This window comes from Ulvibacter sp. 2305UL32-6 (assembly GCF_058148545.1).
In genome coordinates this window covers 346030-403700 of sequence record NZ_JBYVKA010000001.1, presented here as the reverse complement: position 1 = coordinate 403700, position 57671 = coordinate 346030, and the positions used below count along the sequence as shown (strand labels likewise).

Here is a 57671-nt window from a genome sequence, read left to right as displayed (position 1 = left end):
TTTAAACAATCATGAAATTTGGGTTAAACTAATCGGAAATTTTAACGCTTATAATGTGTTAGCGATTTACGCTACTGCAGATCTTTTAGGTTTAGAGCAGATAGAGATCCTTCGGTTATTGAGCACGTTGGAAAGTGTTGACGGAAGATTTCAATATATCGTTTCTCCTAAAAATATTACGGCTATCGTTGATTACGCACATACGCCAGATGCTTTAAAAAATGTATTGGAAACTATTAATGCCATTCGAACTGGAAACGAAGAATTGATCACAGTAGTTGGTTGTGGAGGCGATCGTGACAATGCTAAGCGTCCAAAAATGGGGAATATAGCCGCACAACTGAGCACCAAGGTCATATTTACCAGTGACAATCCACGTACAGAAAATCCGGAGTCTATTATTGAACAGATCGAAGCTGGCGTTTCGCCTACCGATTACAAAAAAACAATGTCTATTACCGACAGGAGGCAAGCTATAAAAACTGCTTGTCAATTAGCAAGTGATAAAGATATTATTCTGATAGCTGGTAAGGGTCATGAAACTTACCAAGAGATCAATGGAGAACGCTTCGATTTTGATGATTTTAAAACGGTAACTCAAATATTAACAGCCCTAAATAAGTAAGATGCTATACTATTTGTTTGAATTTTTAGAGAAAGAATATCAATTGCCGGGAGCGAGTTTGTTTCAGTTTATAACATTTCGCGCGGCTTTGGCCATTATTCTATCCTTATTCATTGCTACTATTTTCGGTAAAAAGATCATTCGCATATTACAGCGCAAACAGATGGGTGAAACCATTCGCGATCTTGGATTAGCGGGGCAAATTGAAAAAGCAGGTACTCCAACCATGGGTGGTATCATTATTATTCTAGCAACTTTGATTCCTGTTTTGTTATTCGCAAAGTTGGAAAACATTTACGTCATCATGTTGATTGTAACCACTATTTGGATGGGGATCATTGGCTTTATTGATGATTATCTCAAGAAATTTAAAAATGACAAGGCAGGATTGCCAGGAAAATTCAAGGTAATTGGTCAGGTAGGTCTGGGTGTTTTTGTGGGTGCTGTGATGTATTTCCATCCCGATGTCACGGTAAAACGAGAAAAGGTGAATCCGGTGAATTCAACCGAGTTGATCACACAAAATTCGCCACGAGAGTTTTATCCCGAAGAAAAAGCCTTACTAACAACCATACCTTTTGTTAAAGCAAACGAATTCAATTACGAAACCCTCATTTCATGGGCAGGCGACGGATATAAAGATTATATCTGGTTAATATTTATCCCTATTGTCATCTTTATTATTACAGCGGTTTCCAATGGTGCTAATCTCACTGACGGTATTGATGGCTTGGCGGCGGGGACTTCTGCCATCATTGCTATTACGCTCGCGCTATTTGCGTGGGTTTCCGGGAATGTGGTTTTCTCAGATTATTTGAACGTAATGTATATCCCAAATACCGGGGAAGTGACCATTTTTATCACGGCTTTTGTCGGTGCACTTATTGGTTTTTTATGGTACAACACCTATCCCGCACAAGTCTTTATGGGAGACACCGGAAGTCTTACTATTGGTGGGATCATTGCGGTAATAGCCATTATAATCAGGAAAGAATTGTTGATTCCTATTCTCTGCGGAATTTTCTTTATAGAAATATTATCGGTTATGATGCAGGTGACTTGGTTTAAATACACGCGAAAAAAGTATGGAACGGGACGACGCATATTTAAAATGTCGCCATTGCATCATCATTATCAGAAATCGGGTTTTCACGAAAGTAAAATAGTAACACGGTTTTGGATTGTCGGAATTTTTCTGGCCATCCTAACTGTTGTAACCTTAAAAATTAGATAAGGTATTTGACGCATATGCGTTGAAAAGAGTTGAGATATGAAGAAGCTATGTGTCATTTTAGGAGCAGGAGAGAGTGGCGTTGGAACGGCAATTTTGGCAAAGAAGAAAGACTACAATGTTTTTGTATCTGACTTCGGAAATATAAAGGAAACGTACAAACAAGTTCTTATACATAACGGTTTTGATTGGGAAGAAAAAGGTCATTCCGAAGAAAAAATACTAATGGCAGATGTGGTAATGAAAAGTCCCGGCATTCCAGATACAGCGCCAATAGTTAAAAAACTTAAGGAAAAGGGTATTCGTGTTATTTCTGAAATAGAGTTTGCTTCAGAATTTACAAAAGCGACGCTGATTGGTATTACAGGTAGTAACGGTAAAACAACAACAGCAACCCTAGCATATGAAATATTAAAGCAAGGCGGATTGAATGTGGCGCTTGGAGGAAATATAGGAAAGAGTTTTGCTGAGCAAGTGGCTGAAGAAACCTACGACAGCTTTGTGCTTGAATTAAGCAGTTTCCAATTAGATGGAATTGAAACGTTTGCACCGCATATTGCAGTGCTCACCAATTTAAGTCCGGATCATTTGGATCGATACGATGGAAAATATAATAACTATATCGCTTCAAAATTTAGAATTGCGATGAACCAAACGGCAGATGATTATTTCATCTATGATGCCGACGATGAGGAAATAAATACCTGGCTCGAAGCCAACCCAGTTAAAGCACAATTACTGCCTTTTTCTGTAAAAAGAAAATTAGAAAAAGGCGCATTTATAAACAACAAACAAATAACAATAATAATTGATAACAACCCATTTACTATGCCAATCGCAACACTAGGAATTCAAGGACAGCACAATCAGAAAAATGCCATGGCTGCTTCCACCATAGCGACATTATTGAAAATTAGGAAGACAACCATTCGTGAATGTTTAGAAAGTTTTCACGGAGTAGAGCATCGCCTAGAAAAGGTCTTGAAGATCAATAACGTGATGTACATCAACGATTCTAAAGCCACAAACGTAAATGCGACATTCTATGCTTTAGACAGCATGGAAACACCTACTGTTTGGATTGTTGGAGGAGTTGATAAAGGGAATGATTATACAGAGCTGCTTCCACTTGTACGAGAAAAAGTAACTGCCATTATTTGCCTCGGACTTGATAACGAAAAGATCAAGAATCAGTTTGGGAATGTAGTAGATATCATCGTTGAAACCGCTGGAATGCAAGAAGCAATCAAGGTTGCTTATAAACTCGCCCAACGAAATAATACTGTGCTTTTAAGCCCAGCATGTGCCAGTTTTGACTTATTTGAGAACTATGAGGATCGTGGAAGACAGTTTAAAGAAGCTGTTAGAAATCTATAAAATACGATAAAAACAATCAAGGAAAATGAAAAGTATATTCGGTAACATACAGGGAGATCGCGTTATTTGGGCAGTTGCGGGCCTATTGGCGTTATTTTCTTTTTTGCCCGTTTATAGCGCAAGTAGCAACTTGGCGTACCTCTATGGAGATGGAAGTACCTTTAAATTTCTATTGAAGCATTTGGCCCATTTGCTGTTGGGCTTTTCAATTTTATATGGGGTGCATAAGATCCCATATCACTATTTCCGTGGCTTATCTATAATTGCTTTACCTGTAGTGGTGGTTTTATTGTTGGTTACCATGGCACAAGGAACTACAATCGATGGCGCAAATGCGAGTCGTTGGATTCGTGTGCCATTTGTGGGCGTGACGTTTCAAACCTCTACCTTGGCGGCAGTGGTTTTAATGGCTTATGTTGCACGTTATTTATCTAGAATTAAAGACAAGGAGGTTTCGTTTAAGGAGACATTATTGCCTCTTTGGTTACCTGTATTTGCAGTACTAGCGCTTATTCTTCCAGCGAACTTTTCAACCGCGGCTATCATTTTTGCCATGGTGACCTTGTTAGTTTTTGTTGGAGGCTATCCCTTAAAGTATTTAGGAATTATATTGGGTGCCGGTCTTTTGATGTTAACCTTATTTGTGCTTACTGCAAAAGCGTTTCCCGGTGTTTTTCCTAATCGTGTAGATACCTGGATAAGCAGAATAGATAGTTTTGTTGACAGTGAAGATACGGAAGCCGATTATCAAATTGAAAAGGCTAAAATAGCTATTGCCTCGGGTGGAATTTCAGGTTTAGGCCCAGGAAAGAGTATTCAGAAAAACTTTTTGCCACAGTCATCATCAGATTTTATTTACGCCATCATCGTTGAAGAGTTCGGGCTTTTAGGAGGACTATTCTTGATGTTTTTATATCTCATGTTGCTATTTAGACTATTGGTTGTGGCGCATAAGACAGAAAGTATGTTCGGGAAACTGCTGGTAATTGGTGTTGGAATACCCATTGTATTTCAGGCGCTTATCAATATGGCGGTTGCTGTAGAATTATTTCCCGTTACTGGGCAAACATTGCCTCTAATTAGTAGTGGAGGAACTTCGATCTGGATGACGTGTTTGGCATTGGGAATGGTATTAAGTGTTAGTGCAAAACGCGAACCTATTATAAAAGAAGAACAGGAAGAAAACCCGTTAGATATATTAAGTGAAGCATTATAAATTCATAATAAGTGGAGGAGGAACCGGTGGTCATATCTACCCGGCTATTGCTATTGCCAATGAGCTTAAAGTAAGGTATCCAGAGGCTGAGTTTTTATTTGTGGGAGCTCAAGATCGCATGGAAATGCAAAAGGTGCCGCAGGCTGGTTATGACATAAAAGGTCTGTGGATCGCCGGTTTGCAAAGAAATCTAACTTTAAAAAATTTAGCGTTTCCATTAAAGTTAATGTCGAGTTTATCGCGTTCAAGAAAAATTATTAAACAATTTAAACCTGATGTGGCTATTGGAACTGGTGGTTATGCAAGCGCGCCTTTATTACGTGTTGCCTCTATGAAAAAAATTCCTTGTTTAATACAAGAACAAAACAGTCATGCAGGAATTACTAATAAATGGCTTAGTAAGACGGTTCAAAAGATTTGTGTTGCCTATGAAGGAATGAGCAGATTTTTTCCGTCGGAAAAGATTGTAATGACAGGTAATCCTGTGCGTCAAGATTTACTCGACGTATCGGAAAAAAGAGAAGAAGCAAATCGTTTTTTTAAGCTGGATGCTTCAAAAAAAACAATTTTAGTCTTAGGGGGAAGTTTAGGTGCCCGAAAGATTAATCAATTGGTTGATGAAACGCTTCCATTTTTTAGGGATCATGAGGTGCAAGTGATCTGGCAATGCGGAAAATTCTACCAAGAACAGTACGCAGATCGTAATGGAGGAAACATTCAGGTACATGCTTTTATAAATAGAATGGATCTAGCTTATGCCGCTGCAGATGTGATCATTTCGCGAGCAGGAGCCCTTTCGGTTTCTGAGCTGTGTTTAGTTGGTAAACCTGTGATCTTTATTCCATCACCCAACGTTACTGAAGACCATCAAACAAAGAATGCTAAAAGTATCGCAGAAAAAGATGCTGCTATTTTGCTCCCTGAAGTTGATGCCGATATAAAATTTAAAAGCGAGTTACAACGGTTATTGCAAGATGATGATCTGAAACGTCGCTTTTCAGAAAACATAAAAAAACTTGCTAAACCAAATGCTACACGTGATATCGTAAATGAAATAGAAACCTTATTGATTCAAAAGAAATGATTGAGATGGACAAAATACAATATTGTTACTTCGTTGGTATCGGCGGAATAGGCATGAGTGCGTTGGCTCGATATATGAAACTTTTGGGTAAAGAAGTTGCAGGTTACGATAAAACGCCAAGTGCTGTGACAAATGCACTGCTCACAGAAGGAATTGCTGTGACTTTTGAAGACAACATAAAGGTATTGCCAAAATGGGCTTTAAGCGAAGAAAATGTGTTGATAGTGTACACACCAGCCATTCCAAGTTCGAATACCTTGCTGTCCTACTTTTTGACTAATATGTACCTTGTTGTAAAACGCGCAGGTTTGCTAGGCGAAGTAACTAAAAACTCTACTTGCCTCGCGGTGGCTGGAACACATGGTAAAACAACTACTTCTGCGATCTTAGGTCATTTGTTGGCTGCTTGCAACATGCCTGTAACTGCTTTTTTAGGTGGAATTGCAGAAAACTATCATTCTAATTTCATTAGCAAAGGAACCGAGATAACAGTAGTTGAAGCAGATGAATTTGATCGCTCTTTCCTCAGTTTACAACCAAATATCGCAAGTGTTACTTCTATGGATGCTGACCATTTAGATATCTACGGAGATGCTGATACATTAGAAAATGCTTTTATTGAATTTGCTGCATTAGTAAAAAACAAAAAGCATCTATTGCATAGAAAAGGGTTGCCTTTAAATGGACAAACCGTGGCGATTGAAGATGAAGCCGATTTTGAAGCACGGAATGTGCGTATTGAAAATGGCGCTTATCTATTCGACTTAAAAACACCCAAACACACCTTAACCGATTTACAATTTTATCTGCCCGGACATCATAACCTACATAATGCTGTCACAGCATTAGGAATGGCCATTTTAGTGGGAGCACCGCTAGATGGCCTGCCTAGTGCACTTAAAACATTTAAAGGGGTTCAGCGCAGATTTTCGTATCGAATTAGAAGAGATGATCTAGTTCTCATTGATGACTATGCGCATCATCCAACAGAGTTAAATGCGCTATATCAAGCGGTCTCTGAAATGTATCCTTCAGATAAAAAACAAATTGTTTTTCAACCACATTTGTTTAGTAGAACCCGTGATTTTGCCGCTGGCTTTGCTGAAAGTTTGTCGCAATTTGACGAAGTAATCTTGTTAGATATCTATCCAGCTCGTGAAGCGCCTATTGCAGGCATTACATCTGCATGGTTGTTAGAGATGATTTCTTCGGAAGAAAAAAGTTTAGTGCAAAAAGAAAAACTGGCTTCGGTTTTAAAAGCCTCTTCTTCCAAAATTAAATTAATGGTTGGAGCTGGAGACATTGGAGCTGAAGTAGAACAAGTAGTCAAAATTTTGAGCAATGAAGATTAATTGGGGCATCATAAAATTTTTGGCATTAACAGGATTTATTATCCTGCTATTCGGCTTTACAAAACAGCGAAATGAAGTGCGCAAGTTGAGTAAAATAGATGTGAAATTTATGGATGAAAATGATCCTTTTATCACACTTAGCGCGGTTAATAAATTGTTAATACAAAATATCGATAGTGTTACGAGCATCGATAAAGAAACTTTAGTTTTGAAAGAGATGGAGTCTCGTTTGTTGTTAGATCCAATGATTCGCGGCGCAGAAGTGTTTGTAACGGTTGACGGGGTTTTGGGTGCAAAAATTGAACAGCGGGATCCTGTTGCTAGGGTTGCCGCATCGCCAGATTTTTACCTTGATGCCGATGGAAAAAAAATGCCATTGTCATCAGTTTACTCGGCAAGGGTGCCTATCGTTACCGGTGTGAAGGAAACACAATTTGCAGCAATAACACCGTTATTATTGCAGATACGCGAAGACCAATTTATGAAAAATACGGTGGTAGGTTTAGTTGTTTCTTCTGAAGGAAATGTAACACTTCAGATGCGAAAGCACGATTTTAAAGTGCTTTTTGGTAAACCAACGGCCATTGCTAAGAAGTTTCAAAACTTTAAAGCGTTTTATCAAAAGACAAAACAAGACAACACCTTGACAGGCTATAAGGTGGTTGATTTAAAATTTGGAAACCAAGTGGTAGCCACAAAAAAGTAACAAGCCATGGAAAATGAAAATATAGCGGTAGGATTGGACATTGGGACGACCAAGATTGTTGCCATGATCGGAAAGAAGAATGAATATGGAAAGGTAGAGATCTTAGGCATTGGGAAATCTAAAAGTCTAGGGGTGCACCGTGGCGTTGTAAATAACATTACACAGACCATTCAGTCTATTCAACAGGCTGTACAAGACGCTGAAACCTCATCTGGGATGAAGATCAAGGATGTGGTTGTAGGGATCGCAGGACAACATATTAGAAGTTTGCAGCATAGTGACTACATTACGCGAAACAACAGTGATGAAGTGATTGACGTTGACGATATAGATCGTCTTTGCAATCAGGTTCATAAGTTGGTTATGTTACCCGGAGAAGAAATTATTCATGTGCTTCCTCAAGATTTCAAAGTTGATGGACAAGCAGAAATAAAAGAACCTGTTGGGATGTATGGCGGCCGATTGGAAGCTAATTTCCACGTAGTGGTTGGGCAGGTTGCGTCGATCAAAAATATTGGGCGTTGTGTTAAAAGCGCGGGTCTAGAGCTTAGCGGAATAACCCTAGAGCCATTGGCAAGTGCTAATGCGGTTCTTAGTCAGGAAGAAAAGGAAGCTGGTGTAGCATTGATCGATATAGGTGGTGGGACCACAGATCTGGCTATTTTTAAAGACGGTATCATACGGCATACTGCAGTAATTCCTTTCGGTGGAAATGTGATCACCGAAGACATCAAAGAAGGTTGTTCAATAATTGAAAAGCAAGCCGAATTATTAAAGATCAAATTTGGATCGGCTTGGCCAGGAGAGAACAAAGACAACGAGATCGTTTCAATTCCGGGTTTACGCGGACGTGAACCCAAAGAGATTACCCTTAAGAATCTTTCAAAGATCATTCATGCTCGCGTTGTTGAGATCGTCGAGCAAGTATATCTTGAGATTAAAAATTACGGTCACGAAGAACAAAAGAAAAAGCTTATTGCTGGAATTGTTTTAACGGGTGGTGGTGCACAATTGCAACATCTAAAGCAGTTGGTTGAATATATCACAGGCATGGATACACGAATTGGATATCCCAATGAGCATCTTGCTGGTGATAGCGATAGTGAAACTACGAGTCCGCTATACGCCACGGCAGTAGGATTGGTTATGAACAGTCTTGAAAATAAACACCGCGTACCATCTGCGGTAGCTTCACAACAAGAGGTCGCTAGTCAAGAAACGGTGGGAACGACAGAAGCATCGGAGGTTCAAATTTCCGAAGAAGAGGAAGAAGAAAAAGACATTAAACCTAGACCACGATTTTTTGATAAATGGGCTGAAAAGTTTAAAGAATTTTTGGACAACGCAGAATAAAATAAGTAGATAATTAATGCTAATAAGGCATTCGTTACCGATAAAAATAATTATATAATGTCCCGTTTTAGCGGGGAAACCTCACAAAAGTAATACTATGAGCAGTAACTCAGAATTTGAAAATATTGCATTCGATCTGCCAAAGAACCAATCTAACGTCATCAAGGTCATTGGTGTTGGAGGGGGCGGAAGTAATGCCATTAATCACATGTTTAATCAAGGAATCAAAGGTGTTGACTTTGTTATTTGCAATACCGATGCACAGGCGCTTGAAAATAGCTCGGTGCCCAATAAAATTCAATTGGGAATGTCCTTGACCGAAGGCTTGGGCGCTGGTGCCAATCCTATGGTTGGTGAGCAATCTGCCGTGGAAAGCATGGAAGAGATCAAAAACATGCTAACGAGCAATACCAAAATGATCTTTATCACCGCTGGAATGGGTGGAGGTACAGGTACGGGTGCGGCTCCTATCATTGCTAAGATGGCAAAAGACATGGATATTTTAACTGTTGGAATTGTGACCATTCCGTTTCAGTTTGAAGGTAAAATTAGGAATGAACAAGCGCAGATCGGGGTTGAAAAATTGCGTCAAAATGTGGATTCGTTAGTTGTTATTAATAATAACAAGCTTCGTGAGGTATACGGAAATCTTGGTTTTAAAGCTGGATTCTCAAAGGCAGATGAAGTTTTAGCCACTGCCGCAAGAGGAATCGCAGAAGTTATTACGCATCACTACACGCAAAACATTGACTTGCGTGATGCTAAGACAGTGTTGTCAAATAGCGGTACGGCCATTATGGGTAGTGCAAGTGCTACGGGTGGAAACAGAGCAAAAGATGCTATTACTAAGGCGCTAGATTCACCGTTGTTAAACGACAATAAAATTACCGGCGCTAAAAACGTGCTGTTATTAATTGTAAGTGGTAGCGAAGAAATCACTATTGATGAAATTGGGGAGATCAGTGATCACATTCAAGTGGAAGCGGGTCATAGCGCAAACATCATCATGGGTGTTGGTGAAGACGAAAGTTTAGACGGAGCAATTAGCATAACGGTTATTGCAACAGGTTTTGATGCCGAGCAGCAACATGAGATCACCAATACAGAAAGCAAAAAGATTATTCATACTCTCGAGGAGGAGCAACGCGCCGAACAAGACTTGTCTCCAAAGCCTACTGCTGGGAAAGTCGTGATTCCTTCAGAAAAGCAACCTGTAGTTGAAAAACCAGCTCCGGTAATTCGCCATACCTTGTTTGAAGAGGAAATTGAGCCAGTTCGTCCGGTTGTTGAGAAGTCAGTACCAAAAAGTCAAACAACCTTGCCTTTTGAGGGCTTTGTTGAAACTTCAGAATTGCTAAAAAATATAGATGTGAGTTATGAAGAGATCAATATTCATCATCTTGCCGAATTCGAGCAATTGATCATTAATGAGATCGATGTTAATGATTTTGTAATCGTTGACTCGAAGAAAGAACCCATGACAGAGGTTATTGATGTGCAGCGTACAAACACTATAGATGTTTCTTCGGAAGAAGAAGTGATAAAGGAAACAGCTGATACCGATGATCAAATGTTGATGTTTGACATGCCTGTTAATATGACAAGTCCTGCTTCCGAAGTGGTATCAGAAAAACAAGAGCCAACACGGCACGAATTACAAATGGAGGATGAAATTGACGAAGTAATTACTTCTTCAGTGGAAGAAATTGAGGTACATGACCCCATTGAGGTTGTACCCGTGAGTGAGGTGTCAAAAGAAGGTGTTAAACGTTATAGCCTTGATGATTATCAGGAGATGGAAGACACTCTTATGAACGCAAAACCGGGAGCTAAAAAAGAAGTTGCTGAAGAAGAGATTGTTTTTGAAAAGAAGACAATTGAAGCTCCTGAAGCACCTGAGTCTGATGAGAATGATGCTCAGGACCCTATGAATGCTCCTATTTCTAAGCTATTGCGCGATCGTACTGAGGAGCGTAAAAGAAAAATGAAAGACTTTAATTATAAGTTTCGAAATAGCGCATCAAAAATTGAAGATATTGAAAAGCAACCAGCGTACAAGCGTATGGGTATTTCGCTAGATGATGAGAAGCCAGGGGATACTAATATTTCAAGAACATCTGTCAATACGGATGATGATGATATTGATCTGAGAAGCAACAATTCATTTTTACACGACAATGTAGATTAAGTTTAGTTTGTATTATATTTTTTCAAGTCGGACGAGCATTTTCGTCCGACTTCTGTTTTTAAGTACCTTAATTATTGGTATCTTCGCCTTCCAATAATACACATAACAATGAGTTTATCTACGGAAGTCATGACTGCTATGAAAGTAGCAATGAAAGCGAAAGATGCACAGACGCTTCAAGCGTTACGAGCTGTTAAGTCGGCTATTTTATTGGCGCAAACCGAAACAGGTGCTAAAGAAGAATTGACCGAAGAAGCTGAATTGAAGTTGCTTCAGAAGCTAGTAAAACAACGTAAAGATAGTGCTGCTATTTACAAGGAACAAGGTAGAGCAGATCTTGCAGATCCTGAAATAGCTGAGGCGGCGGTCATTGAGCAATTTTTGCCGGAACAGATGAGTGTTGAGGAAGTAGAGAAGGTTGTAGTTGGCGTAATTGCACAAACAGGAGCAAGTTCTATGGCAGATATGGGCAAGGTAATGGGAATGGTAAATGGGAAGTTAGCAGGAAAGGCTGATGGTAAAACAATATCTACCATTGTCAAAAAATTATTATCATAAAATATATTGATTCCGTGAATAGTACGGAATAATAATTGGCCGCGTGGCGCAACTGAATAGCGCATCAGATTTCGGCTCTGAGGGTTGGGGGTTTGAATCCCTCCGCGGTCACGAATAAATAGAAAACTCGCACGTTAAATCAAGCTTGCTTGAATTTAAAAGTGCGAGTTTTCTATTTTCAGAGCGGAGCTCTGAGGGATCACCGAACATGGTGAGGTAATCCTTTATTTTCGGAGCGGAGCTCTGAGGGATCACCGAACATGGTGAGGTAATCCTTTATTTTCAGAGCGGAGCTCTGAGGGATCACCGAACATGGTGAGGTAATCCTTTGTTTTCAGAGCGGAGCTCTGAGGGATCACCGAACATGGTGAGGTAATCAATTTATTGTGCCTTCGAAAAGCTTAGGATAAGCGAGAATGAATCATGATATCATGAGCTCATCGATTGAAGATGATTAACTTTTATTTTCAGGGCCGATTATGCACGGAACTTCATTAAATGTGAGGTCGTATCAAGCTTATCGCTTACGCCTCTTTAAAATTGTATTTATGAATTATTGTATTCGAAGAGTACAAATTCAAACTAGATGAAAAGATTGCGATTTTGTAGGGATTTACCCTTTATATACAAGGGGTGTCATTCATGATTTTTCTGTAGAAATCACGATATTTTTAAGGTCTAAATAGCTGTATTACAAGGTTTATTTATTCAATGTAAATTAAATGTATACTTTGAAATACTATCTTCTAACAATTTAACGTTTAGTAAGTTAAAGCTATCTTTTTTTAACATACATTTGCTTGATTTTGTGATAAATCACTAGATACTAATAACTTAAATCTGTATTTTAATTCAATGAACAACAAACAATTTTTATCCCTGTTATTTATTTTTACATGCATATTTGGGTCTGTTTTGAAGGCTCAAGATTTACCAATATCAACTGGTGAGGTAGATCGTATTGGGGAATTACAATGCCCTGAGTTACAAGCTGTTCTTGAGACGGAGTTGTACACCAACAAGACTTGGAAATCACTTATAGACAACAAGATGATGTCTATTGGTATTGTTGATCTTAGTGATTTGAATGATATTCAGTATGCTGGTATCAATGATGAAAATATGATGTATGCCGCTAGTTTGCCAAAGATTGCCGTATTATTGGCTGCTATGGATGCTATTGACAAAGGAGAACTTAAGGATTCTAAAGAGATCCAAACTGATATGCGCTTGATGATTAGTAAGTCTAATAATCAGGCTACAACTAGAATGATTGATCGAGTTGGATATGACAAGATCGAAGCCGTATTGCGTATGCCTCAGCACCAGCTATATGACGAAGCGGTAGGTGGTGGTCTTTGGGTTGGGAAACGTTATGCCGCAGGCGGAAAGCGTCATCCAGATCCTTTAAAAGGTTTAAGTCACGCAGCAACAACAAAACAGGTATGTAGCTTTTACTATCAGTTGGCCATGGGAAATCTAATTAATGAGGAGCGTTCAAAAGAGATGTTAGATATTATGGAGAATCCAGCGCTACATCACAAGTTTGTAAATACCTTGGATCGAGTTGCTCCTAAAGCGCGTTTATTTAGAAAATCAGGTTCTTGGAAAAATTATCACTCAGATTCAGTATTAGTTTGGGGACCTAACCGCAAGTATATTATGGTAGCCTTAATTGATAACAATTTGGGTGAACAAATTATCAGAGATTTAGTAGTTCCTTTAGAAAAAGTAATGAAAAAATCACGTTCTTTATAGAATAGCCACAACGCTATTTTATAATGCTTAGAGAATTATTTAAAAAAACATTTGATATAAGAGATGGGGAAATCCGCATCTCTTTTTTTATGCAGATATATATCTTTCTGCTAATCACGGCGCTTTTAATGGTAAAGCCCACAATTAATGCACTTTTTCTCTCTAAACTTGGTGCAGATCATTTACCATACGGTTACGTCTTAGTTGCAATAGTGGCAGTTATCACTTCGATGTTATACAACCGAGCTGTAAAGAAATATTCATTACGCCATATTGCCATATTTACCCTAATTACATTTAGTTTAATTTTTGGCCTATTGAGCATACTTATGTTGGCCCAATTGCTTAACGATTGGGTACTTTATGTTTACTATCTCAGTGTTTCTCTTTTCGCGGTTTTGGCAACCTCTCAGTTTTGGATCTTAGCCAATATGGTCTATAATGCACGAGAGGCAAAACGACTTTTTGGTTTTATTGGTGCTGGTGCGATTGCCGGGGGTATATTTGGAGGTTATTTGACCACAGCCTTGGCCTCTTCCTTCGGAAATAGGATTGTTATACTTATCGCTGCCTTATTAATTCTATGTTGTATCCCAATTTTACAGGCAGTTTGGAAACAGCGAATACGGAAAATGAACAGTTTTATTCGTAGTCAAAGAAAGATTTCCGACCAGCAGTCATATGATTCACCCTTTAAGCTTATCATTAAATCTAGGCATCTCACATACCTGGCTGCCATTGTTGGAGTAGGTGTCGTTATTGCAAAACTCGTAGATTTTCAATTTAGTGATTTTGCAAATCGCGCAATTCCAGATAGTGATGAACTTGCCTCATTCTTCGGTTTTTGGTTTTCAACTTTTAATGTAATTGCATTATTAATCCAGTTATTTTTAACGAACCGAATGGTTTCATGGTTGGGTGTAACTTCCAATTTGCTCATTTTGCCATTGGGAATAGCCTTAGGATGTTTGTTATTCTTGACCTTTCCTGAACTTTGGGTGTTGGTTATAATAAAAGGCATGGACGGCAGTTTTAAGCAATCACTGAATAAGGCGGGAATAGAACTTTCTATTTTGCCTATTCCATATCATATAAAGAACGAAGCCAAGGCCTTTATTGATGTTGTAGTTGATAGTATAGCAACAGGATTAGCGGGGTTGATGTTAATTTTCGTTGTCCGTCGCCTAGATTTGAGTACATCTTATATCACGGTGATCATTTTACTTTTTCTATTTATATGGATCTTATTGATCTATAAATTGCGGGAGGCATATTTTGAATCATTTAGAACTAATATTCAAAATTCACTTGTACACCAAAAAAGAAGCAAGAAGCAGCTGGCTACCGAACGTACTTCAAAATCTACCATACAAATCTTAACTCACGGATCGGAAGTAGAGATTATTAAACTTTTAGATCGGTTGCAAGATTATCGATTAAAGACCTTAGAACCATTTATAACTAAATTACTGAGTCATCCTTCAAACAAAGTTAAAGCTGCAGCCATTGATCAAATGTATAGTTACCGAAAAGGCACTGCCATTGCAAAGATCAAAGAGCTTATTCAGGTTGAAGATGATGTTTTGGTTTATAAGGCTGTTGAGTACCTTTTAAATCATACACAACTTCAAGATCAAGCAATTTTCAACTCTTATCTCGATCATAAAGTAGATTATATTTCGAATGCTGCTTTACTATGTCTGGCGAAGGAAAATTCAGAAAATAATAAGCTAGGCATTCACTACAACTTAAATACTCGAATTTCAGATAAAATAAGAGAATTGTCTAATGGTGATAATGAGCTTCGGAAACAAGAAATCGCCCAACTACTTATTACAGTAGCCTATGCTAAACAGTCACGTTTTTATAGCTTTGTTTCAGCACATTTTAACAATAAAGACCAATATGTTGTAAAACACGCGATTCGCGCAGCAGGAATCACAGCTCATGAGCCATTTGTGGAGAATTTAATAGATTTTTTAGCTGAAGGTGATCTAAGAAAAACCGCAAGAATTGCCTTAAGATCCTATGGTATAGGAATTACAAAGACCATACTCTCACTAGATATTTCTGAAAGCCTTAAGGATGATGTAAAGCCATATATCCCAAAGGTGATCGAATCGTTCAAAAGTAGAGATTCTGTCAAAATATTGTTTCGATTATTGAGTAGTAAAGACTTTATTATTCGTTTGGAAGCAGCAAAATCACTTAATAAATTAAAAAGCGAATCTCCTCATATTACGGTTGATCAAGGTCTGCTAACTAAGATCATTCTCAAGGAAAGCTCTTACTACCGAAACACGATCAATGCAATAGCAATTGTCACTAAATTAGTTTCAGAAGCTGATATTTCCGAAACGCAAACAGATTATGAAACTGAATTGCTAATTGCTCGAGAAAGCCTTCTGGAAATTCTTCATAAACAGCAGGATCAGAGTTTAGAATGTGTGTTTAAATTACTCAGTCTTAAATATGATCAGGTAGATATTGACACAGCATACTTCGGACTCAAAAGTGATGTGCGAGATACAAAGATCAATGCGGTTGAGTTTCTTGATAATTTATTGAAATCTAGGCTAAAAACTGAGATCCTTCCGCTTATTGAATATCATATCATTGACAATAATCAAGTGGGGCTGTCATCTTTTGATCTTACAAGTCTTACTGAAAAACAAGCTTTATTAATGCTGCTGAAAAATCGCGGGTCAAAAATGAAGCTAGCCGTGCTAAACGTGATCAAGGAAACCGAAGATCCAAGCTATATCAAGTTAATTCATAAATTAAAAAGGCACAAAAACAAACAAGTGCGGCGTTCTTTAGCTCATACCATCGCCATGCTTAAGGCTCCAGATGAAACTACTGTGCCGTAATAATATCATCTATCTGAGATGCTAGACCCATATGCGCTCCCGCAGAATTCTTACTCAACACATTGCTCATTAAACAAACAATGTATTTCTTTCCATTAGGATGTTCTACCGTAATAACCGAATTCATATAATTAAACTTATTACCAGCGTAATCGGCACAGTAAGTTGGTTTAGAACGATCACAACTATAGAAACTACCCGACTTAAAATAAACTCGTGCGCTGTCTAATCTTCTAGAATTTGCATAGCGAATTCTACGATCCGTAATATATAGTAATCGCTTCATTTCAAGGCTAGAAGCAGAATCTACTACTTTTCCTTGTTCTAATTGTACTAAAAACTTCATCAAGCCTTTTGGAGTTCCAATGCTACCGCCCATGCGTCCAACATAACGATCGGGTCCATTTGTGAAAACACCTCCCAAGCGCCAGTCGTCTTCGGTAATACCAATGGCTCGTAAAGGGTCATTTACTACACGATTTGCATAACGTGTTAATGAATCTCTCGGTGTTTCCTTAAAATAATTTTCAGCCTCTTCTTCGGTGAGACGTGGATAGTCTTTTCCGAAGGCAGACATCAACATCGCTTCTCTATACACCACACTGGCAGCACCGTTGTTACTAACAGACACCATATGATCAGCCCATTCAAAAAGTGTAAATTCATCACTGGCGATCACGGTTCTTTTAGTCAATCTCTCTTTTTCCACATCATAAATAGGAATGGTGTGGTGATCACCAACACCCCAAATACCAGATTTTACCCTTTTGTTGCAGAGTAATGCTATACGCGCTTCAAAATCATTTGGATAGATCTTCCTCATTTCAGTAAACAAAGCATTCAGCACAGCGATCTTTCCAACGCTTCCTGGTTGGTATCCTACATCTTCACGATACGAAGCATACCTAAGGCTATCTGGATTTGTTATGTCCATTACGGCAGCCGAATAGCCTCCGCCAGGAAATAAACGATTGATCTTTTTAGCAAAAGCATCATCTTCTACTAAAAGCTCATCGATACTTTTTTCTGAAATGCTCGCTAAATTTAGTTTGATGTCGTTAATGCTTGCAAACGCTCCAGGAGGAATACGCGTATATTTTTCACCTTTATCCAGAGCGCGTTGAATGTCTAATAAACGAACAATTTTAGAACGTTCATACCCGTCGATAGGGTAAAACCCGAAGGAAAGGAAAGTGCATACAAGCAATAATGAGGCAATTGCTATTTTTTTCATAATTATAATTTTGTATCGAGATAAATCTTTTTGGAATAATCAACTTTAGGGGTGATCGATTGAAGGTATTCTGAACTCTTAGCGCGCTTATTCTCAACAAACGGACGAATCTGAAACAACCATAACTTGTCGTTGGCAAAGCCTAATTCAACATCCCAAGCGCCTTTGTAATCGGAACCGGTCTCCTTGTTGATCTTATTTCTGATCTCGCTGGCTATATCGCGAATAGACGTTATGTTTTTTTCGTTTAAAATTGCTTTTTCAAAAGTGGTAGTGCTCTTTGTGGTTCCCCCAGTAGATGGCAAACGCAAATAACCTTCTTCGCGAGCAGGAGCTAAAAGCGTAGTGGTTGTTTTTGTGATTAAGCGGGTTTCTGCATTTTGACCGTCAACCGCCCCGCCAGCTCCCCAACTAAAGGCAACTGTAAGGTCTTCATCATTTCCGCTATTTATGCCTTTTGTAATTAGTACGCCAGAATACTCAACGTCAACGCTAGGAATGATCAAAATAGAGGGAAAGACATTTTCCGGATTTGAAAGATATTTTTGGCGCCATTTAAAACTGCGTTCGGTGTAAGGCGACGCCCACACTTTTTTTATACCTTCGGTTATCTTATCCTTTGAAAGAATATTAAATAGGGTGAGATTTAATCCAGCGCCAGTAAATTCTTTAAGATCTTCCATATTGGTATCGCTTCGTAAAAAAACAGGAACATTGCCAATATTATTTCCGAAGACATCCTTAAAGCCTCGCTCCATTTCTGAAACAAAAGCTGGATTTAAAGGCATGGCTTCAATCGCTGTTTTAAGTTTTGATAAGCGTCCCAACTGGTAGGTTTCTACTTGTTCTTCGGAAACTTTAGATGCACGCATCCCGTCGGCTTCCTGAAAAGTAGTGTTTAAATATTCCCAATAGCTAACGCCCTCGCCAGGCATTGATTGATCCATGTGTTCTCTAAAAATTCCGAAGGGAATAACAAGGCCTTCCACAACATTTTCAGGGAACATTTTCTTGAGTTGCCCTAGATTTGCTGCTTTTGGGCCGCACAATTTACCAGAATCTGAAGCATCAACTTCGCGCATGTTGAGTACTTTTTTGACATCCAGTCGTATTTGCTCAACAGGAACGGCAATCTTTTCTTGATTGCGTTCTTTCTGACTAAAAAGGTCTTGTTCAATTTGAGTCATTTCTTTTTCAGTCTTGAGTAGAACATTTCCTTTTTCAGAAACTGCAAACATTACCTTTTGTCCATCATATTTCGACAATGCTTTTAAGTTATCTCCAGATAAAGCCGCATTAGGAATCCCTAGATTACGAGCCAGTAGCTGTACGTGTGAGACTAAATTTCCTTCAGAAACAGTCATAATTCCAGCAACAGGCTTTAGATCGCTTGGAGGTTTTTGAAAGATGTATATCTTTTTAGTATCGATGGGAACATTTTCTGGACTTCCCGCAACCACCACTAACTCTCCGAATGCATAACCAGGATTGAGTCCACGGAAACTACTTTGCCCACCAATGTCCATTACATTATTTGAAATATTAGAGATCTTGGCGATACGAGCGCCGAGTTCACTAACACTCTCGCCGAGGTTTAACGCAACCGACGAACGAACGCGGTCGTCAATAAAGCCATAGGTAAGCGGCTCGAATGTGGTGTATTTATCAACAATATCTTGATAATTAGCTTTTACCATTGCCGCACTCCATTCAACCACACCACGGGAGGTTTCAAGGAAGTCGTTCATTTGTGCTAGAGAAAGTTGTGGCTTTCCAAGATGCACTTCTAGTTGCGCTTCAATTTTTTGCCATTCCCAAAGTTCAATTAAACCCGTTCCGGCGCTAGCTAAACTTAAGTGACGAATTTTTTCCATTAACCCCAAGATTGTATCGGGTTGCCATTCTTGTGTTTTCTTTAAAAGGGCATCTTCCAAAGCATTTGAAAGATCGAGAAGAAGCAAGCGGTCTTTTGCCGAACTGTCTTCTGTGATTTCTGTCCTGATCACGCACAAGATATCGGCTAAGGCAGGAACGATGCGCTCGGGGGCTTCTAGATCACTATAATTCTCTAGAAAAGATAATATTCGGTTTCTTGTTTTATTGTTTTTTGAAATGCGATTTGCTTGTGTTTTTAAACTTTCAGTATTCATTGGAGCATAAAACTGATACATGGTTTCCAACAAATTGGCTAGTTCTGTTTTGAGTTTTGCAGGTAGTTCTTTCTCGTTTTTCTGCTGAAAGTTTTTAACCATTTCAACATCTTCAACCGATGGATTGCCATGAATTTTTATACGGGCATCCATAAACTTCGGAAATTCATCTGCTACGATCTTCGACTGACTTCGCATTTGCTGTGCGAGATTGCTATCGCCATCATGAGGAATATCGCGAAGTGATTGTCTTAGTAAGAAATAATTGTTTTCAACTCGGGTGTCCTTCCGAAGATAGGTTTCGTAAAAATCGATTCCCCAAGCTTGTTCGTCTTCGCTTTGCACAGCGCCACGATAAAACTGCGACTTGCGCTGGATCCATCCGTCGTCTATACTTTCAAGGTATTTGCCTAATTGATATTGTTTGAGACGACTGTGGTTATTAGCCTCGTCCCAGAAGTCGGCCTTATCTGTATTGGCTAATATTTCTCCTAAAAAAATATGATGCTCTCTCCCAAGTTTAATCACGTCTTCTTTATAACTGGCATGTTGAACCCCGCCAATTTTATCTGGGCAAGGATCTTTAGGTTCCCGCATGGTTCCGTCTTCACAAAACCAGCGAATTCTGTTGTATGGGCCACGAGCATCTTTTTTATAAGACTCAATTTGCTGTATGATCTTTTGCGTTGGCAGATCTTGAGCTTTTGTAGATAAGAGGGAGCCAAAGATAAAAAGTAACAAACAGGTAAAATTCCGGAAAAAGGATAAGTTCATAACGTTCTTTATAAGAAGGTTTTTATTTGGTGATATTCAAAACAATATAATATAAATATAGCCTCTAAAACAACTTAGAAGCTATATTTATTAATCTAACAATACAACTAGATTTTACGTCCTGTGACCAACTTAAATACAATCATGATCACTGCAATAACCAATAAGATGTGTATTACGCCACCTAAATCTGGAAATGCAAAATAGCCTACTAGCCACCCAATTATCATAAGAACTACAATCAACCAAATAATATCTTTCATCGTTTTTTTTAAAATTAGATTTAAATGTACACAGAAGGTGAGCTGCATAAGGCTTGATTAAGGAATAATTAGGAAGTAAAAAGCTTTATTGTTAAAATTTCTTGGAGATGCATTAATAACCAATTAAGGGTGTTTTTTACACAAGGAAAAGTGTTCATTATTTTATGGATATTGTCAAAAGGTATCAAAGAGAATACTGAAATTTGCTGCATCCTTACACTTTGAAAATTTATGAAAATTCCTGTCTTTTCAATTTTAGCTGTGGTCGCTTTATCATGTTGGGGGGCAGGTTTTTTCATTTTCAACCTTGGATATGAACTTCACGGAATTCTTATCTTAGCAGCGACATTATTTATCTATGGTCTTATAAATCGCGAAGAGCAAAAAAATAAAATACAGTAGGCTTATTCAATTCCCCGATATTTTTCGCTTATTTCTTTTCTTAAATTCTGAAGGCGTGATATTATAAGTCTCTTTAAAGATCTTTGAGAAGTAGCTTTTACTTGAGAGTCCGACCTTCTCTACAATTTCTGAGATATTGTAATCCGTATTCCGAAGCAAGCTTTTTGCTAGTTCTAATCGCGTTTGTTGAATAAAACTATTCACTGTCATTCCATACAGATGTTTAAAGCCAATTTGAAGTTTGTTAGGATTGATGCCAATTTCGGAAGCGATTCCTTCAACCGTATCTAATTCAGAAAGATCGTATTTAATTCTATTGGCGGCATCCCGAACTAGAACCATTTCACTTTGACGCAGCACAGATCTATTGGTGTCTTCGTTAAGATCATCATGATACTGAAGAATTTGATGTGTTAAGATCTCATAGGCTTGACCTTCCAAGAAGATGCGTCGTACAAAATCGTTGTTTTCAAAGGTTTCGATCTGCGAAAATAGATCTGCCGTATGAAGACTGTAATATCCGTTATGATAAAACTGACTTTTTGCGGTGTGGTCTGTAAATAATGATCGCAATTGCGGATCGAGATCATTGAGTTCACAATTTACTTTATCCTGAAATTTTTCTCTATCAATTTCAAGGCTCCCAATTTGTGTTTCTACTTTCGCTCGAAAGTGGAGAATATGGCCATTATAACTTTCACTGGCTACAATTGCGCTTTGGTACTGCTCAATGATGTTAGTTTCTTTAGCATCTTGAAACCGATGATGCACGCCACCTTTAAGACAGTAGAGAAATTTTAAAGGATGCACTTTGTTGACGATAAATTGTATTTCTACGTCTTCATTAAAAGTGCATTGATAAATGATAATGCCGAAGCCACCATCAAAATTAATTCCTTTTATGTAACCTTCTCCAATAGCTTGAGGGATTGTAAGATGATATTCTCCACAATGCTCTTCAAAAGTGGTATTGAAAGCCGAAGCTATGTCTTTTATTACTTCAAAAAGGGGTAGCGATTGTACATTAATTTTTATCACGAAAACGGCTTTAAATTACAAATTACAATAATATTTCAAGTCATGTCAAGAAAATGAAAAAAGCTGTAAATTCACCATAAAAAAAAAAGATTATGACTAAAATTTTAGGAATTGGTTCAAGAATAGATCACCCAGAATATGGCAAAGGGGTTGTAACCAACGTGACATCCACCATGTATTGGGTTACTTTTATTGAAAATGGCTTAGAAACTATTGCGGTGGACGCAGATTTTGAAATAATTGAAGCCGCTGAGGACGAAGTTGATACGGTAAGTTTTTATGAGGTTGAGAAATCGCTGAGAAGTATTTTAAAGAAATGGAGTGATGTGAGTGAAATTGTACCTATAGCCGACAAGTGGAAGGGAGGAAACATGATTCTAAACCCTAAAGATGTTTCGCTTTCAAACAAAGAAATACCCATTGACACCTTTTTTCATAAAATCGTTATGCTACGTGATCGTTTACGAGTCATGGAGCAAAAGATAAATGCCAGTAAGAATTTGGATGAACAAGAAAAAATTGACCTTCAGCAGTACATAACGCGTTGCTATGGAAGTTTAACAACCTTTAATGTCCTTTTTAAGTCATCTTCGCAAAATTTTAAAGGAGATAGTTCAAAGAAGTAATAAGTTGAGGGTGTAAGACGTTAGTATTCAACAGAAAAGATCGATGTCAAAAATAATGGTATATTGTCGATCCCAAATTTTATGATGCTACAACAACAACCCGGCGAGTACGTTCCGTGGCTGGCTCCCTATGCCTATGCCATCGTGCTGTTGGGATTTCTGTTGTTTTTATTTCGAGTTTTTGAGAATTTCTACGGAAGTCGGTACCACCGCCCTCTTTTTAGACATTACTTGGTTTATAAAAAACTGTCTCCAGCACAAAAGACGATCTTACAAACTGAATTTGCCTTTTACACGAAGTTGTCGAAGAAACACAAACGTCAATTTGAGCATCGAGTAGCTTCTTTTATTACTGAGAAAAAATTTGTGGGTCGTGATCAACTAGAGATTACAGATCGCATGCGGGTTCTTATTGCCGCGGTAGGGTGTATGTTGAGTTTCGGAAGGAAAAATTACAACTACGGACTCATAAATTTTGTCCTTATTTTTCCTGAAAACTTTTATAGCGCAGTCAATGATCACTATCATAAAGGAGAATTCAATCCAAGGGAAAAGGCACTGGTCTTATCGTGGGAGGCCTTCGAAAGAGGTTATAAAATTACCGATGATAATTTGAATTTGGGTATTCACGAATTTATGCACGCAATGCAACTAGAAGCCAAACAGAGTCGCGATTTAGATTCTTCCCGCCTTATTACTCAGTTTCAAAATATATTGCAACAACTCACCAATCAAGAGGTAAAAGATAAGTTAGATGAAACCCGGTTCTTTAGAGCCTATGCGTTTACCAATCAGTATGAGTTTTTAGCGGTTTTAGCCGAATATTTTATAGAATCCCCTGTAGAATTTAGAACCCACTTCCCTGTTGTTTACGATCATACCAGAAAGCTGCTCAATTTTAATTTTAAGGGGTATTAATTTTTTCTGAAATCGCATTAGCAATGCGTTTAGCGTGAATTCTAGAGTTTTCAATAAACCATTTATGTGTTTCTGTACCACCGCAAATAACGCCGGCGAGGTAGAGGTTTTCAACCGAACTTTCCATAGTTTCTTCATTGTATTTAGGCGCCATGGTTTCTTCTGAAAGTTGCATGCCTAATTTCCGAAGAAAATCGAAGTCGGGGCGATATCCAGTAAGAGCTATAACAAAATCGTTGGCAATTGTCTTTTCACCTTCTTCAGTCTTTAGTGTAACCTCGTGTGCATCGATCTTGCTTATTTCGCTGTTAAAATAAACTTTTATACTTCCTTCTTCAATACGATTTATCATATCGGGACGTACCCAATATTTAACGCGTTCACCAATTTGAGAGCCTCTTACAACCATGGTGACTTCGCCGCCTTTACGCCAAATTTCCAAAGCAGCATCTACAGCGCTATTGCTGGCGCCAACCACAATAACTTTTTGCATGATATATGGATGTGCTTCTTTATAGTAGTGGGTCACCTTCGGAAGTTGCTCACCCTCAACATTTAAATATGCTGGGATATCGTAAAAACCGGTGGCTAAGACCATATGTTGTGCTTGGTAGGTTTCTTTTTCCGAAGTGACTATAAAAGAATCTTTTTGTTTTTCTACGGAAAGCACTTTTTCGTGCAGTCTAATTTGAAGCTGGTTTGAAGTGGCAACTCGCCGATAGTATTCTAATGCTTCATTTCTATTGGGCTTAGGGTTTGCACTGATAAATGGGATTTCTTCGATTTCAAGTTTTTCCGAAGTGGAAAAGAAAGACATATTTAATGGATAGTTGAAAAGGGAGTTCGTTAAGGCACCTTTTTCCACCACTACGTAATCTAGATTTTTTCGTTTGCAAGCCAATGCGCAAGCAATGCCAATGGGACCTGCACCTATAATTACTACCTGTTTTTTAATCATAGTTACAAAGATAGAAAAAGCCCGAAGGACTTAGGTACTTCGGGTTCAAACTGTTTTTATGTGAAATAGGAGTTAGCTGCTATTTTGAGAGTAGCGCCTTAAGAGCGGCAATAGTTTCAGTAGGGTTGTCGGCGCTAAAAACATAGCTTCCGGCAACAAGTACGTCGGCTCCAGCTTCAACCAACTGCTTTGCATTTTTATTGGTCACCCCACCATCGATCTCAATTTTGGTCGATGCGCCTTTCTTTTTTATTAAGGCTTTTAGTTGCTTTACCTTATCATAGGTATTCTCTATAAAGCTTTGACCACCAAAGCCTGGGTTAACGCTCATGACACAAACAAGATCAATATCTTGAATGGTGTCTTCTAATAGGGAAACGTTTGTATGTGGATTTAGAGCCACTCCCGCCTGCATCCCCGCAGCTTTAATGGCTTGTAATGTTCGATGTAAATGTGTGCATGCTTCAAGGTGGACAGTAAGAATATTTGCGCCTAGATCTGCAAATGTTTGGATATATCTATCGGGGTCAATAATCATTAAATGCACATCGATCGTTTTGTTTGCATGTTTTGAAATAGCCTTTAAAACGGGCATTCCGAAGGAGATATTAGGAACAAAAACGCCATCCATAATATCGATATGAAACCAATCTGCTTGACTGGCGTTCACCATTTCAATATCGCGCTGTAAGTTGGCAAAATCTGCGGCTAAAATGGAAGGTGCTAAAAGTGTTTGGCTCATAATTCTATAAGGAAAGGAGTTAATAATCGTTGGTATTTATCGGCTGTTGAATAAATGCGGTGTAAGCTTAAATAATTTTTGATATTCTCTAGTTCTTGTGGTGTTTTGATCACGTTAAAGGTAGAGTTGTAAGACGAAAAAATAGCCTGTTCGGAGGGTCTGTTAATTACCTCAAAGATATCATGATGTCTTGTGTCTTCCTTAATAATGTCTTCGAATAATGGTTGAATTAGAGATTGCTCTCCTTCTAGTACTTGTAAAAAATTACCCATTCCGTAGACTAGAATTCCGTTAATGCCGCTTTTATTATTGTTGTGCACTGTTTTGGCAAAAATATCTTCAACACCTTTGGAGTCAAGTTTTTCTGCTGACTTGCTAATATAGCAGATAGTGTATTTCATTCGTGTTGGGTAAAGTTATGGCATAAAAGTACGAAGATTTAGTTATTTGGAACATCGATATTATAGAATTTGATTTTATTTCTCGGCAAACGACTTTCTCAATAATTTAAAGTATGCTTTATATATAATGAAAAACCTCCGGTAATCAGCCGGAGGTCATTCATCAATCAAAAAACGAACAGTTTTTGCAGTTGCGAGCAACTACTTAATCCTGTTGTTTGGGTTTATTAGGAATTATCCTAAGTATGTCATTAAAATTTTACTTCTAGAGGTGTGTTTCAATCGGCGAATTGCCTTTTCCTTGATCTGGCGAACACGCTCACGTGTAAGATCAAATGTTTCGCCAATTTCTTCTAAGGTCATTGGGTGTTGATCTCCCAAGCCGAAGTATAAACGAATTACATCTGCTTCCCGAGGTGTCAATGTTTCTAGTGCACGTTCAATTTCAGTACGCAATGACTCATGTAATAGTGCACGATCTGGATTTGGAGATTCCCCACTACGCAATACATCGTAAAGGTTAGAATCTTCACCTTCCACTAACGGAGCATCCATAGATACGTGACGCCCACTATTTTTCATGGACTCTTTTACATCATTGATCGTCATGTCAAGCTCTTTCGCGATCTCTTCAGCTGAAGGTGGACGCTCATTTGCTTGCTCAAGAAAAGCATACATTTTATTAATCTTGTTGATGCTACCAATTTTATTTAATGGTAAACGTACAATACGTGATTGCTCAGCAAGGGCTTGTAAGATAGATTGTCTGATCCACCATACGGCATAAGAAATAAATTTAAAACCACGAGTTTCGTCAAAACGCTGTGCAGCTTTGATCAATCCAAGATTTCCTTCGTTGATAAGATCAGGAAGTGTTAAACCTTGATTTTGGTATTGTTTTGCAACCGAAACAACGAAACGTAAATTCGCTTTTGTCAATTTCTCTAGCGCGCGTTGATCACCCGCTTTAATGCGTTGTGCCAACTCAACTTCTTCGTCTGCGGTGATTAAATCTACTTTTCCAATTTCTTGTAGGTACTTGTCAAGGGAAGCGGTTTCTCTATTAGTAACCTGCTTGGTAATTTTAAGTTGTCTCATGTAAGATTTGAGTGTTTAATTCTGTTGTGCATAGGTTATACGTAGAAACACTAATAAATGTTACAAAAAAATAATATTTATTTATCTTTTTTTTGATAAACGCTATCAGAAACAGTCTTTTTTATAACCTTCTCAGAGACATTTTTCTGTTCTATAATACTGTCTAATATGCTTTTATCTGTTATTTCAGTTTGTATCTCCTTCTCGCCGTCATAGTAGTAATAGGTTTGGCTTACCGTGGTTGCAGAGTCAAACGGGCTTTCAAGATGGGTTGATTTATGGTCATTAGATGAAGTAGATTTTGAATACTTAAGTGACCGTTGGTCGTTTATAGGGTCTGTTGTCATTTTTTCTTCGGAAATTTCTTCAGTATTCGATAGGTTTTCTTCGGAAACTGAAGGGTCTACTAAAGAATCATCTTCTAAATCTTTAGAGGCTTTTTCTATTTCCGAAGCATTAGGAGCCATCGTAATTTCTTCTGTGCTACAATTTTTCATTTCCGGATCTAAAGTCACTTCCAGTTTGTTATTCAGATTTGATTCAGTAGTTGGCCAAATAAGTCCGATAACTGTAAGTAAACCTATTGTTCCTATGCCCAGCCATAAAAACAACAAGCCGCGGCGCTTTCTTTTTTTCTCTAAAGATGCGTCAACACGGGCCCATAAAGCATCGCTAGGGGTCTTTTGCGCCATGTTTAACGTGTCTTCGATGATGTCTCCAATATCTTTTTTAGTGCTCATGGCTTGTTGTGTTGATTGTTGTGGTCTTTTTTGGGGTGAGCATTTTTCTAAGAAGTGCTTTGGCTCTGTGATAATTTGACTTAGATGTGCTCTCAGAAATTCCTAAATGAAGAGCTATTTCTTTATGCGAATAACCATCCATTTGAAACATGTTGAATACCAGACGATATTGATCGGGAAGGCTTTGAATGCTTTCTAAAATTTGATCTAAATCGAAGTGAGTTTCTTCTGATACATGAGTATCTTCTTTTAAGAGATCGTCATTGATCTCTGTTGCAATAAGTTTATTCTTTTTGTATTTGGCAATAGCTTTGTGAATAACAATACGCCGCATCCATCCTTCAAAGGAACCTTTGTCTTTATAGTTGCCTATACCTTCAAATATCGACAAAAAGGCATCGTGTAAATTGTCTTCAGCTTCTACTTCATTCCTGCAATATTTTAGCGAAGTAAGAAATAGCGTGTCCTTATACTGTCGGAAAAGCTCACTTTGTGCTTCCCGATTTTTTTTTTTACAGCCTGTTATTAATTCGTTAAGGGTCAAAAGAATAAGATGATTAAGTGATGAAATATCTTTAGAATGCTCTTATTGCACGTACTCTAAAAGAATTATCTTTGTTAGAATTGAGCTTCCGGCTTCCGGGTATAATTTGTACGGTGCCAAAATCATGTACCCAACAATTTAAATGTTGACCAGTTTCTACTGGATAGAATTCTGAAGAGCTTACATAAATAGATCCTTCCGCTTCGTCAAATCCTCCTATTACATCGCGCTGTAAGTATAATTGCTCTAACTCATCTGATGAAGGTAAAAACCAATCGTCAAATCCATTTAGGTTTAAATCTGCACAAATCTTCGCGGCGATATCGGGTTCTGAACAGGCAGTAACTATGGCCACAGTGTTTGAGCTTCCCGAGCCTATACTTAAATCTTGCGCGATAGGTGTGGTGTTTCCTTTACAGCCCCAGCCAGCTTCTCCCAGGTCTGCTTCTGAAGCAATTAATCCATGTTCCCCAGTGGCATCCAGATAAAATATAATTCCACCTTCATGGCTATCACCAATTTCAAAAGTAAGCGCCGCATTTGTTGTTGTGTCATCATCATTGCTACATGAATAAGCGATGGAAATTGACATTAAAATAAAAATTACTTTTTTCATAATGTGGGTGTTTAGTTGCAATTGATTGCTTCAATTACAAGATTGGAAATTACTAAGATTTCTCCACTTTCTTTATATTCAATTCTACTGAATATGGTCTGCGGATTTACTATATTTTGATATGCATTTGAACTCACTGGGTTGATGTCATTTGTTGCGTCCATTTCACTTTCGTAGAATGAAAAGACTACAGGCGATACAGTATCATGATTTGCAGGTAGCGGTAAGCACACCGTATATGCTTCTAAGTCAAAAGTTGCAGATCCTATTGTATTGCTGTCTTCACACACTTCAAACGCCCCAATACTGCAATCGATTGCACAGTCTTGCTCGAGAACAACATTCTTGGTTGCGGTTTCAAGTTCTATGTTGTCTAACGCAAGTGAAACTACTTTCCAATCGTAATTCCATTGTTCGGCAATTGGGCCATTGGCTGTAAAATCCATGTTAAGATGTAATTCTTCACCAATAAAGAAGGAGATCCAAGTTCCGAAGTAGACCTCATCGGCAATATGGTATTGCACGACGCCGTTCTCATTGATGGTAAAATTGTCGCCTTCAAAACCATTTGGCGGACCAGCAGCATCGCCCACAACCCAATGGCAAGTGGCTAGGGCATTGTTGCATTTGCCTTTTTGTTCCAGTCTATAGCAAGAATCAATAGCGGTCTTTAATTCTTCATTTGTATTAATATCTAAAATATCTCCATTGTCTAAAGTGCCCTGAATGGGGTAATTGACACTGATTGTTTGTCCAGGAAGTAGAGCGCCCAAAACATCACTAAATTTTCGATCGTCTGTAATATTTAATGCTTCAATAAACTCTCCGTTGGATTCAAATACAAAAAGGGTAAAATCATAATTAAAATCGATGCAGTTAATCGCGTATTCTGGATCTTCTTCAGAAACTCTTTCTAACAATAAGTAAAGATCGGAATCAGTTTCTAAGGGATCAACATTTAACGGAATCGTTTTGTTTTCTGGGTCCTTTTCACATGAAGCGAAAACTAACAGCAGGGTTAGGGAGGTGAGTTGAATAATCTTATTCATAGCAATTCTTATTTGATAACTGTTCTTTTCCTATAGTATGTGAAATCTCAAAAAGTTGCGTAACAAAGTATTTTATTTTGTGAAATAGGATGTTTTTTAGGCAGATTCTTACTGAAATCTACTTAGCGATTAAACTGTCTTTAAAACAAGTTGGGATCTGGACATAAAAAAAGCCTTCCAAACTTGGAAGGCTTTTATACTAAAATAGAAACAAACTAGTCTCTTTTTCTATCACGGCTACGATTGTCACGGCCACGATTGTCTTTGCTACGGCTATCATCACGTTTTGGACGTTCTACATAACCTTCAGGTTTTGGCAACAACGCTTTTCGTGAAACTTTGTCCTTTCGAGTTCTTGGGTCTAATCCAAAATACTTCACATCAAATACATCGCCCATGTTTACAACATCGCTTACATTTTCTGTGCGTTCCCATGCTAATTCAGAAACGTGCAAAAGAACTTCATTTCCTGGAGCATCCATATATTCCACAACAGCTCCAAAATCTAACATTTTGATCACTTTTACTTCATAAACACTTCCCACAACAGGTTTAAATGTGATAGAGTCGATCTTTGCAAGTACAGCGTCGATTCCTTCTTGGTTTGTGCCAAGAATTTCAACAATACCTTCTTCAGTTATTGGATCTTCGTTAATTACGATCGTACATCCCGTTTCTTTTTGAAGTTCTTGAATCACTTTTCCTCCTGGTCCGATTAAGGCGCCAATAAATTCATTTGCAATTACAGCAGTTACCATTTTAGGTGCGTGTGCTTTTACATCTGCGTTTGGTTTAGCAATAGTATCGGTTAATTTCTCCAAAATATGAAGACGTCCGTCACGAGCTTGTTTTAAAGCGCTAACTAGAATTTCATAGCTAAGTCCTTTTACTTTAATGTCCATTTGGCAAGCTGTAATTCCATCAGCAGTACCGGTTACTTTAAAGTCCATGTCTCCTAAGTGATCTTCATCACCTAAGATGTCAGATAAAACAGCGTATTTTCCAGAATCTCCATCAGAAATTAATCCCATGGCAATACCAGAAACAGGCTTGATCATTTGCACTCCAGCGTCCATCAATGCCATTGTTCCACTACAAACAGTTGCCATAGAAGAAGAACCATTAGATTCTAATACTTCAGAAACAACACGTACAGTATAAGGACAATCTGCTGGAATCATACCTTTTAATGCACGTTGGGCAAGGTTACCGTGACCTACTTCTCTTCGTGAAGTTCCACGAATAGGTCGCGCCTCACCTGTACAGAAAGGAGGGAAGTTATAGTGAAGGTAAAATTTCTCTTCGCCTTCATAACTTGGCATGTCAATTTTGTTAGCTTCTCTTGAAGTTCCCAAAGTTACTGTAGCCAATGCTTGAGTTTCTCCTCTAGTAAAAATAGAAGAACCGTGTGTTGATGGTAAGTAATCTACTTCACACCAAATTGGTCTAATTTCATTGGTCTTACGACCGTCTAATCGAGAACCTTCATTTAAGGTAAGATCGCGAATAGCAGCTTTTTCGGCTTTGCGGTAATATTTTGAAACAAGTCCACCGTAATCTTCTAATTCTTCTTCAGAAAAGGTAGCTTTAATTTCTTCTTTGATTTCTGAAAAGGCAGCGCTTCTTTCATGCTTTGCAGATCCTGCTTTAGCAATAGCGTAGACTTTATCATACGCCATGTCATGCACTTTTTTCTCTAAGTCGGCATCCTCTCTTTCGTTAGGATATTCACGTACTTCTTTTTTCCCAAAGGCTTCAGCTAAACGCAACTGTGCGGCACATTGTACTTTAATGTGTTCATGTGCAAATTTAATTGCTTCGGTCATTTCTTCTTCTGAAATCTCCTTCATTTCACCTTCAACCATCATCACAGAATCTGCAGAGGCACCGATCATCATATCGATGTCAGATTCTTCAAGCTGTGCTCGGGTTGGGTTGATGATGAATTTTCCATCAATACGACCAACGCGTGCTTCAGAAATAGCACATTCAAACGGAAAGTCTGAAAGTTGAATCGCTGCAGAAGCAGCTAATCCTGCCATAGCATCTGGCATAACATCATCATCATGAGACATTAATTGAATCATCACTTGAGTTTCAGAGTGGTAATCTTTTGGGAATAATGGACGCAGTACACGGTCTACTAAACGCATGGTTAACACTTCTCCGTCACTAGGACGTGCTTCTCTTTTAAAGAAACCACCAGGATAACGCCCTGATGCAGCAAATTTTTCACGGTAGTCTACCGTTAAAGGTAAGAAGTCTAGGTCTTTTTGTTCGTAGTTAGAAACTACTGTACAAAGTAACATACACTTACCTGATTGAACAACAACAGAACCATGGGCCTGTTTTGCTAATTTTCCAGTTTCAATAGAGATTTCTCTACCGTCACCTAGGTCAATGACCTCTTTAAATACTTTAGGTATCATAAAATTAAATTAATTTTCTCCCTTGAAATTGGGAGTCTCTTCCTGTTTCCGCGCAAGCGAAAATTTAGGAAGCTGTTAAAATTGGTCAACAATCGATGATCGATTGTAGTGTTGTGTTGTTGTGGTTGACCAATGAAAAACCTAAGGGTAGCTTTTCTGTAATTCTGAATAAAAAATCTCAGAATAAATATGTTTAATGTCTTAAACGATTCCCAAACACGTTTGGGGAAAAACAAAGGAGCGCCTATGAGCGCTCCTTTATAATAGTTTACTTTCGTAATCCTAATTCTTTTACGATCGCACGATATCTCAAGATATCTTTTTTCATAAGATAATCAAGTAACGAACGACGCTTACCTACTAGTTTTACCAAAGAACGCTCTGTGTTGTAGTCCTTGTGGTTAGCTTTAAGGTGTTTTGTTAAATGCTCGATGCGGTAAGTGAATAACGCAATTTGTCCTTCTGCAGAACCCGTGTCTTTTCCAGACTTACCGTGCTTTGCAAAGATTTTTTCTTTTTCTTCTGGTGCTAAATACATGCCAATATTATTTAAATGATTTTTATGTACGACTACCACTTTGGCAATCAGGCTGCAAAAATAGTAAATTGAATTGATATAAAATGAAAAACACCGCGAATTTTAACCTTTCGCGGTGCTTTTGTGTTTTTCTTAGGCAGTTTTCTCGCGAAGGGGTCTATTTAAAACAAGGTCTAAATAGAGGTTTACTTTGCGCTTAAGATCTTTACGATGTGTGATAAAATCTAAGAAACCGTGTTCTAGTACAAATTCTGCTGTTTGAAAACCTTCTGGAAGTTCTTTCCCCGTTGTGTCACGAACTACACGTGGTCCAGCAAAACCAATAAGGGCTCCTGGTTCACTAATGTTGATATCTCCTAACATGGCAAACGATGCTGTTGTTCCTCCTGTAGTTGGATCTGTACACAATGAGATGTAAGGAATACCTGCATCGGCTAATTGAGCTAATTTCGCACTCGTTTTAGCTAGTTGCATAAGTGATAGCGCAGCTTCCATCATACGAGCACCTCCACTTTTTGATATCAGTAAGAAAGGTAATTTCTTTTCAAGTGCATAATCTGCAGCGCGGGCAATTTTCTCGCCTACTACACTTCCCATTGAACCACCAATAAAACTAAAGTCCATACACGCAATTACGATGTCTTCTCCCATAGACTTGCCAACACCAGTACGTACAGCATCTTTTAAGCCAGTCTTCTCTTGAGCTTCTTTTAAGCGATCTATATATTTCTTTTTGTCTTCAAATTTTAATGGGTCTTTTGAAGTTAAGTTTTTGTCGAGTTCTTTAAACTTATTGTCGTCAAAAAGAATTTCAAAATATTCTTTACTTCCAATGCGCACGTGATATCCGTCTTCCGGACTCACGTAATAGTTGCTTTCCAGTTCTTCTGAATCAACAATTTTTCCGGTAGGAGATTTATACCAGAGTCCTTTAGGGACATCTTTTTTGTCTTCCGTAGCCGTTTGAATTCCTTTTTTTGTTCTTTTAAACCAAGACATTGCTTTTTGTTATAAGGTTAGGAGGGAGTTTCAGTGATTCTGAAAAACCAGCGTTATAATGTGTTTACGTTATTGAGGTCTTCAAAAGCCTGCTTTAAACGTTTTATAAATGTAAGCTCACCTTCTCGTACCCACTTTCTTGGGTCGTAATATTTTTTATTCGGAAGGTCATCACCTTCTGGATTTCCGATTTGTGTTTTAAGATATGCTTCATTCCCGATAACATAATCACGAACACCTTCGGTATAGGCAAATTGCATATCGGTATCGATATTCATTTTGATTACTCCATAGCCAATTGCTTCTCTAATTTCGGCAACGCTAGAACCGCTTCCACCGTGAAAAACGAAGTCAATAGGTTGAGGTTCGGTGTTGAATTTTTTCTGAACGTACTCTTGGGAGTTTTTCAAAATAACAGGTGTTAATTTAACATTCCCGGGCTTATAAACGCCGTGAACATTTCCGAAGGCAGCTGCTATAGTAAATTGATCACTTACCTTCATCAATTCTTCATAAGCGTAAGCAACTTCGTCTGGCTGCGTATATAATTTTGACGAATCAACATCGGTATTATCAACGCCATCTTCTTCGCCTCCCGTGATTCCTAATTCAATTTCTAGGGTCATTCCCATTTTGCTCATCCGTTCTAAGTAACGTTTTGAGATCTCAATATTTTCTTCGATTGGCTCTTCTGATAGATCGATCATATGTGAGCTATAAAGCGATTTTCCGGTCTCTTTAAAAAAGATCTCACCGGCATCCAAGAGTCCGTCGATCCATGGAAGTAGTTTTTTAGCGCAATGGTCTGTGTGTAAAATCACTGTAGCGCCATATAATTCAGCTAGTTCGTGAATATGTTTGGCTCCTGCAACAGCTCCAGCAATAGCGGCTCTTTGATCTTCATTAGACAAACCTTTTCCTGCATTAAAGTGTGCTCCCCCGTTTGAGAACTGAATAATAACAGGAGCATTCAATGCTGCGGCGGTTTCCATTACAGCATTCACGCTGCTGGACCCAACTACGTTTACCGCTGGCATAGCAAAGCCTTTTTCTTTGGCGTATGCGTGTATTTTTTGAACGTCTCTCCCTGTGGCTACTCCGGGACGAATAGAATGACTCATAATTAATTTTGTTTAGCGTGAACGCATTAATACGATCGTTGCTTTTATTAGTTAACTTACTAAGTGCTTTATTACTTCAAAGGGGTAATGCCATTTGAGGATAAAGTTTCTTCTGGCAAAAATAACAAATTTTAATCGTTTAAAACGGATAGTTAATTCCTATGTTGAACACTGAATTATTAAAATTGTAATCTCTGAACCAGCGTTCTCCAACAGCTTGGCCTGGGTCATGTGTTTTAAATCCTAGATCAAAGCGGATCACAAAGAAACCAAAGTCATATCTCAGTCCGATACCGGAAGCAACGGCAATTTCTTTTAGGTCCTGCACTCCGTCAAAGCGGAACGCTTCATCTTCAACATCGTCAAGTACATTCCATATATTACCTGCGTCTACAAAAAATGCTCCCTTAAATGCTCCTAAAATGGTAAATCTATATTCGGCATTAAATGCCAGTTTAAAATTAGCCTCGTTAAAGTCGAAGATTCCTCCACTACTACCAGGCCCAAGATCATAGGCTCGCCACCCACGATTGTCATTGGCACCACCGGCAAAATAACTTCGTGTAAAGGGGATGCTCGTACTATTGCCATAGGGAATGGCGATTCCACCAAATGCACGAACAGCTAAAACATTGTCGTCAAATAATTGCCAGTGTTTAATATATTCTGCTTCAGTTTTTACATATTGAGAAAAAGCCACACCAAGTGCTTCATATTGATCATTTTCGTTTTTCTCTAGTCCTGCAACTTGCGCAAGTGACGCTAAAATATTTCCGGCGCCTTCAACTTTAATACGAAGCCGATCAAAATCGGGGTCAAAAATATTTTCTCTCGAATCACGGAGCCAGGTAAAATTGGATGCAATGATCAGGTTGTTTTCAGTTAGGCGCACTTTTCTTTCGGCAATGCTTAAAACCTCTTTTTGTAATTCTTCTGAAATATCCAGATCCGGTAAATTATCAAGAAGTACGTCCGAAATAAATTGATCTGCTTCGTTAATGTCTCCATCAGTTGGAAGCAGTAATTCTTCTGATGCATCATCGATAAAGTCATAGTTTACCTCGCTGGCAATTTCATTAAGGCGGGCGTAGGTTGTTTTATAGACATTAAAATAATTGTCGGTATTTAAATTTCTGACAAACTGAATATTTAGCAGATCAAATCGGTAGGTTCTAATCTTAGAAGGTTTCCAGCGGTAATTGAAAATGCTATTAACTGTTTGTCGGTCTAGGCCAATGTTAGTCTGACTTCCGAAGCCAACACTAACGCTGGTAGATGGCGACATATATTTTTTAATGATGCTATCTGTTTTTATGGGGAATAAAATTCGTGGAAAGGACAGCTTAACGTCGGCACCAACTTCTGAAATATTAAAAAAGTTTTCATTATCGGCTTGATCTTTTGAAGAACCAACACTTCCACGCCCCGATACTTCTAAGGTTTCGGCGCCTCTAAAAATATTTCGGATTAAAAATGTTGAGCTAAAACCTATGCCAAACTGCTGAATTGTTGAGGTATAAGCGTCAAAATCAATTCCTAATGTATATTTTTTACGTGGAGTTAGTAGTACAGTAGCAATGAGACCCGTATTTGTGCTATCGCGTGGATCATTTTGATAAGTAATGTTTGGGTATTTAAAGATGCGCAGATCGCTTATTTGGTTATATGTTAACGTACGATCAATATCTCTAAATATCTCACCGGGTACAATAGAAATGGCATCGGTGATGGCCTTTGGTCTAAAGGCTAAGGGTTCGTAGCTGTAAATAGAATATCCTTTAAAATTGGCCGAATCTGCCCATTTTTTGGTTTGATTGCTATATGAATAATCTGCTACTACCCGCACTTCGTTTACGGTGTGGACTTTAAAAGGTTCAGTATAAGTGCTATCTCCAACGGTGATCTTTCGGTCGGGAATAATATACTTTATATGTGCCTTGTGATTGGTGTTTACGGTGTCTGCCTCAAAACCAACATAATCTTGATCAAAATAGTAGAGCCCCGAATTCCTAAATTGTAGAGTTAAACGATCTCGTTCGTTGTTAAAGTCGTTTGCATCATATTGTTTTCCTTCTTTAATAAATGATTTCCGTTGCGATTTTTTAAAGAGTTCTTCAACGACGGGTGAACTTAAATCTCTTGTTATTGAATCGACAAAATAAGGTTTATATCGCTGCACATAGTAGGTTATCTCGGCACGCTTTTTTTTGTTCTTATGTTGCGTGATCGCGTAATCTGCCTTGGCGTTAAACCAACCATAACTAGCGTAATACCGCTTGAGGCGATCAACAGATTTTCGTGCTTTATCGTCGGTAATGATGACGGGTGCATCGCCAGATTTTTGCAACCATTTATTAAAACCTACGTAGCTGCTATCGAGGGCATTCACTTGCTTTTTGGAGAGAAATTTTACAAGGCGTTCTTTCCGTTGTTCTTTTTTATTGATCCAGGCATTAAAAGTGCTATCGGGTTTTGGATCTGCCATATTGTAAATATGTAGGCCGAAAGGAATCCCTAATACTGGAAACTTTGGATTTGGTTTTTGGCTTAGTTGGCTAATCACACCGTAGTCTGTAGTCTCTACACTATCAACAATCACGCTGTTTTTAGTGAGTAAAAATTTATCTTCTGGAACACGTTTTACCGCATTACAAGAGCCAAGAAGTATGACTAATCCTAAAATAAGTGATATTTTTGTGAGGGTATGAATCAAGGGTTGCGGTTTATGCAAAGTCAAAAATAGGATAATTTTGGTAAGTAAAAGTCAATTAAAATTAATAACGAGTTTACAGCAAAAAAAGTACCGTGATAAAACGGGTCTTTTTATTGCAGAAGGTCCTAAGGTCATTGCCGAATTTATAGCTTCGGGTTTAAAGTTGCACAGTTTATTTGCTTCGGAAGATATTGGAATTTCGGCACCTTTTGAAAAGGTGACTGAAAAAGAACTTCAAAAACTAAGTTGTTTAAAAACAGCGAATAAAGCGCTCGCTGTTTTTGAAATTCCAAAGAAAAACAGTTCTACTTCCGAAGGATTGATCGTTGCGCTTGATGCTATTCGCGATCCGGGTAATTTAGGAACTATTATTAGGCTTTGTGACTGGTTTGGAGTTTCTCAGCTAATTTGTTCAATAGATACGGCAGACTGCTATAATCCGAAGGTTGTACAAGCTACCATGGGTTCAATTGCTAGGGTAGATGTTGCTTATATGGATCTTTCCGAATTTCTCAGGGAAACCAAATTGCCTATTTATGGAGGAGTCATGAAAGGGGTTAGTATTTACAAGGCGTCACTTCCGCAGGATGCAATCATTGTATTGGGAAATGAAGCCAATGGTATTTCCGAAGCCGTTCAGAAACAATTAACACATCACGTGACTATTCCTCAGTTTGGAAAAATTAAGGAAACTGAGAGTTTGAATGTGGCTACGGCCACGGCTATTTTGCTGAGTGAATTTAAGCGATCTACTGAAACGTAAAATTGATAAAAACTCCGCGCGAAGCAAATTTTTCAATATTTCCAGTGTATGGGCTAGCTGGATCTTCGTCTCGAACCAATTCGTCGCTTGTGGCAAAAACTCCGCGAATTGACGGCGTAAATTTGAAGTAGAATAGATAAAAGTCGATTCCAAAACCAAGTTCGTAATAACTCGTGCCTGCGGTCATCCTAAAGGTGCCCTGCTCGTTGTCTTCTGGATTGTTTTGGCTACTAGAAAGGTTGTGAGAACGCGATATTCCAGCAACAATAAATGGCTTGATATTATTAAGGCGTTTGGTTGATAATTTAACCAATAATGGTACGTGAATGTATGTTGATTTGGTTTCTCTAAGTCTATCTGCAGGTTCGTCAAACTGAGGAAACATAAGATCTCGCTTTGTAAAATAGAGTCCGGGTTCGAGTCTGAGGTTAATGTGTTTACTTACACGTAAATCACCAACAAGCCCTACGTTAAAGCCAGTTTCGCCTTGAACGATCACATCTGTTATGTCATCACCAAAATCTTCTTTATAATCAATCTTAAAATCGTAACTATTGAAACCGAGGTAATACCCCCAAGTTAAGAAGCGATTGTCAAAAGTTTCAAGATTAGCCAGTCTTTCTTTGCTAAATAGCTGTGCTTTCGCACTTTGTGCGAAAATGAGTAAAGCCAATACAAAAAATAGTTTCTTCATCATCATTTAGTTGCCGTATATATGGTTGCTACGCCAAAGGTCTGCGGTTTATTTTTCACATCTATAAACCCGATTTTACGTAAAATATTGTTGAGTTCTTCGCCAAAAGGGAAAACAGAGGCGCTTTCGCTTAAATAACGATAGGCTACCTTGTCTTTAGAGAACATTCTGCCAATTGTTGGTAAAATGGCCTTTGAATATAAATTATAGCCTTGTTTAAAAGGAAATTTTGTGGGTACTGAAGTTTCAAGGATTACAAAAATCCCATCCTTTTTTAGTACGCGATAGATCTCAGCTAAGCCTGTTTCTAGGTTTTGAAAGTTGCGTACTCCGAAGGAAACAGTAATGGCGTCAAAAGAGTTGTCATTAAAAGGCAATGCTTCCGAATCACCCTTTACAAAGGTGATCTTATCTGCCAATGGCGTGTTATCTACTTTTTTACGTGCCATGGAGAGCATTCCTTCACTCAGGTCTAAACCAACTATCGATTTTGCTGGAATAGTTTCAGCAAACTTGATCGCCAGATCGCCTGTTCCTGTTGCAATATCTAAGATATGCTGCGGTTTTTTTGCAGCGATCATTGCAATCACTTTTTTACGCCATTTTACATCGGTACCTAAAGAAATAACCCGGTTTAAGCCGTCGTAGTTTTCAGAGATCGTATCGAACATTTGTTCAACTTGCTCCTTCTTCTCGGCTTTAGAATCTTTATATGGCGTAATTTTTTTGTCCATTTTTTACTGTCAAAATCCTCATAAATGAGAGGGTTGCAAAGCTACGTACTTTTTCAAAGAAAACCCATCAATGTAAAATGCAAAGTTCATTTTGGGAAAGGGGCTAGAATGATCGCTTTATTATTGCTGCTGCTAGCACATTATATCGGAAATCAATTTTGTACCTTTGCGCCACTTATGCAGTATATAGTATGAAAATTATTATTGCCGGAGCTGGTGAAGTAGGATTTCATTTGGCCAAGCTCCTCTCTTTCGAATCGCAAGATATCACATTGATTGATACAAGTAGAGAATCCTTAGCGTATGCAGATACTCATTTGGATATTCGTGTTGTAAGAGGCGATGCGACTTCTATTTCGGTACTTAAAGACAGTAAAGTTCAAGGTACAGATCTGGTTATTGCCGTAACATCGAGCGAAACAACCAATATTACAGTATGTGTATTGGCCAAACAGCTTGGCGCAAAAAGAACGATAGCACGTATTTCCAACACAGAATTTATAGACAATAAAGAAGAAGTTGGTTTTACCAAATTTGGGATCGATGAGCTTATTTCTCCCGAATCTTTGGCAGCAAATGAAATTGAGTTGTTATTGCAGCAAAGTGCCTTTAATGACTCGTATGAGTTTGAAAACGGAGCGCTTACCATGATTGGTTTGAGTTTATCACGAACAGCTGCATTTGTAGGTAAAACAGTGAAAGAAGCGGCGCAGATATTTCCCGATTTAACTTATGTACCTATTGCTATACAGCGTTTTGGAACGCAGTATACAATTATTCCGCGGGGAGATACTACCTTTAAGGAAGGGGACCAGGTTTATTTTACAACAACCAAATCTGGGGTAGATGAAATCTATAAATTAACAGGAAAGATAAAACAGGAGATCAGGAACGTGATGATCTTGGGAGGTAGTAAAATTGGTTATAAGACGGCTAGAGACCTTTGTAAGGCCAGTTTTAATGTCAAACTTATAGAGAGCAACAAAGAAAAAGCGTTTGAAATTGCCGATGATATTCCTAGTTGTTTGGTGATCAATGGAGATGGTAGAAATGTTGAATTACTTCAAGAAGAATCGATTGAAGATATGGATGCTTTTATTTCGGTGACCGGAAATAGTGAAACTAATATCATGTCTTGTTTGGTAGCCAAGTCTAAGGGAGTGAAAAAAGCGATTGCTTTGGTTGAAAATATGGATTATTTTCAGTTGTCACATTCAATTGGTATTGATACGCTGATCAATAAGAAATTATTGGCTGCCAATAATATTTTCCGCTACATTAGAAAAGGGGAGGTTGTTGCAATGACCAAACTAAACAATATGAATGCCGAACTGCTAGAATTCCAGGTTTCGTCTTCTTCACGTGTTTGCAATAAGCTGATCCGTGATATTGATATTCCACGCTCAGCAATAATCGGTGGAATTATTCGGGGCACTGAAGGAATTATTGGTCTTGGAAATTTCAGAATTGAAAATGGCGATAAAATTGTAGTTTGCTGTTTGCCTCAATCTATTGCCAAGGTTGAAAAGCTCTTTATATAATGGGTTCCATTTCATCGAAACTAAACGTAAAGTTAATATGCCACCTTATGGGACTTCTCCTTGGGGTAAATGGTATTTTTATGTTGCTGTCAAGTATTGTAAGTTTTGCTTACAACGATGGCGTTTTTACGGAAATGTTGATGTCGGGATTGATGGTAACAGCCTTTGGAGGGCTTGTTATGCTAGTGACATTAAAGCATAGAAAAGAAATTTTAAAACGAGAAGGATATCTTATTGTAACCCTAGGATGGGTTTTTATGTCGTTGGCAGGTTCAATACCGTATATTATGACTGGCGCGATCCCTAATTTTACCAATGCCTTCTTTGAAACGATGAGCGGCTACACTACTACGGGAGCTACTATTTTAAGTGACATAGAGGTGATTCCTAAAGGAGTGCTTTTTTGGCGAAGTATTACGCATTGGATAGGCGGGATGGGGATCATTGTTTTAGCCATTGCCATTTTACCTTTACTCGGAATAGGAGGGATGCAACTTTTTGCTGCGGAAGCGCCTGGTCCTGGAGGAGATAAACTTCATCCAAGAATTACAGATACCGCCAAACGACTTTGGTTGATCTATGTTGGCTATACAGTTGCTGAAACGATCTTGCTTCAAATTGCGGGAATGAGCTTTTTTGACGCGATCAATCACTCTTTGAGTACGTTGAGCACTGGAGGGTTTTCTACAAAAAACAGTAGTGTTGCCTATTGGAATGACAACCCTGTAATACAGTATATCATTATTGTATTTATGTTTTTGGCAGGAACCAACTTTGTGTTGAGTTATTTTGCTTTTAAAACAAAATTCAGCCGAATATTTAAAGATGAAGAATTTAAATGGTACGCCATTCTTATTATCGTTCTAACAGGTATTGCTGCGCTACTTATTTATTTTCAAGCCGATATGTCCGTTTCAACTATAGAACACCCGATGGTTTGGGGTAGGTTTGAAAGTGGATTCAGGCATGGTCTTTTTCAGATCTTAGCCATTGTTACCACTACAGGATTTGTGACGGCCGATTATACTACATGGACACCTTTTCTAACTATTTTCTTCTTCGGACTTATGTTTCTTGGAGGTTCTTCCGGTTCAACTTCTGGAGGGGTCAAGGTGGTGCGTCATTTGATCATGATAAAAAATGGTATGCTAGAATTTAAAAGGAGTTTGCATCCTCGTGCCATATTACCCATGCGATATAATAATAAGGCGGTGCCACAACCCATTGTATTTAACATATTAGGTTTCTTTATTTTATATATGCTTTCCTTTATTGTTGGAGTATTGGTCTTTTCGTGGCTAGGGCTCGACTTTAGAACTGCCTTAGGAGGTGCTGCTTCTACTTTAGGGAATGTTGGACCAGCATTAGGAGATCTAGGGCCTGTTGATAATTATGGTGGACTTGTTTCTCCTGCAAAGTGGTGGGCTTGTTTCTTGATGCTTATTGGGCGTCTAGAATTGTTTACTGTTTTAATCTTACTTACACCTTTCTTCTGGCGAAATAGATAGCTATTAATCTACTGAAGTAATTTCAATCTCAACGCGACGATCAAAGGAGTCGCCCATACCTAACGGATAGCGAAAAGCCATACCTATATATTGCATACGTTTGGTGTCGATTCCCTTTTTTGCTAAATAATTGTGCAGTGCACGAGCACGCGCTTCAGAGAGGTTTCTTTTTCCCGTGCGAACATTCAAAACATCCACAGCGGGGTTGTCTTTATCACCACAACAAATATGACCAATAAGTTTGAATCGCACAGAAGGGTTTTCCGTCAGGAAAGTAACTAATTCGTCTAAGGCAGCACGACTCTCATCCATGATCACATCGCGATCTACATAAAAACGAATACCTTCCAAAATGATCTTATCACCTTTTTTAGGAATTACCATACTGGCGATAGTAGGTGGCGGAATGCTGTCTAGCTTGACGGGCTCCTCTCGTATTTCGCCTGTTTCTGGGATATGATCTTTTTTATAATGAACCAAAACATCGACTCGGCGATTGTTGGCTGCTTCGCTTCCTAATTCACCGTAACCATTAGATGATATAATGGTAAAATCTCGTAGTTGATCTTTTACATTTTCTGCTCGTTTGCGGGAAAGTTCTAAATTATATGCTTCGGTTCCAACACTATTGGTATAGCCTTTAATGTGTACATCCAGTGAATCTTTATATTCTATACGTTTAAGACTGTCAATGCGTGCTAATTGCATACTGTTTAGTTCATACACGTCGTTGTTGAAGTAGAGGGAGAATTTTTGTTCTCCCTGTTGACTCATTGCGCAAGCACTACAAAGCACAATACTTATCAAAAAACAGTTATGTAGAAAACGCTTCATAGCCCTAAATGTATGATTTTATTTAGAAAGTATACAAATATGATGTCACTAAGGTATTGGTTCCGATATCAATACCATTCGTCTGGCGCTGTTTTCTTCGGAAGTATAAAAATACAAGCAAGGTCTAGCCATGATGTAGTTTTGGTAATATTATTTCGTTGCAGTTACATTTCCGAAGAAATTAGAGAAATGTAAATTTCCTACAAAATATATTCGAATAACTTAAAGTCTAGCGTTTATATGGGGTTTATTGATTTACAATAGGTTAAGCTGTATTTTTTTAAAAATTATCATAAATAGTTGTTTTACAGATGTTTAGTGTTTACATTAGGAGGACACTAATTCATTTAAACAACCAATCCATGAAAAAAACTTTACTTTTAGTCGCTCTTGTGGCGTTTTCTACTGCGGCGTTTTCGCAGGCAAATAATTATAACGTAGGTGATGTTGTAAACGACTTTACGGTTACTGATACAGACGGAATTGAACACAATTTGTATACAATTACCGCACAAGGTAAATACGTGTACTTAGATTTCTTTTTCGATACTTGTGGTCCTTGCCAAATAAATCAGCCCGCTTTTAATGAGTTTTACGACAAATATGGATGTAATACTGGTGATGTTTATGGGCTGTCAATTAATGACGGTACTGATAACAATCAGGAAGTTGAAGCGTATAAAGACGCCTTTGGAGGTCCATGGGCGCATCCGCCAGCTGCAAGTAATGAAGGAAATAGCGCAGCAGTTACAACCGATTTTGGTGTAGGGGCTTTTCCAACTTTTGTACTCATAGGTCCTGGTAATATTCTTCTTGAAAAGGATATTTGGGAAGGAAGTGTTTCGGTTGCCTTGTTTGAGTCAACGTTCCCAAGCGGATTTGAGCCACCTGTAGCTTATTGCACGCCATTAGGTGTGGATGAAAACGAATTAGCAGTAAATTTTCAGTTATTCCCCAACCCAAGTGATGGTTCTGGAATTACAATTGAATTAAACCAAGCTGTTGAAGATGCCGTGGTTACTATTTATTCTGTATTAGGACAGGTGATTTATCAAGAAACTTATTCAGAAAACAATATTCAAATTAATCAACAACTCACTAGTGGCTCTTATTTGGTGCAAGTACGCACTGAAATAGGAGTTGCTACCAACCAGCTCATTGTTAAGTAGTTTATTTTGTTAGTAATGTAAAAAGTCCGTAGTGTAATGCTACGGACTTTTTCGTGTTAATGAGATTTTGATTTACGAAACTGCTGCTTTAATACGTTTCATAGCTTCTTTAATGTCTTCTTCGGAAGCGGCATAAGAAATACGTATGCAATTATCATCGCCAAAGGCTTCTCCGGTTACCGTCGCTACATTGGCTTCTTCAAGAAGGTATAATGAAAGATCGGATGCATTCTGGATGGTCTTTCCGCGAAGTGTCTTTCCGAAGTAATACGAAATATCTGGAAAAACATAGAAAGCACCTTCAGGCTCGTTACATTTAAAGCCTGGAATTTCAGCAAGTAAGCCTAAGATCAACTGGCGTCTTTTCTTAAAGGCATCAACCATATATTGAATCTTGCTCGGGGGTGCTTCAAGTGCTGTGATGGTTGCCATTTGCGCTATACAATTGGCTCCACTAGTTACTTGACCTTGCATTTTGGTGCACGCTTTTGCGATCCATTCGGGTCCGCCCATATATCCAATACGCCATCCGGTCATTGAGAATGCTTTAGAAACACCGTTTACGGTCACTGTGCGGTCGTACATGTCTTCAAACTGAGCCATAGACACATGTTCTCCAACAAAGTTGATATGCTCGTAGATCTCGTCGCTAATTACGATAATGTTTGGATATTTTACCAAAACGTCTGCAAGTTCGCGTAATTCGGCTTTGCTGTATACTGAACCACTTGGATTACAAGGGGAGCTATAGATAAGTAATTTTGATTTTGGTGTGATGGCTGCTTCAAGTTCGGCAGCTGTTACTTTAAAATCATTATCGATAGACGTTTTGATCTCTACAGGAATGCCACCAGCCACTTTGCTAATATCTGCATAGCTTACCCAGTAGGGTGCAGGCAGTAGTACTTCGTCGCCTTCGTTTAGCAATACTTGTGCAAGATTGGCCAATGATTGTTTGGCTCCTGTTGAAACAACGATCTGTGCTGGCGAATACGTGAGATTGTTATCGCGTTTAAACTTCGTGATAATGGCTTTTTTCAAATCAACATAACCATCAACCGGGGTATAGGCATGAAAATTATCTTGTACGGCTTTTATTGCCGCATCTTTTACAAATTCTGGAATTGTAAAGTCTGGTTCTCCCAGGCTTAGTCCAATGATATCTTTGCCTTCACTTCTCAATTCACGCGCCTTTGCTGCCATAGCTAGGGTCGCTGACGTTGCCATTTGGTTAACGCGATCAGATAATTTTGAGTTCATAGTTTATGCATGCGGAGCTGGATTGAGCCCCATTTGTTTTAAGTACTTAAAATGGGCGATGATCGCCTTACGGGTTGTTTCGTATTCTTTATACGGAAGATTAAACTCTTTTGCTGTTTGTTTAACGATGTTGGAGATCTTGGTATAATGAATATGACTAATATTTGGAAAGATGTGGTGCTCTACCTGATGGTTGAGTCCGCCAGTAAACCAATTAACAATAGGGTTCTTTGTTGAAAAGTTTACCGTGGTAAATAATTGGTGAATGGCCCAAGTGTTCTTTACGTTTCCACTTTCGTCTGGAAGCACAATGTTTGCTTCTTCTACAACGTGTGCTAATTGGAAAACGATACTTAGTATCATTCCTGCCACGTAATGCATGATAAAGAAGCCTATAAGTACTTTCCACCAAGCAATTCCGAAGAAAAGCAACGGAATAACGATCCAAATACCAAAATAGATGATCTTGGTAATGATCAGGATGCTCCATTGGGTGGAAGGTTTAGGGAATTTTCCGAAGGAAAGCTTCCGTCCTAAATAGCGTCTGGTTTGTTGAAAATCGGTTGTAATTGCCCAATTAAATGTAAGAAGCCCATAGAGAAAAACGCCATAGTAGTGTTGAAATTTATGTAGCTTAAACCATTTTGCATATTTCGAAAAACGCAGCACTCGTCCTGCTTCGAGGTCTTCGTCGTGTCCGTGAATATTGGTATAAGTATGATGTAAAACGTTGTGTTGTACTTGCCAGTTATATACATTTCCAGCAAGAATATACATGCTGCTTCCCATTAGCTTATTGATCCATTTCTTAGAAGAATAGGCGCCGTGGTTGGCATCGTGCATGACATTCATGCCTACGCCAGCCATACCAACACCCATTACAAGTGCACAAAGTAATTGTGCCCACCAAGGTAATTCTAGTGAAAGAAGTAAAAAATATGGAGTTAAATATATGGAGAACATGACCACCGTTTTAAGGTGTAGTTTCCAGTTGCCATTACGGGAAATATTATTTTCTTTGAAATAGCCATTGACACGCTTATTGAGCGTTCTAAAGAACTTTGCGGAGTCAACGCGGGAGAAAGTTACTTGGTTTGTACTCACAGGATTAAATTTAAAGGGGATTCTAGTTTTTTAGAAAACGTAAAAATACGCATCTTCGTCTAAATGAAGCCTTACAAAAGTATAAATTTCTAAAAGTTGTTCTACTTTTGCACCGAATTATAGCCTATGGAACTTATTCAGACTTATTTTCCGCAACTTACTGAGAGACAGTTAGAACAGTTTGCCAAGTTGGCAGCGCTGTATAAGGACTGGAATTTAAAGATCAACGTGGTCTCAAGGAAGGATATTGATGAATTGTATTTACGTCATGTACTTCATTCTCTTGGAATAGCGAAAGTTTTAACATTTCATCCTGGAACACGTATTTTAGATGTGGGCACCGGTGGTGGCTTTCCAGGAATTCCTTTGGCGATTCTTTTTCCTGAAGTTAATTTTCACTTGGTTGATAGTATTGGAAAAAAGATCAAAGTAGTAGAAGAGGTTTCAGAAGGTTTAGGTTTGGAAAATGTTCGTGTGACACATGGGCGTGTTGAAACGGTTGATGATCAATATGAATTTATTGTAAGTAGAGCTGTAGCTCAAATGGAAACATTTGTACGTTGGGTTCAAGGGAGAGTTGCGAAGAAAAGTGAGCACGAACTTAAAAACGGTATTCTTTATTTAAAAGGAGGAGATCTTACAGAAGAATTATCAGCCTTTCCTAAAGCGACCTTATTTCCGTTAAAAGATTATTTTGTAGAAGATTTTTATGAAACTAAGACGGTGGTTCATTTGCCTTTAAAATACAAGGGGAAATAGTAAACTTAAGTCTTAATTGAATTGCATAAAAAAACCTCCGAAGTGTTTTCTTCGGAGGTTTTTAATTTATTAGAATCTAATCTTATTTATTGATAAGGATCTTTTCTACTTTAATAGCTGCTCCGTCTGTAATCTTTACGAAGTATGCACCAGTATTAAGGTTTTCAACATTGATCTGCTCATCTGCAGAGATGTTTTTCTTAGCAAATACAGATTGTCCTACAATATTGAAAACTTCAACAGAAGCATTTTCAGCATTTACAATATTTAAAATACTGCTAGCAGGATTTGGATAGATACCTACTGTATCAAGGTTACTGTCATTGATTCCAAGATCTCCTTCAGCACCGAAGTCTGTTGGGAAACCAGAACCGTAGTTACCATCAGTATCCATGATCACAACACCGTTAATGTCTTCCAAATGAACTGCTCCACCACCGTCACCAGCAGTATCAACAATTGTGAAAGTGTAACAATCTAATGGGTCTGGAAGCGTAATGTTCTCAATGATTGTCATGTTGTTGCCGAAAGGTCCGCCCGTCTCAATTAAAAGTTGTGCGCTGTTTCTAATATTCCAACGTACTTCTCCACCAAAACCATCGGTGTTCAAAGTAAGAATAAGGTCATTATCTGTAGTTGGAGATGAATCAAATGAGGTAGTACCTGAGTTGTTTGAGTTTTCATCATCACCTGGCAGTGTTACCGTAAGAGTATTTGTTGGTTGTGAGGTGTAAGTAATAGCAGGTAAGTCAACTGTCTCTGACTGTAAAGAAGGGATGTTACCAGTCCAATTGAATACAGCTGGTGTTCCACCATTTACATCATAAGAAATAGCCAAAGATGTGATAGGATCCTGACCTAAGTTTTGAATTTGGATTTCAGGAGTAATTTCAGTGTTTTGCTCACACTGCGTGCGAATTGCAGTAATTGATTTTAAACTACCGTCATTTGCGTTATCGATACCTGTATACGAAGGAATTGCACCAGCACCACTAACAATCTCTGTTTCGTCTTGAGAAATAAAAGCTACTACTTCCATATCTGCAACTTCCATAGGTACGCCATTGTAGTCTGCAGGAAGTGTAAAAGTAAATGTCTCATCAACAAAAGTATTAGCCGTTGTTGTAGGAAGTGTTAAACCCCATTGGCCAGTGATCATGTCAACCAATCTGTGTTGGTGAACATACTCGTTACCCATATTTCCACCAGTTTGTGGTCCTAAGGTGTTATTTTGAAGTAAAGCTACATTCAATCTGTTTGTAGCAACCGCACCGTTAGCAGTATAGTAACCTTCAACATGTACGATCATTTCACTTGTTTGAACGTCAATAGTCGCTTCAACAGCAACATTTACATAAGAAGATTCTGCAAGTGTTTGGTTTGCTCTTGATGTCCACTCTCCACGACCAATAACTGGAGAACTTCCAGAAAATGTGTGACGATTGATCATTCCAGAAGGAAAACTGTTAGCGCCAAAAAAAGCACGAATACCTTCTCCTTCAACAGTTCTAAAGTCTGGCTGACCCGGACTTGGGTTCGCAAATCCACCAGCGTGAATATTAACTAAAAACACATTTCCAGGATTGGCATCCTTGATGGCCTGTGCAATAGCATGACCGTCAGGACAAAAAACACATTTTATTCCTGTGAATTCTTCTAGAACCACTTTCTTGTTTTCAGGCGTAGTACTCACGATGGTTTGTGCAAATGCAGCAACCCCGAATAGCATGAGTAATAAGCCAATAGGTAATTTTTTAGACATTTTTTTTAGTTTTAGTTGATATTAAATGAATGTTAAATATAACCATTTTTTTGCTAAAAAAAATATTTTTATCTTTTTTTAATACCCTATAAATCCGATAGATAAATGGCTTACGGGCCAAATTAATGTCTCGGAAAAAGAATATTGTATTTCTCGTAAAAACCTAATGTTCTTTAATTTAGATTTTATATTTTTGAACTTACCTAATTTTAAAAATTTCATTACTATGAAACATACACTACTTTTTTTAATGCTTGTAATGGCTAGTTTTAGCCTAAGTGCTCAATATATTGTTCAGGATCTTGATGGGAACCCAATTGAGGATGGCGATGTGATCTCTTTCGGAACTGTAGTAGCTCCAGATGCCTTTATTAAGTTTAAAGTAACAAACCAAGGAGCAACAGCAATCAATACGCGTATTGAATTTGTAAGTGCACAAAATGCAGATGGCTCGCAGTTTGAACTTTGCTATGGTCTTTGTTATACTGGTTTAACTATTGGTGAGTCTTATCCTCCTGGATCAGATTTTATCGTAATCGAACCAGGAATGTCTACAGGACAAGGGAATCACTTCTACAATGCTGATGCTGGTGATGGAACACAGATCATCGACTACGTTTTTCGTTTTTACGAAACAGACGGTGGCGGAACCGATATAGGAAACAGCTTGACCTTTACATATCGATATGACCCAGTTTTAGGTGTAAACGATAATCAATTAAACATCGCTGTTGCTTCTACCGTTATTTCGGGAGAATTAGCTATTGATGTTCAAGAAGATCTTAATTTGGCAGTATACGACTTAAACGGTCGTGTGGTTAAAAACATTAAATTGGAAGCAGGACAACGCTCAATTAATATGTCTGACCTAAGTGCTCAGATGTATATGCTACACTTTACTAACAATAAAGGTGTTTCACAAGTAACAAAAGTGATCGTGAAGTAATTCATTTCACTCATAAATTATAAAGGCCGCCTTTTTGGGCGGTCTTTTTTTTGAACCATTTTAATGGCTACATCGTAAGCTAGTGCGAGTAGCTGGTTTTTTTTATATTGTTCTCTTCGGAAATTTGAATGCTTGGAGCGCTTTAAAGCAATCTACCTATGAGAAGGCGAACTCTTGTGGTTAGCTTACCGCCAAAACCTTCCGAAATAACTATAATGCTTGTCAATGCAATTTTTGCGAGACCTAGGTAGCAAAGGTCGCTAGCGCGAAGTTTCTTTAATGCATTACCTACGAGTTTGTGATTTCCGAAGAAACCCGAAGAACCTTGTATAATGAGATGTATTCTAGCGAATTTAACCATGCTAAAAATAGCAAAGCAGTTTCATTTCTTGGGTATAAAAAAAGCCCGCTAATGCGAGCTTTTTTTATATTGTTGAGTTGTTTCTTAAAAGGAAACCACCAAATTGGCACTTAAGCCTGTGTTTTCAGGTACAAAGCGGCAAACACCACCTACACATATCAATCCGCCACGTTGACGTCCGTAGTTCATTCCAAAGCGCGTATTACCTTTAGAATAGCTACCACCAATATTGTAATAGTGAATTTCACCTTCCCCACCGTAGTTCCAGGAATCGGCAATATAAAGTCCGAGTTTTGAATTAAAATTATATTCAACAACTCCTGCAGCCCAGTTTTTACGGTCTTTTTCTGTCCATAAATGTTGTGCAACCACACGAACTGATTTCGCTCCTTTGATTCGGTAAGTTCCTTCAAGAACTCCGATAGTTGCATGAATATCGCCTTGTGTTCCTAGCGGACCACCCAATGATACTCCTTTATCGATGATCACGTCTTGAAAGGTAATAACCGACTTGAATTTCTTTGACCAGGTGTTTTTGGCTTCAAAACTAAAATCTCTAAAGAATCGTGGTCCAGACCCAATAAATTTGGCTTCATACCAGCGGTTTGGGATGTTGTATTCTGCGTCTAAGCCTGCCCAGTACGAGAAGTTTGCAGCTAATTTTGTTCCATATTTTCCCAAAGGAGAATCTTTAGGGAAACTGTAATACATATCTACTTGTGTACCAACTTCACCTACGTGTTTGTCGAATGTTTCAATAACCAATCGAGGTTGCGGGTTGTATACATAGATGTTGGTTAGTAAGTAATCTTGTTGTTTTGTTAGTGCAGGCACATAATTTAAGACCTGCTGATTATATAGGTTTCCTTCTGCAAGTCGGTCACTGTAAAAGCTAAAGTTTTCTAAGCGTCTAAAAGTGGCGTTCACACCTAGACCCTTTTGAGTATAGCCAGCATTGACAAGCATGGCGGTACCGTCGTATAACTTATTTGAAACTAAACGGCCTTCATTAGCGACCACATCAGGATCTTTGGTAATGGCTTCGATACCACCAAAGAAATTACCTGCTACAACATCTAGTCTTCCTCCGTAAGCGTTCACTGTACTAGGAATAGTATCATTGCTGCCGGTGTTTTGGAATCGGGCAACATAACTCGCTCCCATTCTAATGTCAACGTTTTCAATATTTAAGGCTTGGCTTACATTTGCGTTTACATCGGCACCTTGAATGGTTCCGTCTGAAAGTTCAAAGCCCACACGTTGTTGTCCGTAAACTGCTGTAATATCTAAGTAATCTAAAGGCGAAAACTTAACGCGTACCCCGTGAAGCGCGTTATTGATACCTAATTGTCTGTCTTCCCAAGAACGAAGTATGAGTCCGCTACCAAATTGCTCGTAAAAATAACCACCGGTAACATCCAGTATTTCATCTTTATAGTTTAAGTAATAGGTTGCAATACCGTTTTGGCCATAGAAATCTGGTGCAAAACCTAGAATAGCCGATGGTAAATACGATTCGTATTGTGCTCCAACAGTAAACTTGTTGTAATTATAATTTAGTTGAAAATAATTGTTTGCTCTAAAGGTATCTTCTGGGCTAAAGGGATCGTTTGGTGCGTCAAAATTGATGCCTGTGTCGTTTAAAAGCCATTGTGAATTGGATTCAAAACCTCCAAAAAATGTTCCGTTTTCTTGTGCGATTGAGATACCACTACAGAGTATAGCGGCTGCTAGAATAAATTTTTTCATTCGTTTTGGTTGTGTTAGGGGGTAGTAAAAGACTTATTTAGAGTATTCCTTTACCTTTTCATATAATTCGTATTCAGCACCACTGCTATAACCAGAATGCTTATAAACAATTTTATTGTCTTTGATCAAAAGGGTTAGTGGCACAGTTGCAGCACCTAAGGCACGTTTTAGATCATTGTTAGTGTCTAATAGGATCTCATAATCCCAACCTTTACCATTAATAAGTGGTTTAACTCTTTTTACCGTACGACTATCATCTACAGAAACGGCGATAAGAGATACGTTTGTTTCTTCTTGCCATTCATCCCAAACTTCGCTGATTGCGTCAAGTTCTTTTAAACAAGGTACACACCAAGTTGCCCATAATGAAACAATAACAACACCTTCTTTATCGGCAGCTTCTTTAATAGTTATTGTTTGCCCGTCGGTAGTTGTAAGATCGACATTAGGAAGTTCACTTTGAGAAAAGCCAGTGAATGTAAGCGTTAAAGCAAGGAAAAATAAGATTTTTTTCATGTTTAAAAGTTTAAAGGGTTAAGCAATATTAGGTAATATTATTCAAAAAATAAATTAATAATGGTATATTTAAATTTCTATTATCCTATAGAAATACTATGATAGAAATCGTTTAATTTTGCGTTCAATAATAAATCCACCTTCTATGAAATTTTCAATCATTTTAAAGAGTTCATTAATTTTAATGCTCTTCACCGTCTTCGCGTGTAGCAAAACAGAAGAAAATGTCCCTCTTGTTAATATTGCTAGTTTAGTTTTAACAAGTGATTCTGCAGATGCTATTTTGGTTGTCAATGAAACTGTAACATTTACGGCAACTGGTGATGATCAAGAAAATTACAATAATCAAGCCACCTTTTTTGTAAACGGCACAGAGATCACGGGTAATTCTTATGCTTTTGATTCTGAAGGTTCTTTTGAAGTATATGCAGCTTATGCAGGGATTAACAGTAATAACTTAACCTTTGATGTAGTTAGCGCTGACGAAAAGACTCTATTGTTGGATCGCAAACAGGCATTCCCTAATCAGCCAATTACATTTACCTTAATTAATTCAGATGGAACTGACGCTACGGGCGATGCAACTTTTTATGTTGATGGTTCGGCAATAACAGGAAATGTGTTTAGCTCAGGGACAGTTGCTTTACATGAAGTCTATGCAGAATATTTATTAGGTGGTGACACGCAGGTTACAGCAACTAAAAACTTTGAGGTTTTTATAGCAAAAAGAAAAGTAGTTTTAGAAGATTATACAGGAACATGGTGTGGATATTGTCCTGCAGTAGCAGCGGCAGCAGAAGAGGCCCATGATGCAACTCCGCATTTGGCTGTAGTTGCTATTCACGAGACCGCGGCTAGTTTTCCAGATCCATATCACTTCCCGGAAGTACAAATGCTTAAGGACGCTTTTGGCGTGAATGGGTTACCAGCAGCTCGTATAAACAGAACTACCAATTGGAATCAGCCATATCCACTTAGCGATGTGACATCTATTGCGGGAGAGGATAGTGATGTTGCAGTTGCTATTAAGTCGCAACTTTCAGGAACTAATTTGAATGTAGAGGTAAACGTCCTTTTTGAAAATGGTTCAAATCCAGGAGATAAAATTGTCCTTTATTTAACAGAAAGTGGTCTTATTTATGACCAAGTAAATTATTATAATGATGACCCAACTAGTCCGTATTACCAATTAGGAGATCCAATCCCTAATTTTGAGCACAACGATGTGTTGCGTCTTTCTTTAAGCGGTCTATTTGGCGATGCGATCGATGCTACCGCTAGTTTTGGAACTTTTACCAAGAACTTTTCAGCGACACTACCTGATGATTATAATCCGGCAAACCTACACTTAGTTGCCATGGTTGTTAGTGATGATAATGGAGCGAGAAATGCGCAGTATGCTAGCGTAAATGAAGAGAAAGGATACGAATAATGACTTTTAAATATTAATATTTAAATCCCAAAGTTTATACTTTGGGATTTTTTTGTTTTTAACTGTACAAATCGTTACATTAGAACAAAAAACAATGAGAATCAATAACTTATATATATTGTGTTTTGTTTTTGTGGCGTCAATTCTATCTAGTTGTAATAGCGATGATAAAATCGTAGACAACGGACTCGAAGCTGAAGCTTTCTTAATTGTAGATTCAAATATAGGTCTTCGGAATCAGGAAATAAACTTTAGTTTGATTGATGCGAATGAAATAGATCAATCTGCTGCGGCCACCTTTTATATCAATGACGAACCCATTGAGACAACTAGCTTTTCTGCTGACACCGAAGGTAGTTACACGCTTTACGCAACCTATACGCTTAATGGCAATTTGATAACTACTCCACCTCAGGAAATAGCCATCATCATACCACGTAGAAAAATTTTACTTGAGGCGTTTACGGGTGTTTGGTGTGGATTTTGCCCACGAAAAACGACCGCTGTTAAAGATCTAAGAAGACTTACCCAGCACGTTGCCGTTGTTTCAATTCATGGAAATAGTATTTATACAGGTATAGACCCATTAACTATTCCAGAGGGTATGTTTCTCAAGGATCATTATGAAGTTCCTGGATACCCAACGGGTGTAATGGATCGTGGCGATTTCTGGGATTTTGCAGATGGCTCGGCAGCCACGGAACCTTTTATTGAATACGCGGGAAATGAAGTCCCCATGACAATTGCTATTAATTCGAATTTGCTTGGATCAGATTTAAGTGTAGAGACGACCTTACTTTCTGAAGTAACGCTTAGCGGCTATAAGATAGTGGTGTATTTGACCGAGGATGGAATCCTTTTAGATCAAGTAAATTATTATAATACCAATCCCGACAGCCCTTTTTATCAATTGGGTGACCCTATAGTTGACTTTGAACATAGCGATGTGCTTCGGGAGATTTTAACAGATCCACTTGGTGATGAAATATCAACTTTGGCGGCACTCAATCCTATGAAATACACCTATACAACTAGTATTTCTTCCGAAATGAATCCGCAAAACTTAAAGCTAGTAGTAGTTGTATTAGATAGTAATGGAGCTGCTGTAAATGCACAGTTTGCTAGTGTATTAGAAAACAAAATCTTCGAATAAATATAAACTCATATAAACAAAAAACCCGAAGCAACTTGCTTCGGGTTTTTTATTTGTCAATTTTCTTACTATCCTAAAAACGGATAACGATAATCTGTTGGTGTTACAAAGGTCTCCTTGATCATACGTGGAGAGACCCAACGATACAAGTTTAATTTGCTACCTGCTTTATCATTTGTTCCACTATTACGAGCACCACCAAAAGGTTGCTGCCCAACAACAGCGCCAGTAGGCTTGTCATTGATATAGAAGTTTCCAGCGGCATTTTCCAAGATTTTCACGGCCTTTTCAAGCGCATAACGATCTTCACTAATAACCGCTCCGGTTAGGGCATATTGGCTCGTTTCATCAACCAAATGCAAAGTCTCTTCCCATTTTTCATCATCAAAGACGTAGATAGTTACTACAGGTCCAAATAATTCTTCACACATGGTAGTATACTTTGGATCATGGGTTAGAATAACAGTTGGCTCAATAAAGTAACCTTTGCTCTTGTCGTAGTTTCCTCCGGCAATGATCTCTGCTGTATCGTCTTTCTTAGCCTGATCTATATATTTAGCCAATTTATCAAAAGAACCTTCATGAATAACCGCTGTGATAAAATTGCTCATATCTTCTGGCGATCCCATTTTAAAGGTTCGAAGGTCTGCCAGTAAATTCTCTTTTACATCACTCCAAATGCTTTTAGAAACATATACGCGACTTGCAGCACTACACTTCTGTCCTTGAAACTCAAAAGCACCACGAGCAATAGCTGTAGCTACCTGGGCTGGGTTTGCGGTCTTGTGTGCAACAATAAAATCTTTTCCACCTGTTTCTCCAACAATTCTTGGGTAGGTTTTATAGTTATGAATGTTGGTTCCAATTTTTTGCCAGATGTTTTTAAAGACATGGGTTGAACCCGTAAAGTGAATTCCACTAAAATCTGGACTTGCCAATACGGTATCTGTGATCATAACAGGATCTCCCATAACCATATTAATAACACCTGCTGGAACACCAGCTTCCTTAAATACATCGAGTAATACTTTTGCAGAATACACTTGGCTATCACTCGGCTTCCAAACCACTACATTACCCATAAGTGCAGCGCTAGCGGGTAGATTACCTGCAATTGCTGTAAAGTTAAACGGGGTTACTGCGTATATAAAACCTTCTAAAGGGCGATATTCTAAGCGATTCCATGCACCAGCGGTTGACTCGGGCTGCTCTGCGTAGATCTCTGTCATATACTGTACATTAAAACGCAAAAAGTCAATAAACTCACAGGCCGCATCAATTTCGGCTTGATGTATCGTTTTTGACTGAGCTAACATGGTTGCGGCGTTGATCTTTGCACGGTAAGGTCCGGCAATTAGCTCTGCTGCACGTAGAAAGATCCCAGCACGTTGTTCCCATGGCATTTGTGACCACTTTTTTCGAGCTTCAAGTGCAGTTTCAATAGCTTCGGTGATATGCTTTTTTTCGGCCCTGTGATACGTTCCTAAAATATGCTTATGATCATGTGGTGGTGACATCGTATCGGTGTCTCCTGTTTCCACATCTTTCCCATTAATGTACATTGGTACATCTATGGTGCTGTTGTACATTTTTTTATAAGTTTCGCTAACTTCTTTTCGTTCTGGAGAACCTGGCGCATAACTCTTAATAGGGTCATTTACGGCGATAGGTACTTCAAAAAATCCTTTTCCCATGAATATTTATTTTGTACTTCC

Annotated in this window: 50 protein-coding genes and 1 tRNA gene (1 of these 51 running past the window's edge); 24 read left to right on the top strand and 27 right to left on the bottom strand. The window is 38.4% G+C overall.

Annotation, left to right across the window (positions count from 1 at the left end; genetic code table 11):
- The 13 genes from ACY2RU_RS01950 to ACY2RU_RS01890 all read left to right on the top strand — a co-directional run.
- Positions 1–625 carry the 3' portion of a UDP-N-acetylmuramoyl-L-alanyl-D-glutamate--2,6-diaminopimelate ligase gene (locus tag ACY2RU_RS01950; protein ID WP_490136720.1) on the top strand. 839 nt of this gene lie to the left of the window's left edge, so the window shows 625 of its 1464 coding nt (coding positions 840–1464); the start codon falls outside the window, past its left edge; the stop codon is at positions 623–625.
- 1 nt (position 626) lies between these two features.
- On the top strand, positions 627–1859 hold the full coding sequence (mraY, locus tag ACY2RU_RS01945; RefSeq protein ID WP_490136719.1) for a phospho-N-acetylmuramoyl-pentapeptide-transferase: 1233 nt from the start codon (positions 627–629) through the stop codon (positions 1857–1859).
- 36 nt (positions 1860–1895) lie between these two features.
- Positions 1896–3233: a UDP-N-acetylmuramoyl-L-alanine--D-glutamate ligase gene (gene murD, locus ACY2RU_RS01940; RefSeq protein ID WP_490136718.1), complete on the top strand. Its 1338-nt coding sequence runs from the start codon at positions 1896–1898 to the stop codon at positions 3231–3233.
- A gap of 25 nt (positions 3234–3258) precedes the next feature.
- On the top strand, positions 3259–4449 hold the full coding sequence (locus tag ACY2RU_RS01935) for an FtsW/RodA/SpoVE family cell cycle protein (RefSeq protein ID WP_490136717.1): 1191 nt from the start codon (positions 3259–3261) through the stop codon (positions 4447–4449).
- Positions 4436–5533, top strand: coding sequence for an undecaprenyldiphospho-muramoylpentapeptide beta-N-acetylglucosaminyltransferase (murG, locus tag ACY2RU_RS01930; RefSeq protein WP_490136716.1), 1098 nt, complete (start codon positions 4436–4438; stop codon positions 5531–5533). Before ACY2RU_RS01935 ends, murG begins: the two co-directional genes overlap by 14 nt.
- Positions 5533–6885, top strand: coding sequence for a UDP-N-acetylmuramate--L-alanine ligase (locus ACY2RU_RS01925; protein WP_490137460.1), 1353 nt, complete (start codon positions 5533–5535; stop codon positions 6883–6885). Before murG ends, ACY2RU_RS01925 begins: the two co-directional genes overlap by 1 nt.
- Positions 6875–7591, top strand: coding sequence for a cell division protein FtsQ/DivIB (locus ACY2RU_RS01920; protein WP_490136715.1), 717 nt, complete (start codon positions 6875–6877; stop codon positions 7589–7591). Before ACY2RU_RS01925 ends, ACY2RU_RS01920 begins: the two co-directional genes overlap by 11 nt.
- Before the next feature lie 6 nt (positions 7592–7597).
- Positions 7598–8944 (top strand): cell division protein FtsA, encoded by a 1347-nt coding sequence (ftsA, locus tag ACY2RU_RS01915; RefSeq protein WP_490136714.1) that lies wholly within the window; start codon positions 7598–7600, stop codon positions 8942–8944.
- A 97-nt stretch (positions 8945–9041) separates the two neighbouring features.
- Positions 9042–11132, top strand: coding sequence for a cell division protein FtsZ (gene ftsZ / locus ACY2RU_RS01910; RefSeq protein ID WP_490136713.1), 2091 nt, complete (start codon positions 9042–9044; stop codon positions 11130–11132).
- Positions 11133–11240: 108 nt separating this feature from the next.
- The gene (locus ACY2RU_RS01905) at positions 11241–11690 is read left to right on the top strand and encodes a GatB/YqeY domain-containing protein (protein WP_490136712.1); all 450 of its coding nucleotides are present in this window, start codon (positions 11241–11243) and stop codon (positions 11688–11690) included.
- 37 nt (positions 11691–11727) lie between these two features.
- Positions 11728–11801 (top strand) — tRNA-Arg (locus ACY2RU_RS01900).
- A gap of 744 nt (positions 11802–12545) precedes the next feature.
- Positions 12546–13448: a serine hydrolase gene (locus ACY2RU_RS01895; RefSeq protein ID WP_490136711.1), complete on the top strand. Its 903-nt coding sequence runs from the start codon at positions 12546–12548 to the stop codon at positions 13446–13448.
- Positions 13449–13537: 89 nt separating this feature from the next.
- On the top strand, positions 13538–16318 hold the full coding sequence (locus ACY2RU_RS01890; RefSeq protein ID WP_490136710.1) for an Npt1/Npt2 family nucleotide transporter: 2781 nt from the start codon (positions 13538–13540) through the stop codon (positions 16316–16318).
- On the opposite strand, the gene ACY2RU_RS01885 is transcribed toward ACY2RU_RS01890, so the two are convergent.
- From ACY2RU_RS01885 to ACY2RU_RS01875, 3 genes are all read right to left on the bottom strand, one after another.
- Positions 16305–17552, bottom strand: a complete 1248-nt coding sequence (locus ACY2RU_RS01885) for a serine hydrolase (protein WP_490136709.1) — start codon at positions 17550–17552, stop codon at positions 16305–16307. The two genes, ACY2RU_RS01890 and ACY2RU_RS01885, sit on opposite strands and share 14 nt — an antisense overlap.
- A 2-nt stretch (positions 17553–17554) precedes the next feature.
- On the bottom strand, positions 17555–20476 hold the full coding sequence (locus tag ACY2RU_RS01880) for a PEP/pyruvate-binding domain-containing protein (protein WP_490136708.1): 2922 nt from the start codon (positions 20474–20476) through the stop codon (positions 17555–17557).
- Between the two features lie 107 nt (positions 20477–20583).
- Positions 20584–20787 carry a lmo0937 family membrane protein gene (locus tag ACY2RU_RS01875; protein ID WP_490136707.1) on the bottom strand — a complete coding sequence of 68 codons (204 nt, stop codon included), beginning with the start codon at positions 20785–20787 and terminating at the stop codon, positions 20584–20586.
- 183 nt (positions 20788–20970) lie between these two features.
- Here ACY2RU_RS01875 and ACY2RU_RS01870 point away from each other — a divergent pair, with 183 nt between their 5' ends.
- Positions 20971–21141 carry a hypothetical protein gene (locus ACY2RU_RS01870; RefSeq protein ID WP_490136706.1) on the top strand — a complete coding sequence of 57 codons (171 nt, stop codon included), beginning with the start codon at positions 20971–20973 and terminating at the stop codon, positions 21139–21141.
- 6 nt (positions 21142–21147) lie between these two features.
- On the opposite strand, the gene ACY2RU_RS01865 is transcribed toward ACY2RU_RS01870, so the two are convergent.
- Entirely contained in the window at positions 21148–22179 is a 1032-nt protein-coding gene (locus tag ACY2RU_RS01865; RefSeq protein ID WP_490136705.1) for a helix-turn-helix domain-containing protein, read from the bottom strand.
- A 92-nt stretch (positions 22180–22271) separates the two neighbouring features.
- Here ACY2RU_RS01865 and ACY2RU_RS01860 point away from each other — a divergent pair, with 92 nt between their 5' ends.
- Positions 22272–22805 (top strand): DUF8685 domain-containing protein, encoded by a 534-nt coding sequence (locus ACY2RU_RS01860; RefSeq protein ID WP_490136704.1) that lies wholly within the window; start codon positions 22272–22274, stop codon positions 22803–22805.
- 81 nt (positions 22806–22886) lie between these two features.
- Positions 22887–23723: a zinc-dependent peptidase gene (locus ACY2RU_RS01855; protein WP_490136703.1), complete on the top strand. Its 837-nt coding sequence runs from the start codon at positions 22887–22889 to the stop codon at positions 23721–23723.
- On the opposite strand, the gene ACY2RU_RS01850 is transcribed toward ACY2RU_RS01855, so the two are convergent.
- The 13 genes from ACY2RU_RS01850 to tamL all read right to left on the bottom strand — a co-directional run bounded on the left by ACY2RU_RS01850 (position 23710) and on the right by tamL (position 37671).
- Positions 23710–24681, bottom strand: a complete 972-nt coding sequence (locus ACY2RU_RS01850; RefSeq protein WP_490136702.1) for a YpdA family putative bacillithiol disulfide reductase — start codon at positions 24679–24681, stop codon at positions 23710–23712. The two genes, ACY2RU_RS01855 and ACY2RU_RS01850, sit on opposite strands and share 14 nt — an antisense overlap.
- Positions 24682–24760: 79 nt before the next feature.
- Positions 24761–25423, bottom strand: coding sequence for a ribulose-phosphate 3-epimerase (gene rpe, locus ACY2RU_RS01845; protein ID WP_490136701.1), 663 nt, complete (start codon positions 25421–25423; stop codon positions 24761–24763).
- A complete protein-coding gene (locus ACY2RU_RS01840) occupies positions 25420–25824 on the bottom strand; it encodes a BLUF domain-containing protein (RefSeq protein WP_490136700.1) in 405 nt (134 codons plus the stop codon). The genes rpe and ACY2RU_RS01840 overlap by 4 nt, the downstream gene beginning before the upstream one ends.
- A 234-nt stretch (positions 25825–26058) precedes the next feature.
- Complete coding sequence (locus ACY2RU_RS01835) at positions 26059–26922, bottom strand: sigma-70 family RNA polymerase sigma factor (RefSeq protein WP_490136699.1); 864 nt, start codon at positions 26920–26922, stop codon at positions 26059–26061.
- A 77-nt stretch (positions 26923–26999) separates the two neighbouring features.
- Positions 27000–27662, bottom strand: a complete 663-nt coding sequence (locus ACY2RU_RS01830) for a hypothetical protein (RefSeq protein WP_490136698.1) — start codon at positions 27660–27662, stop codon at positions 27000–27002.
- Entirely contained in the window at positions 27652–28206 is a 555-nt protein-coding gene (locus ACY2RU_RS01825; RefSeq protein WP_490136697.1) for an RNA polymerase sigma factor, read from the bottom strand. Before ACY2RU_RS01825 ends, ACY2RU_RS01830 begins: the two co-directional genes overlap by 11 nt.
- 31 nt (positions 28207–28237) lie before the next feature.
- On the bottom strand, positions 28238–28822 hold the full coding sequence (locus ACY2RU_RS01820) for an Lcl C-terminal domain-containing protein (RefSeq protein ID WP_490136696.1): 585 nt from the start codon (positions 28820–28822) through the stop codon (positions 28238–28240).
- 11 nt (positions 28823–28833) lie between these two features.
- Positions 28834–29871: a hypothetical protein gene (locus tag ACY2RU_RS01815; RefSeq protein WP_490136695.1), complete on the bottom strand. Its 1038-nt coding sequence runs from the start codon at positions 29869–29871 to the stop codon at positions 28834–28836.
- Between the two features lie 215 nt (positions 29872–30086).
- Positions 30087–32300, bottom strand: coding sequence for a polyribonucleotide nucleotidyltransferase (locus ACY2RU_RS01810; RefSeq protein WP_490136694.1), 2214 nt, complete (start codon positions 32298–32300; stop codon positions 30087–30089).
- Positions 32301–32568: 268 nt separating this feature from the next.
- Positions 32569–32838, bottom strand: a complete 270-nt coding sequence (gene rpsO, locus ACY2RU_RS01805; RefSeq protein ID WP_490136693.1) for a 30S ribosomal protein S15 — start codon at positions 32836–32838, stop codon at positions 32569–32571.
- Positions 32839–32970: 132 nt separating this feature from the next.
- Positions 32971–33837: an acetyl-CoA carboxylase, carboxyltransferase subunit beta gene (gene accD / locus ACY2RU_RS01800; protein WP_490136692.1), complete on the bottom strand. Its 867-nt coding sequence runs from the start codon at positions 33835–33837 to the stop codon at positions 32971–32973.
- Positions 33838–33890: 53 nt separating this feature from the next.
- On the bottom strand, positions 33891–34958 hold the full coding sequence (gene fbaA, locus ACY2RU_RS01795; RefSeq protein ID WP_490136691.1) for a class II fructose-bisphosphate aldolase: 1068 nt from the start codon (positions 34956–34958) through the stop codon (positions 33891–33893).
- A 139-nt stretch (positions 34959–35097) separates the two neighbouring features.
- The gene (gene tamL, locus ACY2RU_RS01790; RefSeq protein ID WP_490136690.1) at positions 35098–37671 is read right to left on the bottom strand and encodes a translocation and assembly module lipoprotein TamL; all 2574 of its coding nucleotides are present in this window, start codon (positions 37669–37671) and stop codon (positions 35098–35100) included.
- 37 nt (positions 37672–37708) lie between these two features.
- Here tamL and ACY2RU_RS01785 point away from each other — a divergent pair, with 37 nt between their 5' ends.
- Positions 37709–38434 (top strand): TrmH family RNA methyltransferase, encoded by a 726-nt coding sequence (locus ACY2RU_RS01785; protein WP_490136689.1) that lies wholly within the window; start codon positions 37709–37711, stop codon positions 38432–38434.
- Here the strand turns inward: ACY2RU_RS01785 and porT are convergent.
- Together porT and ubiE are read right to left on the bottom strand one after the other, a co-directional pair.
- Positions 38421–39128 (bottom strand): type IX secretion/gliding motility protein PorT/SprT, encoded by a 708-nt coding sequence (porT, locus tag ACY2RU_RS01780; RefSeq protein WP_490136688.1) that lies wholly within the window; start codon positions 39126–39128, stop codon positions 38421–38423. The genes ACY2RU_RS01785 and porT overlap by 14 nt on opposite strands.
- A 2-nt stretch (positions 39129–39130) precedes the next feature.
- Positions 39131–39862: a bifunctional demethylmenaquinone methyltransferase/2-methoxy-6-polyprenyl-1,4-benzoquinol methylase UbiE gene (gene ubiE, locus ACY2RU_RS01775; RefSeq protein WP_490136687.1), complete on the bottom strand. Its 732-nt coding sequence runs from the start codon at positions 39860–39862 to the stop codon at positions 39131–39133.
- 191 nt (positions 39863–40053) lie between these two features.
- Between ubiE and trkA the strand changes: the two genes are divergently transcribed.
- Complete coding sequence (gene trkA / locus ACY2RU_RS01770) at positions 40054–41403, top strand: Trk system potassium transporter TrkA (RefSeq protein WP_490136686.1); 1350 nt, start codon at positions 40054–40056, stop codon at positions 41401–41403.
- Between the two features lie 47 nt (positions 41404–41450).
- Positions 41451–42911: a TrkH family potassium uptake protein gene (locus tag ACY2RU_RS01765; RefSeq protein ID WP_490136685.1), complete on the top strand. Its 1461-nt coding sequence runs from the start codon at positions 41451–41453 to the stop codon at positions 42909–42911.
- Between the two features lie 3 nt (positions 42912–42914).
- Here ACY2RU_RS01765 and ACY2RU_RS01760 read toward each other — a convergent pair whose 3' ends face one another.
- The gene (locus ACY2RU_RS01760; protein ID WP_490136684.1) at positions 42915–43745 is read right to left on the bottom strand and encodes an OmpA family protein; all 831 of its coding nucleotides are present in this window, start codon (positions 43743–43745) and stop codon (positions 42915–42917) included.
- A 362-nt stretch (positions 43746–44107) separates the two neighbouring features.
- On the opposite strand from ACY2RU_RS01760, the gene ACY2RU_RS01755 reads away from it, so the two are divergent.
- Positions 44108–44914: a T9SS type A sorting domain-containing protein gene (locus ACY2RU_RS01755; RefSeq protein WP_490136683.1), complete on the top strand. Its 807-nt coding sequence runs from the start codon at positions 44108–44110 to the stop codon at positions 44912–44914.
- A 72-nt stretch (positions 44915–44986) separates the two neighbouring features.
- Here ACY2RU_RS01755 and ACY2RU_RS01750 read toward each other — a convergent pair whose 3' ends face one another.
- Complete coding sequence (locus tag ACY2RU_RS01750) at positions 44987–46174, bottom strand: pyridoxal phosphate-dependent aminotransferase (RefSeq protein ID WP_490136682.1); 1188 nt, start codon at positions 46172–46174, stop codon at positions 44987–44989.
- A gap of 3 nt (positions 46175–46177) precedes the next feature.
- Positions 46178–47278 (bottom strand): fatty acid desaturase family protein, encoded by a 1101-nt coding sequence (locus ACY2RU_RS01745; RefSeq protein WP_490136681.1) that lies wholly within the window; start codon positions 47276–47278, stop codon positions 46178–46180.
- Between the two features lie 126 nt (positions 47279–47404).
- On the opposite strand from ACY2RU_RS01745, the gene rsmG reads away from it, so the two are divergent.
- Entirely contained in the window at positions 47405–48037 is a 633-nt protein-coding gene (rsmG, locus tag ACY2RU_RS01740; RefSeq protein ID WP_490136680.1) for a 16S rRNA (guanine(527)-N(7))-methyltransferase RsmG, read from the top strand.
- Between the two features lie 82 nt (positions 48038–48119).
- Here rsmG and ACY2RU_RS01735 read toward each other — a convergent pair whose 3' ends face one another.
- Positions 48120–49799 carry a T9SS type A sorting domain-containing protein gene (locus ACY2RU_RS01735; RefSeq protein ID WP_490136679.1) on the bottom strand — a complete coding sequence of 560 codons (1680 nt, stop codon included), beginning with the start codon at positions 49797–49799 and terminating at the stop codon, positions 48120–48122.
- Positions 49800–50025: 226 nt separating this feature from the next.
- Between ACY2RU_RS01735 and ACY2RU_RS01730 the strand changes: the two genes are divergently transcribed.
- Positions 50026–50745: a T9SS type A sorting domain-containing protein gene (locus tag ACY2RU_RS01730; RefSeq protein ID WP_490136678.1), complete on the top strand. Its 720-nt coding sequence runs from the start codon at positions 50026–50028 to the stop codon at positions 50743–50745.
- 142 nt (positions 50746–50887) lie between these two features.
- On the opposite strand, the gene ACY2RU_RS01725 is transcribed toward ACY2RU_RS01730, so the two are convergent.
- The 3 genes from ACY2RU_RS01725 to ACY2RU_RS01715 all read right to left on the bottom strand — a co-directional run bounded on the left by ACY2RU_RS01725 (position 50888) and on the right by ACY2RU_RS01715 (position 53371).
- Positions 50888–51106 (bottom strand): hypothetical protein, encoded by a 219-nt coding sequence (locus ACY2RU_RS01725; RefSeq protein ID WP_490136677.1) that lies wholly within the window; start codon positions 51104–51106, stop codon positions 50888–50890.
- A gap of 84 nt (positions 51107–51190) precedes the next feature.
- Positions 51191–52855 carry a DUF6029 family protein gene (locus tag ACY2RU_RS01720; protein ID WP_490136676.1) on the bottom strand — a complete coding sequence of 555 codons (1665 nt, stop codon included), beginning with the start codon at positions 52853–52855 and terminating at the stop codon, positions 51191–51193.
- 33 nt (positions 52856–52888) lie between these two features.
- Complete coding sequence (locus ACY2RU_RS01715; protein ID WP_490136675.1) at positions 52889–53371, bottom strand: TlpA family protein disulfide reductase; 483 nt, start codon at positions 53369–53371, stop codon at positions 52889–52891.
- 145 nt (positions 53372–53516) lie between these two features.
- Here ACY2RU_RS01715 and ACY2RU_RS01710 point away from each other — a divergent pair, with 145 nt between their 5' ends.
- Both ACY2RU_RS01710 and ACY2RU_RS01705 read left to right on the top strand, forming a co-directional pair.
- Positions 53517–54803, top strand: a complete 1287-nt coding sequence (locus ACY2RU_RS01710; protein WP_490136674.1) for an Omp28-related outer membrane protein — start codon at positions 53517–53519, stop codon at positions 54801–54803.
- Between the two features lie 94 nt (positions 54804–54897).
- Positions 54898–55956 (top strand): Omp28-related outer membrane protein, encoded by a 1059-nt coding sequence (locus ACY2RU_RS01705; RefSeq protein ID WP_490136673.1) that lies wholly within the window; start codon positions 54898–54900, stop codon positions 55954–55956.
- 68 nt (positions 55957–56024) lie between these two features.
- Here ACY2RU_RS01705 and pruA read toward each other — a convergent pair whose 3' ends face one another.
- Complete coding sequence (pruA, locus tag ACY2RU_RS01700) at positions 56025–57650, bottom strand: L-glutamate gamma-semialdehyde dehydrogenase (RefSeq protein ID WP_490136672.1); 1626 nt, start codon at positions 57648–57650, stop codon at positions 56025–56027.
- Positions 57651–57671 lie beyond the last annotated feature (21 nt).

Excerpts from the sequence above, each read along its gene's own strand:
- mraY (WP_490136719.1), top strand. The coding sequence starts at position 627 with ATGCTATACTATTTGTTTGAATTTTTAGAGAAAGAATATCAATTGCCG.
- murD (WP_490136718.1), top strand. The coding sequence starts at position 1,896 with ATGAAGAAGCTATGTGTCATTTTAGGAGCAGGAGAGAGTGGCGTTGGA.
- ACY2RU_RS01935 (WP_490136717.1), top strand. The coding sequence starts at position 3,259 with ATGAAAAGTATATTCGGTAACATACAGGGAGATCGCGTTATTTGGGCA.
- ACY2RU_RS01920 (WP_490136715.1), top strand. The coding sequence starts at position 6,875 with ATGAAGATTAATTGGGGCATCATAAAATTTTTGGCATTAACAGGATTT.
- ftsA (WP_490136714.1), top strand. The coding sequence starts at position 7,598 with ATGGAAAATGAAAATATAGCGGTAGGATTGGACATTGGGACGACCAAG.
- ftsZ (WP_490136713.1), top strand. The coding sequence starts at position 9,042 with ATGAGCAGTAACTCAGAATTTGAAAATATTGCATTCGATCTGCCAAAG.
- ACY2RU_RS01905 (WP_490136712.1), top strand. The coding sequence starts at position 11,241 with ATGAGTTTATCTACGGAAGTCATGACTGCTATGAAAGTAGCAATGAAA.
- ACY2RU_RS01895 (WP_490136711.1), top strand. The coding sequence starts at position 12,546 with ATGAACAACAAACAATTTTTATCCCTGTTATTTATTTTTACATGCATA.
- ACY2RU_RS01890 (WP_490136710.1), top strand. The coding sequence starts at position 13,538 with ATGCAGATATATATCTTTCTGCTAATCACGGCGCTTTTAATGGTAAAG.
- ACY2RU_RS01885 (WP_490136709.1), bottom strand. The coding sequence starts at position 17,552 with ATGAAAAAAATAGCAATTGCCTCATTATTGCTTGTATGCACTTTCCTT.
- ACY2RU_RS01880 (WP_490136708.1), bottom strand. The coding sequence starts at position 20,476 with ATGAACTTATCCTTTTTCCGGAATTTTACCTGTTTGTTACTTTTTATC.
- ACY2RU_RS01875 (WP_490136707.1), bottom strand. The coding sequence starts at position 20,787 with ATGCAGCTCACCTTCTGTGTACATTTAAATCTAATTTTAAAAAAAACG.
- ACY2RU_RS01870 (WP_490136706.1), top strand. The coding sequence starts at position 20,971 with ATGAAAATTCCTGTCTTTTCAATTTTAGCTGTGGTCGCTTTATCATGT.
- ACY2RU_RS01860 (WP_490136704.1), top strand. The coding sequence starts at position 22,272 with ATGACTAAAATTTTAGGAATTGGTTCAAGAATAGATCACCCAGAATAT.
- ACY2RU_RS01855 (WP_490136703.1), top strand. The coding sequence starts at position 22,887 with ATGATGCTACAACAACAACCCGGCGAGTACGTTCCGTGGCTGGCTCCC.
- ACY2RU_RS01850 (WP_490136702.1), bottom strand. The coding sequence starts at position 24,681 with ATGATTAAAAAACAGGTAGTAATTATAGGTGCAGGTCCCATTGGCATT.
- rpe (WP_490136701.1), bottom strand. The coding sequence starts at position 25,423 with ATGAGCCAAACACTTTTAGCACCTTCCATTTTAGCCGCAGATTTTGCC.
- ACY2RU_RS01840 (WP_490136700.1), bottom strand. The coding sequence starts at position 25,824 with ATGAAATACACTATCTGCTATATTAGCAAGTCAGCAGAAAAACTTGAC.
- ACY2RU_RS01835 (WP_490136699.1), bottom strand. The coding sequence starts at position 26,922 with ATGAGACAACTTAAAATTACCAAGCAGGTTACTAATAGAGAAACCGCT.
- ACY2RU_RS01830 (WP_490136698.1), bottom strand. The coding sequence starts at position 27,662 with ATGAGCACTAAAAAAGATATTGGAGACATCATCGAAGACACGTTAAAC.
- ACY2RU_RS01820 (WP_490136696.1), bottom strand. The coding sequence starts at position 28,822 with ATGAAAAAAGTAATTTTTATTTTAATGTCAATTTCCATCGCTTATTCA.
- ACY2RU_RS01815 (WP_490136695.1), bottom strand. The coding sequence starts at position 29,871 with ATGAATAAGATTATTCAACTCACCTCCCTAACCCTGCTGTTAGTTTTC.
- ACY2RU_RS01810 (WP_490136694.1), bottom strand. The coding sequence starts at position 32,300 with ATGATACCTAAAGTATTTAAAGAGGTCATTGACCTAGGTGACGGTAGA.
- rpsO (WP_490136693.1), bottom strand. The coding sequence starts at position 32,838 with ATGTATTTAGCACCAGAAGAAAAAGAAAAAATCTTTGCAAAGCACGGT.
- accD (WP_490136692.1), bottom strand. The coding sequence starts at position 33,837 with ATGTCTTGGTTTAAAAGAACAAAAAAAGGAATTCAAACGGCTACGGAA.
- fbaA (WP_490136691.1), bottom strand. The coding sequence starts at position 34,958 with ATGAGTCATTCTATTCGTCCCGGAGTAGCCACAGGGAGAGACGTTCAA.
- porT (WP_490136688.1), bottom strand. The coding sequence starts at position 39,128 with ATGAAGAAACTATTTTTTGTATTGGCTTTACTCATTTTCGCACAAAGT.
- ubiE (WP_490136687.1), bottom strand. The coding sequence starts at position 39,862 with ATGGACAAAAAAATTACGCCATATAAAGATTCTAAAGCCGAGAAGAAG.
- trkA (WP_490136686.1), top strand. The coding sequence starts at position 40,054 with ATGAAAATTATTATTGCCGGAGCTGGTGAAGTAGGATTTCATTTGGCC.
- ACY2RU_RS01765 (WP_490136685.1), top strand. The coding sequence starts at position 41,451 with ATGGGACTTCTCCTTGGGGTAAATGGTATTTTTATGTTGCTGTCAAGT.
- ACY2RU_RS01760 (WP_490136684.1), bottom strand. The coding sequence starts at position 43,745 with ATGAAGCGTTTTCTACATAACTGTTTTTTGATAAGTATTGTGCTTTGT.
- ACY2RU_RS01755 (WP_490136683.1), top strand. The coding sequence starts at position 44,108 with ATGAAAAAAACTTTACTTTTAGTCGCTCTTGTGGCGTTTTCTACTGCG.
- ACY2RU_RS01750 (WP_490136682.1), bottom strand. The coding sequence starts at position 46,174 with ATGAACTCAAAATTATCTGATCGCGTTAACCAAATGGCAACGTCAGCG.
- rsmG (WP_490136680.1), top strand. The coding sequence starts at position 47,405 with ATGGAACTTATTCAGACTTATTTTCCGCAACTTACTGAGAGACAGTTA.
- ACY2RU_RS01735 (WP_490136679.1), bottom strand. The coding sequence starts at position 49,799 with ATGTCTAAAAAATTACCTATTGGCTTATTACTCATGCTATTCGGGGTT.
- ACY2RU_RS01730 (WP_490136678.1), top strand. The coding sequence starts at position 50,026 with ATGAAACATACACTACTTTTTTTAATGCTTGTAATGGCTAGTTTTAGC.
- ACY2RU_RS01725 (WP_490136677.1), bottom strand. The coding sequence starts at position 51,106 with ATGGTTAAATTCGCTAGAATACATCTCATTATACAAGGTTCTTCGGGT.
- ACY2RU_RS01720 (WP_490136676.1), bottom strand. The coding sequence starts at position 52,855 with ATGAAAAAATTTATTCTAGCAGCCGCTATACTCTGTAGTGGTATCTCA.
- ACY2RU_RS01715 (WP_490136675.1), bottom strand. The coding sequence starts at position 53,371 with ATGAAAAAAATCTTATTTTTCCTTGCTTTAACGCTTACATTCACTGGC.
- ACY2RU_RS01710 (WP_490136674.1), top strand. The coding sequence starts at position 53,517 with ATGAAATTTTCAATCATTTTAAAGAGTTCATTAATTTTAATGCTCTTC.
- ACY2RU_RS01705 (WP_490136673.1), top strand. The coding sequence starts at position 54,898 with ATGAGAATCAATAACTTATATATATTGTGTTTTGTTTTTGTGGCGTCA.
- pruA (WP_490136672.1), bottom strand. The coding sequence starts at position 57,650 with ATGGGAAAAGGATTTTTTGAAGTACCTATCGCCGTAAATGACCCTATT.